Source organism: Xenorhabdus sp. SGI240 (assembly GCF_040081915.1).
In the GTDB taxonomy this organism is placed as follows: domain Bacteria; phylum Pseudomonadota; class Gammaproteobacteria; order Enterobacterales; family Enterobacteriaceae; genus Xenorhabdus; species Xenorhabdus bakwenae.
The window spans coordinates 1-49,184 of record NZ_JBEBMB010000082.1 but is presented as its reverse complement, the minus strand read 5'-3'; the positions used below and the strand labels follow the sequence as shown (position 1 = coordinate 49,184).

Annotated in this window: 42 protein-coding genes and 1 tRNA gene; 19 read left to right on the top strand and 24 right to left on the bottom strand. The window is 41.2% G+C overall.

Translation table 11 applies throughout. The features are described from left to right. Positions 1-58 precede the first annotated feature (58 nt). From ABLA76_RS15405 to ABLA76_RS15395, 3 genes are all read left to right on the top strand, one after another. The gene (locus tag ABLA76_RS15405; RefSeq protein WP_348988591.1) at positions 59-595 is read left to right on the top strand and encodes a phage N-6-adenine-methyltransferase; all 537 of its coding nucleotides are present in this window, start codon (positions 59-61) and stop codon (positions 593-595) included. Further along, positions 592-810, top strand: a complete 219-nt coding sequence (locus ABLA76_RS15400; RefSeq protein ID WP_285810400.1) for a hypothetical protein — start codon at positions 592-594, stop codon at positions 808-810. The genes ABLA76_RS15405 and ABLA76_RS15400 overlap by 4 nt, the downstream gene beginning before the upstream one ends. A 186-nt stretch (positions 811-996) precedes the next feature. Then, positions 997-1,185 (top strand): AlpA family phage regulatory protein, encoded by a 189-nt coding sequence (locus ABLA76_RS15395; protein ID WP_047769296.1) that lies wholly within the window; start codon positions 997-999, stop codon positions 1,183-1,185. On the opposite strand, the gene ABLA76_RS15390 is transcribed toward ABLA76_RS15395, so the two are convergent. Continuing rightward, positions 1,166-2,344 (bottom strand): site-specific integrase, encoded by a 1,179-nt coding sequence (locus ABLA76_RS15390; protein WP_348988590.1) that lies wholly within the window; start codon positions 2,342-2,344, stop codon positions 1,166-1,168. The genes ABLA76_RS15395 and ABLA76_RS15390 overlap by 20 nt on opposite strands. Positions 2,345-2,519: 175 nt before the next feature. Here ABLA76_RS15390 and sbcB point away from each other — a divergent pair, with 175 nt between their 5' ends. Further along, entirely contained in the window at positions 2,520-3,950 is a 1,431-nt protein-coding gene (gene sbcB, locus ABLA76_RS15385; protein WP_348988589.1) for an exodeoxyribonuclease I, read from the top strand. 195 nt (positions 3,951-4,145) lie between these two features. Here the strand turns inward: sbcB and dld are convergent, their stop codons facing one another. From dld to yieE, 9 genes are all read right to left on the bottom strand, one after another. Beyond that, complete coding sequence (gene dld / locus ABLA76_RS15380; RefSeq protein ID WP_348988588.1) at positions 4,146-5,891, bottom strand: D-lactate dehydrogenase; 1,746 nt, start codon at positions 5,889-5,891, stop codon at positions 4,146-4,148. Positions 5,892-6,078: 187 nt separating this feature from the next. Continuing rightward, a complete protein-coding gene (locus ABLA76_RS15375) occupies positions 6,079-7,464 on the bottom strand; it encodes an APC family permease (protein WP_047769303.1) in 1,386 nt (461 codons plus the stop codon). Further along, complete coding sequence (locus tag ABLA76_RS15370) at positions 7,454-7,666, bottom strand: hypothetical protein (RefSeq protein WP_072059770.1); 213 nt, start codon at positions 7,664-7,666, stop codon at positions 7,454-7,456. Before ABLA76_RS15370 ends, ABLA76_RS15375 begins: the two co-directional genes overlap by 11 nt. A 453-nt stretch (positions 7,667-8,119) precedes the next feature. After that, positions 8,120-10,087, bottom strand: coding sequence for a ligand-gated channel protein (locus tag ABLA76_RS15365; RefSeq protein WP_348988587.1), 1,968 nt, complete (start codon positions 10,085-10,087; stop codon positions 8,120-8,122). Between the two features lie 155 nt (positions 10,088-10,242). After that, entirely contained in the window at positions 10,243-11,031 is a 789-nt protein-coding gene (locus tag ABLA76_RS15360) for an ABC transporter ATP-binding protein (RefSeq protein WP_348988586.1), read from the bottom strand. Further along, positions 11,028-12,113 carry an iron ABC transporter permease gene (locus ABLA76_RS15355; RefSeq protein ID WP_348988585.1) on the bottom strand — a complete coding sequence of 362 codons (1,086 nt, stop codon included), beginning with the start codon at positions 12,111-12,113 and terminating at the stop codon, positions 11,028-11,030. The genes ABLA76_RS15360 and ABLA76_RS15355 overlap by 4 nt, the downstream gene beginning before the upstream one ends. A 19-nt stretch (positions 12,114-12,132) precedes the next feature. After that, the gene (locus ABLA76_RS15350) at positions 12,133-13,266 is read right to left on the bottom strand and encodes an ABC transporter substrate-binding protein (protein ID WP_348988584.1); all 1,134 of its coding nucleotides are present in this window, start codon (positions 13,264-13,266) and stop codon (positions 12,133-12,135) included. A 229-nt stretch (positions 13,267-13,495) separates the two neighbouring features. Next, the gene (locus ABLA76_RS15345; RefSeq protein ID WP_348988583.1) at positions 13,496-14,983 is read right to left on the bottom strand and encodes an amino acid permease; all 1,488 of its coding nucleotides are present in this window, start codon (positions 14,981-14,983) and stop codon (positions 13,496-13,498) included. Positions 14,984-15,121: 138 nt separating this feature from the next. Then, complete coding sequence (gene yieE / locus ABLA76_RS15340; RefSeq protein WP_047769315.1) at positions 15,122-15,985, bottom strand: DNA-binding transcriptional regulator YeiE; 864 nt, start codon at positions 15,983-15,985, stop codon at positions 15,122-15,124. Positions 15,986-16,173: 188 nt separating this feature from the next. Here yieE and ABLA76_RS15335 point away from each other — a divergent pair, with 188 nt between their 5' ends. Together ABLA76_RS15335 and nfo are read left to right on the top strand one after the other, a co-directional pair. Continuing rightward, positions 16,174-17,256 carry a YeiH family protein gene (locus ABLA76_RS15335; RefSeq protein WP_348988582.1) on the top strand — a complete coding sequence of 361 codons (1,083 nt, stop codon included), beginning with the start codon at positions 16,174-16,176 and terminating at the stop codon, positions 17,254-17,256. Between the two features lie 95 nt (positions 17,257-17,351). After that, a complete protein-coding gene (gene nfo, locus ABLA76_RS15330; RefSeq protein ID WP_348988581.1) occupies positions 17,352-18,194 on the top strand; it encodes a deoxyribonuclease IV in 843 nt (280 codons plus the stop codon). Between the two features lie 13 nt (positions 18,195-18,207). Here nfo and fruK read toward each other — a convergent pair whose 3' ends face one another. Continuing rightward, positions 18,208-19,146 carry a 1-phosphofructokinase gene (gene fruK, locus ABLA76_RS15325; protein WP_285810237.1) on the bottom strand — a complete coding sequence of 313 codons (939 nt, stop codon included), beginning with the start codon at positions 19,144-19,146 and terminating at the stop codon, positions 18,208-18,210. A 328-nt stretch (positions 19,147-19,474) separates the two neighbouring features. Between fruK and mtr the strand changes: the two genes are divergently transcribed. Beyond that, on the top strand, positions 19,475-20,719 hold the full coding sequence (mtr, locus tag ABLA76_RS15320) for a tryptophan permease (RefSeq protein ID WP_348988580.1): 1,245 nt from the start codon (positions 19,475-19,477) through the stop codon (positions 20,717-20,719). Between the two features lie 130 nt (positions 20,720-20,849). Beyond that, positions 20,850-21,422 (top strand): elongation factor P-like protein YeiP, encoded by a 573-nt coding sequence (yeiP, locus tag ABLA76_RS15315; protein WP_348988579.1) that lies wholly within the window; start codon positions 20,850-20,852, stop codon positions 21,420-21,422. A gap of 77 nt (positions 21,423-21,499) precedes the next feature. On the opposite strand, the gene ABLA76_RS15310 is transcribed toward yeiP, so the two are convergent. Next, entirely contained in the window at positions 21,500-21,811 is a 312-nt protein-coding gene (locus tag ABLA76_RS15310; protein ID WP_047769326.1) for a type 1 fimbrial protein, read from the bottom strand. A 282-nt stretch (positions 21,812-22,093) separates the two neighbouring features. Beyond that, positions 22,094-22,429, bottom strand: coding sequence for a type 1 fimbrial protein (locus ABLA76_RS15305; protein ID WP_348988578.1), 336 nt, complete (start codon positions 22,427-22,429; stop codon positions 22,094-22,096). Between the two features lie 464 nt (positions 22,430-22,893). On the opposite strand from ABLA76_RS15305, the gene ABLA76_RS15300 reads away from it, so the two are divergent. Both ABLA76_RS15300 and mepS read left to right on the top strand, forming a co-directional pair. Beyond that, a complete protein-coding gene (locus tag ABLA76_RS15300) occupies positions 22,894-23,598 on the top strand; it encodes a phosphatase PAP2 family protein (RefSeq protein ID WP_348988577.1) in 705 nt (234 codons plus the stop codon). 344 nt (positions 23,599-23,942) lie between these two features. Beyond that, complete coding sequence (gene mepS / locus ABLA76_RS15295) at positions 23,943-24,530, top strand: bifunctional murein DD-endopeptidase/murein LD-carboxypeptidase (RefSeq protein ID WP_348988576.1); 588 nt, start codon at positions 23,943-23,945, stop codon at positions 24,528-24,530. 92 nt (positions 24,531-24,622) lie between these two features. On the opposite strand, the gene ABLA76_RS15290 is transcribed toward mepS, so the two are convergent. The 3 genes from ABLA76_RS15290 to rsuA form a co-directional block, all read right to left on the bottom strand. Beyond that, complete coding sequence (locus ABLA76_RS15290) at positions 24,623-24,967, bottom strand: YejG family protein (RefSeq protein ID WP_285810235.1); 345 nt, start codon at positions 24,965-24,967, stop codon at positions 24,623-24,625. 604 nt (positions 24,968-25,571) lie between these two features. Continuing rightward, positions 25,572-26,762: a Bcr/CflA family multidrug efflux MFS transporter gene (locus ABLA76_RS15285; protein WP_047769333.1), complete on the bottom strand. Its 1,191-nt coding sequence runs from the start codon at positions 26,760-26,762 to the stop codon at positions 25,572-25,574. Positions 26,763-26,795: 33 nt separating this feature from the next. Beyond that, complete coding sequence (gene rsuA, locus ABLA76_RS15280) at positions 26,796-27,503, bottom strand: 16S rRNA pseudouridine(516) synthase RsuA (RefSeq protein WP_348988575.1); 708 nt, start codon at positions 27,501-27,503, stop codon at positions 26,796-26,798. Between the two features lie 270 nt (positions 27,504-27,773). Between rsuA and ABLA76_RS15275 the strand changes: the two genes are divergently transcribed. Together ABLA76_RS15275 and rplY are read left to right on the top strand one after the other, a co-directional pair. Further along, the gene (locus tag ABLA76_RS15275; RefSeq protein ID WP_348988574.1) at positions 27,774-29,531 is read left to right on the top strand and encodes a DEAD/DEAH box helicase; all 1,758 of its coding nucleotides are present in this window, start codon (positions 27,774-27,776) and stop codon (positions 29,529-29,531) included. A gap of 178 nt (positions 29,532-29,709) precedes the next feature. Continuing rightward, positions 29,710-29,991 (top strand): 50S ribosomal protein L25, encoded by a 282-nt coding sequence (gene rplY, locus ABLA76_RS15270; RefSeq protein ID WP_047769337.1) that lies wholly within the window; start codon positions 29,710-29,712, stop codon positions 29,989-29,991. An 82-nt stretch (positions 29,992-30,073) separates the two neighbouring features. Here the strand turns inward: rplY and yejK are convergent, their stop codons facing one another. Continuing rightward, complete coding sequence (gene yejK, locus ABLA76_RS15265; RefSeq protein WP_047769339.1) at positions 30,074-31,081, bottom strand: nucleoid-associated protein YejK; 1,008 nt, start codon at positions 31,079-31,081, stop codon at positions 30,074-30,076. Positions 31,082-31,357: 276 nt separating this feature from the next. On the opposite strand from yejK, the gene ABLA76_RS15260 reads away from it, so the two are divergent. The 3 genes from ABLA76_RS15260 to ABLA76_RS15250 all read left to right on the top strand — a co-directional run bounded on the left by ABLA76_RS15260 (position 31,358) and on the right by ABLA76_RS15250 (position 33,507). Beyond that, the gene (locus ABLA76_RS15260) at positions 31,358-31,585 is read left to right on the top strand and encodes a YejL family protein (RefSeq protein ID WP_047769341.1); all 228 of its coding nucleotides are present in this window, start codon (positions 31,358-31,360) and stop codon (positions 31,583-31,585) included. A gap of 30 nt (positions 31,586-31,615) precedes the next feature. Continuing rightward, complete coding sequence (gene yejM / locus ABLA76_RS15255) at positions 31,616-33,355, top strand: LPS biosynthesis-modulating metalloenzyme YejM (RefSeq protein ID WP_348988573.1); 1,740 nt, start codon at positions 31,616-31,618, stop codon at positions 33,353-33,355. A gap of 75 nt (positions 33,356-33,430) precedes the next feature. After that, positions 33,431-33,507, top strand: a tRNA-Pro gene (locus ABLA76_RS15250). Positions 33,508-33,640: 133 nt separating this feature from the next. Here ABLA76_RS15250 and aac(3) read toward each other — a convergent pair. Next, on the bottom strand, positions 33,641-34,453 hold the full coding sequence (gene aac(3) / locus ABLA76_RS15245; RefSeq protein ID WP_348988572.1) for an aminoglycoside 3-N-acetyltransferase: 813 nt from the start codon (positions 34,451-34,453) through the stop codon (positions 33,641-33,643). A gap of 403 nt (positions 34,454-34,856) precedes the next feature. Between aac(3) and ABLA76_RS15240 the strand changes: the two genes are divergently transcribed. Together ABLA76_RS15240 and ABLA76_RS15235 are read left to right on the top strand one after the other, a co-directional pair. Next, positions 34,857-35,450: a lytic polysaccharide monooxygenase gene (locus ABLA76_RS15240; protein ID WP_348988571.1), complete on the top strand. Its 594-nt coding sequence runs from the start codon at positions 34,857-34,859 to the stop codon at positions 35,448-35,450. Positions 35,451-35,698: 248 nt separating this feature from the next. Next, positions 35,699-36,094, top strand: a complete 396-nt coding sequence (locus tag ABLA76_RS15235) for a VOC family protein (RefSeq protein WP_047769350.1) — start codon at positions 35,699-35,701, stop codon at positions 36,092-36,094. A 151-nt stretch (positions 36,095-36,245) separates the two neighbouring features. On the opposite strand, the gene ABLA76_RS15230 is transcribed toward ABLA76_RS15235, so the two are convergent. From ABLA76_RS15230 to ubiG, 6 genes are all read right to left on the bottom strand, one after another. Then, entirely contained in the window at positions 36,246-36,680 is a 435-nt protein-coding gene (locus ABLA76_RS15230) for a lysozyme (protein WP_285810051.1), read from the bottom strand. An 808-nt stretch (positions 36,681-37,488) separates the two neighbouring features. Then, positions 37,489-38,262, bottom strand: coding sequence for an N-acetylmuramoyl-L-alanine amidase (locus ABLA76_RS15225; RefSeq protein ID WP_348988570.1), 774 nt, complete (start codon positions 38,260-38,262; stop codon positions 37,489-37,491). Positions 38,263-38,484: 222 nt separating this feature from the next. Beyond that, entirely contained in the window at positions 38,485-38,751 is a 267-nt protein-coding gene (gene yfaE, locus ABLA76_RS15220; protein WP_047769355.1) for a class I ribonucleotide reductase maintenance protein YfaE, read from the bottom strand. Position 38,752: 1 nt separating this feature from the next. Further along, complete coding sequence (gene nrdB / locus ABLA76_RS15215; protein WP_348988569.1) at positions 38,753-39,883, bottom strand: class Ia ribonucleoside-diphosphate reductase subunit beta; 1,131 nt, start codon at positions 39,881-39,883, stop codon at positions 38,753-38,755. A gap of 12 nt (positions 39,884-39,895) precedes the next feature. Next, entirely contained in the window at positions 39,896-42,187 is a 2,292-nt protein-coding gene (gene nrdA / locus ABLA76_RS15210) for a class 1a ribonucleoside-diphosphate reductase subunit alpha (RefSeq protein ID WP_047769359.1), read from the bottom strand. Between the two features lie 429 nt (positions 42,188-42,616). Further along, a complete protein-coding gene (gene ubiG, locus ABLA76_RS15205) occupies positions 42,617-43,351 on the bottom strand; it encodes a bifunctional 2-polyprenyl-6-hydroxyphenol methylase/3-demethylubiquinol 3-O-methyltransferase UbiG (protein ID WP_348988568.1) in 735 nt (244 codons plus the stop codon). Positions 43,352-43,560: 209 nt separating this feature from the next. On the opposite strand from ubiG, the gene gyrA reads away from it, so the two are divergent. Both gyrA and rcsC read left to right on the top strand, forming a co-directional pair. Then, positions 43,561-46,185: a DNA topoisomerase (ATP-hydrolyzing) subunit A gene (gyrA, locus tag ABLA76_RS15200; RefSeq protein ID WP_348988567.1), complete on the top strand. Its 2,625-nt coding sequence runs from the start codon at positions 43,561-43,563 to the stop codon at positions 46,183-46,185. Positions 46,186-46,348: 163 nt separating this feature from the next. Further along, the coding region (gene rcsC / locus ABLA76_RS15195) for a two-component system sensor histidine kinase RcsC (protein ID WP_348988566.1) at positions 46,349-49,184 on the top strand (2,836 nt) is incomplete at its 3' end.

Sequence of the window (49,184 nt, the reverse complement as noted above, 5' to 3'; positions counted from 1 at the left end):
GCATTCTGTAGCAAAGAGTGCGGGGAGGATTATGAGCGGGACAGGAGGAAAATGAGGGATGAGTGACTACGGAGGCAGTAATACCTCAAAAGAACTGCGCGACCTCTGGCAAACTCCACTCCCGTTATTTCTGGCACTCGATTTAGAATTCGGATTTTATTTAGATGCCGCCGCCAACGCTCAAAATACCCTGTGTGCCCATTATCTCACGGAACGAGATAATGCACTGGAATGTGATTGGGTGAGTTACGACGCAATATGGGTAAATCCCCCCTATAGCAATATTCCAAAATGGGTGGAGAAAGCCGCTATCGAATGTCAGAAACAGTTACAACCAGTCGTGATGTTAGCTCCCTCTGATACATCTGTAGGCTGGTTTAAATTAGCAATGGAAACTGTCGATGAGGTCAGATTAATAACGGGTGGCAGGATTTCATTTGTTAACGCAGAAACACAAAAACCAGTAAATGGAAATAACAAAGGTAGTTTATTGCTAATTTGGCGACCATTCACTAACTCACGCAGAATAATAACAACCGTCGAGCGAGATTATTTAATCAATATCGGTAACGAACAATTAAGGAAAATAGCATGAAAGCTAATAAAGCAAGTTTCACAATGAGTCAGCATGAAGCTGACGTAGCGATAAGAACTATCAAGTATATAAATAGATTTGATGATTATGTCGAGGAATTACGCAAGGAAAATAAGTCTGACTCTGATTTTCTTAAGGCGCATATCATCAACGTTCTTGATGCTGAGGGAATATATTTAAAAAAGGAGGATGTCACAGTCAATATCCATGACTAGCGAATTCGAGAACGCAAGGAGGACGGTGGCGAGGGATCGCCTGAAAGAGCTTAGAAAACTACCCAAATACGACGATACCGCAGTGACCGCAGTCCTCGATAAGTACACACCCCAATTTAAACCACTCAACCACATGAAATTCAGCGCTAAATCAGTGCTGGCGTATTATTCGGAAGGAGATGAAAGATGGATAAAAAATTAATATCAAAAGACGAAGTGATGAAAAAGCTAGGCATTACTTCCCGACAAACACTATGGGATTACGAGAAGCGCAGGAAGTTCCCAAGGCCAGTAAAACTCCGCCCTAAAGCCTACCTACGCAAGGATTTTTATAAGTGGATAGAAGATGGCGGTGTCAGTCAGTTATCTTCCTAAGATGCCACATCAATTTGTCAAAATAAATACCATACGCCTCGCGCTGATCATCAATCCAATCGTGCTTGTTATAAACAGCCATTACCCCTCCAATCTCATGCCCCAGCATTTTTTCTATTACATGTGGGGCAACACCTTCCTCAGATAGGCGAGTCGCAAGCGACCTCCTGAAGTCATGTGCTCGCCATTTATCCATATCCAGACCATCCCTAATTCGTATTACATACCTGTTTGCTGCCGCTATAGAAATTGGTTCACGAATATCCTGCCCTGGGAAAAGAATATCTTTGTAGGTGATAAGAGCCTTATCAAGAAGTGGGCGAATGCCATCAAATATTGGCCTTCGTATTATTTTTTTAGTCTTACTGTGCTCGGAAGGAACTGTCCATATTTCATTTTCTAAGTCGAATTCTTGAATAGTGGCTAATCTAAGTTCTGACAACCGACATCCCCATAACATCACCATTTGGTGTAATAATTTATTAGATGTCGATGCTCGGCTTCTCTCTATGGCTAGCCAAATTTTAGCAAGCTCCTGATATGATAAAACCCGGTCGCCTATACTGGATCTTTCGCCAATATCTCTTGGGTTGATTTTCATTATTTGGCATGAGTCTATTAGTTGCCGCCTAATGCACCAGTTAATAGCTGATTTTAATTGAATAAATAATTTATGCGCTTTTTTAGGATTCTCTTTCTCGAACCCTGCAAATAAGTCAATCCACTCTCTGGACGTTATTTTCTCAATGTCTGTGTTAGGAAATTTTCCAGATGTGTTTTTTATCACCATAGCATCATAGAGTGCCTGAGTTTTTGGTCTCAATTGTACATATACATATGTATCCGCCCAGTATTTAATGCAATCATCCAACGTTGTTATCTTTCTCTCTGTAGAATCATTTAGTGTTCGAGGATCTACCCCTTGTTCAACGAGAATTTTTATTTCTACAGCTTTTGCCCTAGCGTCCCGCAATGAGATAGCCGGATATCGGCCTATACCAATTCTGTGTTGTTTGCCGCTAAATCTGTAACGGCACTGAAACGTGATCATCCCTTTGGGAGACACTCGGACGCTAAGTCCGTCGATATCTGTTATTTCAGGATTCCCCTGATATGGTTTACCATGTATAAAGCGTAATTTTGTGTCACTAATAGCCATATCGTTTTGTACTCACAGAAATATTAATTTGTACTCATTCTGTACTTAATATTGCATGGACGAAACTAGACAGTAAAGGACACAATCAAACATTTAAAGCAAAATACAGTTAAATTTAGTTTATAAAATCATTAAAATCATAAAGATAAACACCAATAACTTACGGAAAAAAACTTTGTCTACCGATAACAAACAACCATCATTCTACTTTCATGATTATGAAACTTTTGGTAAACATCCGGCCTTAGATCGCCCCGCACAATTTGCAGGAGTTCGCACTGACAGTGATTTCAATATCATTGAAGAACCTTTGGTGGTGTATTGTGCTCCCGCTGATGATTATCTTCCCGATCCTGAAGCTGTCATGATCACAGGAATTACTCCCCAGCTGGCATTGAAAAAAGGCGTCAACGAGGCCGAATTCACCCGACAAATCCATGAAGCATTCAGCAAACCCAATACGTGTATTCTTGGATATAACAACATTCGTTTTGATGACGAAGTCAGCCGTAATATTTTCTATCGTAACTTTTACGACCCTTATGCCTATAGCTGGCAAAAAGGCAACTCGCGCTGGGATTTGCTCGATTTATTACGCGCCTGCTATGCCTTGCGTCCAGAGGGCATTGTCTGGCCAGACAATGAAGATGGATTACCTAGCTTCAAATTGGAACACCTGACAAAAGCCAATGGGATTGAGCATACTCACGCTCATGATGCCATGTCCGATGTTTATGCCACTATCGCCATGGCAAAGCTGGTGAAAAAAGCGCAACCTAAACTGTTTGATTATTTTTTCCAGTTAAGAAATAAACAGAAAATCAGCAATCAAATCGATATCCCGCAAATGAAACCTCTGGTTCATGTATCGGGCATGTTTGGGGTTTTACGCAGCAATATTAGCCTTATCGCTCCTCTGGCGTGGCATCCGACTAACCGTAATGCGGTTATCATGTACGATTTGGCAGGTGATATCGCTCCGCTTCTGGAACTCAGCGCAGATGAATTACGCGAACGCTTGTATACTCGACGGGATGCGTTACTGCCAGATCAACGCCCTGTCCCCATTAAACTTGTGCACATTAATAAATGCCCAATCATAGCACCAGAAAATACCTTACGGCCAAAAGACGCAGAGCGAGTAGGATTAAACCGCAATCAATGTGAGCAAAATCTGGCTATCTTGCGCAATAATCCGCAAATCAGGGAGAAAGTCGTTGAACTGTTCTCCCATCCCGAAGTATTTCCAGAATCTGATAATGTCGATACCAAACTATATAGTGGTTTTTTCAGTGATGCCGATAAAACTGCCATGGAAATTATCAGAGAAACTGCGCCCCAGAACTTGCCTGCACTGGATTTAACGTTTCAGGATGTGCGCATTAAGCCGCTGCTATTCCGCTATCGTGCGAGAAACTATCCAGCAACATTGGACGATGACGAGCAACAACGTTGGCTGCGTCATCGTCAGAATACATTAACCCAGGAATACATCAGCCGATATCTTGCAACTATTGAAGAGCTTTTTATTGAATATCAGTCTGATGAAGAAAAATGCCGCCAGTTAAAAGCATTGGTTGATTATACAATCCAAATAGCCGAATAAGGCTTTGATGTAAATTCTATACCAAGCCAACTTCAAGATGCGTGTTATATTTCCCCGCTGCGCGGGGAAATATAAGGCTTCGCGTCGTCTTGCGGATTGCAACTTGAAGTTTATCGAGTATACATCCAATAGGAAAGAAAAAGACAAACACCGATGTTTTGTCTTTTTCTATTTTCATTCCGTCATAACAGTAAACTAATCATGTTGGTGTCGGACAACTGAGCAACCACACTCTCCGCCCCAATTTTTCAGCTTGGAGGTTTTCCCAATTCCCGGATTTAGGGTATTCGTTGGATCAATCGCTTGATAAAAATGCTTAAGCTGTGGTTTAGCTTTATACAAGTGACCAACGTTATGTTCGGCCGGGTATTCAGCGCCGCGCTGATGCAAAATTTCCAGCATTTTTGTTTTCAATGCATGGATATCTGCGCCCTTTCTAACAATATAGTCCTGGTGGAATACATAGCACATAAAGTGCCCGTAATATAGCCGATGGACTAATGCCTTACTGATTTCGGCTGGCAAAATTTCAAACCATTCACGATCATTGCGCCGTAAGGCTATATCCAATGCTAAAATATCTTCCACTTCATCGCTGTGAACAGCCTGGTAACGAATAGCGGCTCCTGCGGCTGCAAAACGGTGTAAGAATGCCTTCGCCCCTTCTTCTGGAGTACAAGCAAAATACGCCCCATCAGCCTGCTTAAAGTAATTTTCCAGCCATTCATTCGCCTCTTTTATACCTTCACCTGACATTTTCAGCATTAAGTGATGTTCAAAACGATTTCGGTATTCTTTCAGGCGAGTGGGTAAATGGGCGGGTAATAAACGACTCAATCCCTGCATAACACGATCAGTTAAATGTGCGGGTAAAAATGGCACTTTACCTGAAAGTGCGTCCATTCGTCCTTTCAAATCAAAAAACATTGGCATTTTATCTGTGCCTAGTTTATCAATCATAACAAAGGTGTCTTTCCCATATATTTCTGCGATATCAAATACATCCCGATGCATGTACTCACCAGCAACGGGTAAATGCTGAAAATTAGATAGAATATGACGCCGCAATTCTGTCAGTACTTCGGGTTGATTAGTGCCGATATAAAAAACCTGTGAAGATGGCTCTGCCGGAAAAGTATCAAGTCGAACAGCAAAAACAACCAATTTACCCGCACAACCAGAGGCTTCAAACAACCGGCGCTCATCAGCATTAAACCGTGATGGTGTATCTGCATCAACATCCCGAACACGCTGTGAGTATTCATGATCAGAAGCGGCCCTGTCGCTATGCTGAATATCTTCGGTTCGATAACGTTGCTCTTCCAGGCAAGTCAAGATATCTTCAGGTTGATCACCCAACGATATTCCCAAATGGTTAATCAGTTCAGCTTCTCCCTTCTCATTAACGCGGCCATATAGAGCCATTTCAGTATAAGCCGGCCCACGCCGAACCAGAGATCCCCCTGAGTTATTGCAAATTCCCCCAATAACGGATGCACCAATACAGGACGAACCAATAACTGAGTGTGGCTCGCGTCCCAATGGTTTCAATACTTTTTCTAAATGCCACAATGTACTACCAGGGAATGCAAGAACTTGATTTGTTGATTGAAGAATCTGAATTTTATCCATTCGTAAGGTACTAATAATGACGATATCGCGGTCATAATCATTACCGCTTGGTGTCGAGCCTTCCGTTAATCCGGTATTGGCTGCCTGCATCAAAATAATTTTGTCAGCTTCAATACAGGCTTTGAATACTCTCCATTGCTCCAATAATGACCCCGGAAATACAACTGCAAGGGCATCCCCTTGTCCAGAACGAAAGCCTCTACGATAACGTTCCGTTTTTCGAGGTTCAGTGAGAATATGAGAAGATCCAACAATATTCGTGAGAGTGGCCATTAATTGCTGATTTGGAGGATTTTTGGCATCATTCATAATAGTTCTCTTACCTTACTTGAGCCAGACAGACAGGCTTTTAATGAAAACAGGCATGGAAATTTTCTTATTATATGATGCTTTTTGGTAAGATTTGTCTGTTTTACGCTCTATTTTGTCATTTCAATAAAAAAAACAGCACCTGACGATGCTGTTTTTTAGAATAAAATACTGCAATGTTTTCTGATTATGATTCAGTAAACTGCGGCATTGGCTGACGGAAGCGACGAGTCAGGAAAAACATATAAATAAGACCAATGCCTCCCCATATCAAGCCTAACTCCATCGAATTTGATTCTAAATTCATCCATAAAACACCCACAGTCGCAGCACCAAGAAGTGGCAATATCAAGAAATTCAAGGTTTCTTTCAAGGTATTATTACGACGTTCACGAATATAGAATTGAGAAATTACCGATAAATTAACAAACGTAAAGGCAACCAGCGCACCAAAATTGATCAGTGCCGTCGCCGTCACCAAATCCAACCAACATGCTGATAAGGCGATAATACCAACCAATATCACGTTAATAGCTGGAGTACGCCATTTAGGGTGAACATAAGCAAAGACTTTTTCAGGCAATACGCCGTCACGTCCCATAACATAGAGCAAACGAGATACACCCGCATGTGCAGCCATACCCGAAGCCATTACCGTGACAGTGGAGAATATAAGAATCACATACTGGAATAACGCACCAGCAACATAAAGCATAATTTCTGGTTGGGAGGCGTTCGGGTTTTTGAACCGAGAAATATCCGGGAAATAGAGCTGTAAGAAATACGAGACCGTGATAAAGATCATGCCACCAATTAACGCAGTCAGGAAAATCGCTTTGGGGACAACCTTACCTGCATTTGGTGTTTCTTCAGACAAAGAGCTAATACCATCAAACCCAAGAAATGAGAAGCAAAGTATCGTTGCACCAGTGATCATCGGAATTAATTGCGCTTCTTCTGATGTAAATGGCTGAATACTCAGTAACGTTCCTGCACCTTCTCCATTATAAACACCACGAACCATTAGCCCAACAAGTATTACCATAACAACAATCTGGACAATCACGACGATGCTATTAATATTAGCAACGACATTGATGCCACTCAGATTGATAATTGTCATAATTGCAGTCAATACGACCACAAAGATCCACGGTTCAATACCGGGGAACAGCGTTTGCAGATAAATCTTTGCCAATAACACGTTGATCATCGGCATCAACATATAATCCAGCAAAGAAGACCAACCGACCATAAATCCGAGGTGAGGGTTCATTGATTTTTGTACGTAAGTATAAGCAGAACCCGCCGATGGAAAACGCTTGATTAATTTTCCATAACTTAACGCTGTAAATAAAATCGCGATCAATGCAATAGCATAAGATGTTGCAACATGCCCGCTGGTCAGGCCAGAAACAATACCAAATGTATCAAAAATAGTCATTGGCTGCATATAAGCAAGCCCCATCATGACTACTTGAAACAGAGTCAATGTTCTTCTCAGTTGAACACGGTTATCAGCACTGGCTTGGTTAATACCAAGTGCAGTTGGAGTGGTGGTATTATGCGACATGAGCGAAATCCCCCATAACTTCGATCTGAGTACTGATACAACTACTTAATCGATAGTTACTGGGTTGACTTCGCATCTGTCTATAAACAGAAAAGAAAGAAGAATTGGAGGACGGTGAATTGACAGAGGAACATGCCCCGTAGTCATCGTTGCAGCAACGAGCGCCAATTGGCACAAGTGCAAAAGAGAATAGTTGCTCCATATTTGCATTCCTCAGTACAGCAACCTCTGTTTAATTTTGGTTGCTTATGGTCAATATCGATCCGGAACTGTATCCGGCCGCTTGGTGTTGTAAAAAATAACTCAAAGCAAAAAAAATAACTGGTGCATATTTACACACCAGTTATTTTTAGTGCACGCATTTTGCACTTCAAGTCCAGAAATAGCAAGGGCGATAACACTAAAAATTTATTATTTTTTACGACACTACGGAGCCTTATGGCGCTGGCTCCTACTGAGTTAGTGCTGAAACCTGATACCATCATATCCGTTGATTGGACTTTGGTTAGTTTTTAGCACAGAGAGAAACTGTTTACCATTTAATGGTGATTTTTTGCCAGTAAAAAAATCATCCCATCATGATGACGGGATGATTCTATAGGATGTCCAGAGGTTAAGTATAATGATTAATATTAATTATAAAGAGAAATATTAATTAAAAATCGTAATTAATGCCGATATTGTAACGGCGACCATCCAGGACTGCATCATGGGTTTCCTCAGCGACTCGTTTGTCAAAAACATTATAAACTCCACCTGACAAGCGTAGATTTTTAGCTAAATTATAAGTTACCCCTAAATCGACAAAAGTATAAGAAGGCGTTCCATCTCTCATACTAGAGCGGTACTGATAATTCTTTGTTTTACCGCGGAAATTAATACGCGTCCATGTCTCTAATTCAGATAACGGCTGCCAGTTCAAAGTTGCATTTGCCATGTGCGTTGGCATTTTGTTTAATGGCTGACCTTTAAAATCACCGCTTTTTTGCTCAGAATCGGTATAAGTATAGTTTGCTGCAAACGACAAACTTTCAATAATATTCCAATTTATGGTGGTTTCGATACCTCTAATATCAGCTTTATCAACATTTATACGTTTGTTAATAAAATCATAATGGTCACTACCGAGATTACAGTCCTTATCACAGTCTCTGATTTCAGTAATTTTATCTTTAAAAGCAGTATTAAAAACAGTTACACCAATATTAAAGTTATCCTGGTTATTCCAGATAATACTAATCTCTTCACTTACACTTTTCTCTGGCTTGAGATCTGAATTCCCTAAGATCATTCCATTGAGAAGCCGCCCACCTGTTACTTGGCCCCAATTAGGGGTAACTTGCCTTATATCAGGAGAACGATAACCGGTAGAAATGCCACCCTTAATAATCCATTGTTCATCAGCGTGCCATACTCCATATAGACGAGGTGTCCAATGTGTTCCAAAATTTTGATCTTTATCTAACCGCACTCCGCCAGTAAGAGCAAAATCATTAACCATTTGCCATTCGTCTTCTAAGACTAATGCCCAACTCCAACGGGTTAACTTATTAACATCTTTAGCCGAAGGTAACTTATTGCTGTTGTCTCGCAAATCTTCATAACGGTATTGTCCACCAACACTTACTGTGTGGTCGTCAAATACAAATGTCGTATGGTTATTAAATACCGTATCATTGTTTGTCATTGCACGTTCAGGGTTACGAGATTCATCTCTTTGAATATAAGACGTCATCGTACCAAAATCATAAACACCATGATGGGTAATAGCATAATTATTACGTTTATAACGACTTAAATCATCTTCACAAGATTTTGGCTGGCAATCACGTGTCCTACCAATAGTTGAATCGCGATCTTGCTCATAGCGGGCTGCTTCAAAAGTAAAAGCATTTTTCTCATCTGGAGTTAAAGAGAACGCTACTGCACCATTGCGCATTTCCTGCTCTCTAAATCCCCCTAAGAATTTATCTTCATTGCGATGAGAATATAAGCCATTCACTCTTAATCCCAATAACCCATCAATTATTGGCCCTGCGGCATAAATACTACTCTGATAGCTGTTACCAGAATTTTTACTCTCAGTCAGGGTAGAGTCTGCTTTCAGAGTTAAATGCCATTCTTTCTGAGCCTTACGAGTAATAACATTGATCACTCCGCCCATAGCATCAGAACCATATAGAGAAGACATTGGTCCCCGCACTACTTCAATACGCTCGATAGCGGCTAATGGTGGTAACCATCCTTGTTCGATTCCCGAACCATCACTATTTGGACGAGTACTACGTGTATCAACACGTCTACCATCAACTAAGATCATGGTATATTTAGAAGCCATACCACGAATGCTGATATCACTGCTACTACCACCGCCAGTAACAACCACTCCCGGCACATCTTTCAATGCATCTGTCACATCACGGTAGGCTTTTGTTTCCAATTGTTCTCGACTAACAACCGAAATAGACGCAGGTGCATCTTCAATTTTTTGTTGGAAACCTGACGCAGTAGTGACGACAATTTTATCTTCTCCATTATTAGTAGCATTAGCAGCAAAAACAGCGCTGGATGAGATAGCAGCAATAATACCTAATACAACTTTTTTCTTTGCAAAGACTGTCATTCCCAATTCTCCAAAAGGTAGAATAGAACTATTTGAATCGATACAGGTAACCGACACATGCCCGCAATACAGGAATAATTTAATTATTCCTGTCAGTGTTATATTTATTAAATTACGCTTTAGCTTTACTAAAGCGACTTATGGCTTTTATTATTCTAACTGGCTAACTCTGTCACTAAACCATCAATTAATACTTGCGGTATTCCCTGAGAACAACGTTCAATCCGGCCTTTAATACCGTAAACCTCTGCCAGACTACTTGGTGTAATAACCTGCTCAGGCATACCTTCGGAAACTAATTTACCTTTTTTTAGCATTAATACATGATGACCATGACGCAATGCAATATTAATATCGTGAACAACAACAATCGTAATAATATTACGACGGTGTGTTTCACGTGCGACTAAATCCATTACATGGTATTGGTAATTTAAATCCAGCGCACTTAATGGTTCATCTAATAATAATAATGTCGGACGGCGGATCAATGATTGCGCCAATCCAACTAACTGTTTTTGACCACCAGATAGTTGATCCAAATAGTTGAGCGCCAAATGCTCAATACCAAGTTGGCGCAACAGTTCCATGACGTCCTGCTCACATTGGTGACTGCTCACGCCACCTGATGCTCGTTGGGCAACAATTACCGATTCCAATACATGAAGATGCACACCTGCCGGTAATGACTGGGGCAAATAAACGACATTTTTGGCACGTTGGGCAAAATTCATCTTCATCAGATCCTGCCCATCCAACAGCAGTTCACCACTGGCTTTATTCAATCCCGCCAACGAACGCAAGAGGGTGGATTTACCACAACCATTCGGTCCCAACAATACCGTGATTTGACCACGCGGTAATGCATTGATATCCAGATTTTCAATCACGGAATGTTTCGGATATCCTGCCGTCAGATAATTGATTTTTAATCCCTGACTCATACATTCCCCTTGTGGCGTAAAACTATGCTCAGGAAGAAAGGCACACCAACCAACGATGTCACGATCCCAACCGGAATGATCACGCCCGGAATCAGGTTTTTAGAAGCAATGGACGCCATGGATAAAACTAATGCACCAATCAACGCACTCGCAGGCAAGAAGAAACGGTGATCTTCACCAAATACCATTCTGGCGATATGAGGAGCCACCAATCCAATAAAGGCGATAGGGCCGACAAAGGCAACCGCTAATGCGGTCAGGATACAGATACGCAACAATGTTCCCAAACGCAGGCGGCCAATATTGATGCCAAAACTGATCGCGCGGTCTTCTCCCAGACGCAATGCGGTCAATTTCCAGGAATTACTCAATGAGATAGGGGTAATGACAGAGAAAACTAACATCATAATGCCCAATTTTTCCCATGTCGCCCTGCCAAGGCTACCCATTGTCCAGAAAACCAGCCCCTGTAAGGTATCTTCCGTAGCGATAAATTGCATCATCGAAACTAACGCCTCGAAGGTAAATACCATCGCAATCCCGAACAATACAACACCTGTGGTTGCAACTCTCGTCCAACGGGTAATGCCATCAAGCATTAAAGCAGCCAATAATGCAAAGAGAAAAGCATTTGCAGAAATAAACCATTGCGCCGGTATTCCCGGAATACCAATGTCAAGCACAATGGCTAATGCCGCACCAAAAGAAGCCGCTTCGGAAACCCCTAACGTAGAGGGGCTGGCGAGTGGGTTATTCAAGACTGTCTGCATTTCAGCACCGGCCAACCCAAGTGATAGGCCGATCACTACCGCCATCAAGGCATAGGGCAATCGAATATCCCAAACAATCACCCGTGTTGCTACGTTAACACTGTCTGGTGAAAACAGGGTTTGCCAGAGGGTTTGCAGCGATAACCCTGATGGTCCTATTGTAAAATCCAGTACAACAGAAATGCCAATCGCCAAGATGATGAATAATATCCATGCAATACGTCGGCGCAGGATATGACGATAATGTGCTTTTATATCGCACTCACTCAATTGTTTTTTCACCATTGGCATAGGCTCGGTAGTAATGCTCATTTTTATTACCTGTTACTGCTTATTTCTCGCTGACCCAATATGTGCCTACCGGCTCAATAGCCAAGAATTTATTGTGAAGTTCTTTCAATGTTTGTTGCGGATCTAAATCAGCGAATTTCTCAGGATAGAACCATTTAGCAAAAACTTGGGCAACAACAACATTATAAGGAGAGTTATAGTAGTGATGCCAAATAGCATAGCTACGCCCTTCCTTAACGGCAGTTAAGTTATTGATACCTTTACGTTCGGTGATTTCTTTTAAGCCAGTACGGGCAGTATCGGCAGAAGTTTGAGCGCCCATTTTGATCCCGCTACCTTTGTCACCCGGATCTTGTGCGCCGCTTGCGATGTAAATAGAAGGATCTTCAGCAATGACTTTTTCCAGATTCACGGTGCCCAATGGAGCAGGCAGTATTTCTTTGGCGATGTTTTTGCCACCTGCCAAATCAATGAAGTTCCCCATATTGCCGTTACCTGCCGTACCACAGCAATCTTCGCTAGAACCTGCTCTTAGTTCAATAAATACGGAAGGCTTCTCAGCATCGGGTATACGATCTGTAATATCAGTAACCAATTTTAGATTTTTTTCATAAAAATCAGCGTAAGCATTAGCCTGATCTTCACGATGCAAGACTTTGCCCAGCATACGGATGCTAGGTAATGTATTTTTCAGGGGATCATTGCGGAAATCGACAAAAACAACAGGAACGCCTGCTTTCTCCAACTGCTTCACTAATTCACTGTTTTTTCCTGGCCCATGTCCAGACAGACCAAAAATGGCAACGTCGGGGTTAAGCGTCAGCACTTTCTCGGCGCTAACACTGTCAGCACTCGTGTTACCAATCAGGGGGATATTATCGATTTCAGGAAATTTAGCTTTATAAATAGCGTAAGTTTGTGGGTCCAGTTTACGGAAATCACCTTGCCAACCAGCGATACGAGCCAGAGGTTTATCCCCTTCCAAGATGGCAACAGAATGGAATAGACGGCCTTCACCCAACAAGATACGATTGACTTTCCCGGGCACCTCAACAGTACGTCCAGCAACATCAGTGACTGTTTCAGCCCAAGATGCAAAACTTGCCATCATGGCAGAACCCGCCATTAGACTGATACTCATACTTTTCACGACTGCTCGAAATACAAACTTCACTTTAGTTAGCCTCTTCATGCAACAATTGTGCTGCTAACAATAAAGCAAATAAGAATACTTATCAATGCGATCGGAGTGGTATATCCGAAATTTACCGTTGATATTTCTTCCCTAACCCTATGAAAAATAAAAACTGCCAATTTCATCACAGAACCGGCAGTTTTTTGTAAAAACAAATCAATAACAATTTAACCAATGAGCATCAGTTTATTGATAATCTGTTAACAAATCACTCTTTATCGGTATATTTGAAGGCGGGAAATGCCATCTCACTGTATTTCACAAAACGCGTTTTCTTTTTCAGCTTGTAACCCAACCAAATAAGCAGGAATAACGGGATGCCAATGTAAGTCGCCGTCACGCCATACCAGTCAACCTTATCTTGCAAAAACGCCTGATAATTTTGGCCCAAAGTGATAACCAAACATAAAATAAAGGCAAAAATCGGCCCAATAGGGAAGAAACCTGAGCGATATGGCAGAGCATTGAGATCCAAACCTTGGGCGACATAACCTTTACGAAAGCGGTAATGGCTGATTGCAATTCCAAGCCATGCGATAAATCCAGTCATACCTGATGTATTCAATAACCACAAATAGACGGTTTGGTTACCAAACATGGAGCTAAAAAAACACAGCCCTGCAACCACGGTTGTCGCATAAAGCGCATTACGCGGAACACCACCTTTAGACAGATGACTAAAAATTTTCGGTGCCTTACCCTCTTTTGCCAGAGTGAATAGCATACGGGTAGATGCGTACATCCCTGAGTTTCCCGCTGACAGAACAGCAGTTAATATCACCGTATTCATTATTGCAGCCGCTGATAATAAGCCAGCATTTTCAAATACCAGCGTAAATGGACTAACACTGATATCTTTCACGCCATTGCGTAACAAATTCGGATCAGTATAAGGAATGATTAGGCTGATGATTAAAATCGCAAACACATAGAATAATAAGATACGCCAGAATACTTTGCGCACCGCACGAGGGATATTTTTCGCTGGATCTTTCGACTCCCCCGCAGTAATGCCTATCAGCTCTGTCCCCTGAAAAGAAAAACCGACAATCATTGCCACCCCTATCATGGCTGCAAAACCACCTGCAAAAGGAGCGTCACCCACGGCCCAATTATGCCAACCTGCACTTTCAGCGCCTTGCATGATGCCAGCAATCATTAAAATACCAACGGCAATGAACACAATAACTGTGGAAACTTTGATCAAGGAAAACCAATATTCTGCCTCACCAAATCCTTTGACGGAAATGACGTTCAACAGGAAAATCAAGCCAAGGAACAACGCACTCCATACCCAACCAGGAACATCATTAAACCAATATCCCATTACCAGTTGCGCAGCGACAAGGTCAACGGCAATCGTCACCGCCCAGTTGTACCAGTAGTTCCATCCCAATGCGAAGCCAAAACCCTCATCAACATATTTGGAACCATAAGTTGAAAACGATCCTGAAACTGGCATATACGCTGCCAATTCGCCTAAGCTGGTCATCAAGAAATAGACCATCAGGCCAATTAATGCATAGGAAAGTAAAGCTCCACCAGGGCCAGCCTGAGAAATTGTTGTGCCAGAAGCAACAAATAATCCCGTGCCAATTGATCCACCTATGGCAATCATTGCCATATGTCGTGCTTTTAATTCACGGCGCAGGGTTGTTGGAGCCTGATCCCGTGGCATACTTTCTTCGCGAGACATTCTATTCCTATATCATTTAAAATAAATTTAATGCGGAATTGTAACAAATCCTCGTCGCCAGAATAGCAACGATTCGTGGTTATAAGATACCTTCATAATCCATCGCCAATTATTAGCTATACGATTATATTCTCAATATTAGTGACAATAACTCAGTAACTTCCGTAACGCATTGGAGATATGCTTTTGACGATGGTAAATCAGGTACAAGGTGCGATTGAGGCTAAGTCCAGGAATAACAAGTTCAGATAATGTGCCATTTTTTAATTGTTCGTGGACAACTCGTCGTGAAAGGCAACTGATTCCCATTCCATATTGAACAGCATGTTTGATGGCTTCCGAATTACCCAACTCCATCGCAATATTGAATCTCGGCATTTGTGAGAACAAAAGATGATCCAAGATTTCTCTTGTTCCTGAGCCTTTTTCTCTCAATATCCAGGGCGCTTTGATCAAATCTTCCACGTTCAGCTCACATTGCAACAGTGGGCTTTCCGGAGAGGAAAAAACGATCAACTCATCTTTCATCCAGGGTTGTGTGATCAACTCAGGATCGTGACACAATCCTTCAATCAATCCCAAATCAACACGAAATCCAGCAACTGCCTTGATGACATCTCCAGTATTACTGATATTCAATTCCAATGGTGTCTCAGGGTAATCCTGACGGTATCTGGCCAGCATTTCAGGCAACATATAATTGCCAATCGTGCTGCTGGCCGCTAACCGCAATGCGCCCAGTTCAAGTTTGAAAAGCTGTTCCACTTCACCAGCCTGTTCAAGTAATGCCAATGCCTTAGGATAGAGCAAACGCCCATGTTCATTGGTGACCAAACGTTTTCCGACTCTATCAAACAGTTGTACTCCCAACTGTCCTTCAAGATCTGTCAGTGAAGCACTCACCGCAGATTGTGATAACGCTAATTGCTGAGAAGCCTGTGTCGTTGAACCACTTTTCAGAACTTCTGCAAAAATTTCCAGTTGTCTCAGAGTGATACGCATATGGCCTCGCGGGGAGCAAATAAAAGGGAAAGATAGTCTTGATTCTAGACAGTATTACGCAACTTAACAAAAGCCACCCATAATTAACTTATTTTAATGATAATATTTACAAATATTATCAATTTTATTGATTTTAAAATCTTCTATATGCTTATTCCTGAAATACATAAGCTAATAGAGTCTCCATTATGTCTGAAAATCAACCAGGGAAACTGACCAAAGCCCACCCCAATACCACATTAAAATTAATTCCCGGTCTTATATTGGTCGCAGTCCTGACAGCACTCGCTATCTATATCGGGACTATTCCCTGGTTTATAAATATGGGATTAGGTGTTCTGACGCTTGCCATCTTATTGGGGATGGTTATCGGCAATACACTGTACCCTCCCTTAAAATCCACCTGTGATAGCGGTATCCATTTCTCTAAACACTATCTACTACGCGCTGGCATCATCCTTTATGGATTCCGTCTGACTTTCCAGCAAATCACAGATGTTGGTGCAACCGGGATATTAATTGATGTCATCATGCTGTCTTCAACATTTTTTATGGCGCTATGGATTGGGCGTGCTTTTTTTCGACTGGATAGCCAAACCGTGATCCTAATCGGCGCAGGAAGTAGTATTTGTGGAGCCGCTGCGGTTATGGCAACAGAACCTGTGGTTAAAGCTCCTGCCAGCAAAGTTGCTGTCGCCGTCTCTACAGTCGTCATTTTTGGCACACTGGCAATCTTTATTTATCCGTGGATTTATCAACTCAATGCCCACTACCAGTGGTTTAATTTTACTCAGGAAACATTTGGTATTTTTTCGGGTTCAACTGTTCATGAAGTAGCCCAGGTGGTTGCGATTGGGCATGCGTTAGGAAGCGAGGCCGAAAATGCAGCGGTTATCAGTAAAATGATCCGCGTTATGCTATTGGCCCCTTTTCTATTACTGCTTTCCAGCTACCTCAGCCGCGTGGAAATTAAAAATTGTAATGGCCATTCCCAAAAATCCCCGATCACTATTCCGTGGTTTGCTGTATTCTTTATTGCTACTGCGGGTTTCAACTCTTTTCACCTATTACCTAAATCCCTTGTTAATCATATCGTTGTCGCTGATACCATCATGCTGGCAATGGCGATGATTGCGTTAGGGTTAACCACCCATATCAGTGCTATTCGCCAGGCTGGGGTTAAACCCATTCTGCTGGCACTTATTTTGTTTGTCTGGCTAGTCGCGGGAGGATTAATCGTCAATCAAGGCATCCATCATTTATTGCGCTAATTCAGCATGAAGGAATATTAAATTGACTTTTGCTGCCAAAATTTTATCAATCAAGTGAACAATGCCATAATGACGAAAACACAGGAGAAAATAAGATGAAATTTATTGGAGCCCATGTGAGTGCTGCGGGCGGTGTTGATCAGGCCGTGATCCGTGCCCATGAATTAAATGCAACGGCATTTGCCTTGTTCACGAAAAACCAGCGCCAATGGTATGCCCCGCCGTTATCGACAGAAGTTATTGATCAGTTCAAAGCGAACTGTGAACGTTACGGTTATGATAGCCGACAAATTCTCCCTCATGACAGCTACCTAATTAATCTTGGACATCCTGAAACAGACGGTCTGGAAAAATCCCGGGCAGCGTTCCTTGATGAAATGCAGCGCTGTGAACAGTTAGGTATCGACCTGCTGAATTTCCATCCGGGCAGCCATCTCAATAAAATTGACACCGATAAGTGCCTCGCCCGTATTGCGGAATCCATTAATATGACTTTGGATAAAACACAAGGTGTCACTGCCGTTATCGAAAATACCGCCGGACAAGGCACCAACCTTGGTTTTAAATTCGAACAGCTGGCGGCAATTATCGATGATGTCGAAGACAAAACCCGAGTTGGAGTCTGTATTGACACCTGCCACGCTTTTGCAGCTGGTTACGATTTGCGCACTGAAAAAGATTGCGATGCGACTTTCAAAGCATTCGATGAAATCGTTGGATTCAAATATCTTAAGGCCATGCATCTAAACGATGCCAAAAGTGAATTTTCCAGCCGTGTTGACCGACATCACAGCCTTGGTGAAGGCAATATCGGTAAAACACCTTTTAGCTATATCATGAAAGATGACCGTTTCAATGGTATTCCTCTGGTTCTTGAAACGATCAATCCGGACATCTGGGTTGAAGAAATTGCCTGGCTAAAATCCCAGCAAAGTTAATTACCTGACTTAATTACCTGACTGAAATTAACTCGATCTTCGCCATCATTGATGCAAGTTCAGTACGGCTTTTAATCCCGACATTCGGCTGGCTAACCGTAAGCGCAGAAACTGCGGTCGCCAGGCGCAATGTGTGTTCGCTGGATTCTCTCATCAGCAAACCATAGACCAATCCTCCAACCATAGAATCCCCGGCCCCAACTGTGCTGACTACTTCACAATGTGGTGGTTTTGCCAACCATGAACCAGAGGCATTGACCCATAATGCTCCCTGCTCTCCCAGTGAAATAACAACGTGGGCGATCCCCCTATTGCGTAATTCATGAGCTGCATCAATAACACTATCCAATTCCGGCAATGGCCTACCCGCCCAAATCTCCAATTCATGGCGATTGGGTTTTATCAGCCAAGGTAATGCCTTAAGGCCAGCAACAAACGCTTCACGGCTACTGTCGAAAATAACGCAGGGACAAGACTGTCGTAATTGCATCATCCAATCCGCAAATGATTCTGCTGTAATTCCTTCGGGCAAACTACCGCTGACAACAACCATATCGAACTGCCCCAGCCATGTCAGAGAATCACTGACAAACCGACTCCATTCTTCTTCTGTCACATGAAAACCAGAAAAATTGAAATCTGTCACTTCACCCTGTTTTTCAGTCAGTTTGACATTAATCCGCGTTCGCCCAGAAACGAGATGAAAACGATTTACCATCCTGTTTTCGCTAAAAAACTGCTGAAACCCTCCCTGATTCTCTCGTCCCAGAAAACCACTGACAGTCACATCAATACCTAAATCACGCAGTACCTTTGCAACATTGTTTCCTTTACCAGCTGCGTGAAGCCCTGCCGTCTGTACACGGTTAACATGTCCCTTAACAATATCTGGGCATAAGCCAACTAAATCATAAGCTGGATTTAAGGTAATTGTGGCAACTCGACGGCTCATCTTGCCCGGTATCTCCTGAATAAACAGTCATAAGTAATATTAAGTTTTATCTGTTATTTATAACATCAAAATTGAATCGTTTCAGTTAAAATTACTACCCAATTGATCATTATGTTAATGCAATCTAAAAGTAAGAATATGCAACGGCATAATTTCTTGCGATTCGTGAAATCTATTGCGCAAACTAATACCGGACTCCCTTCTGGCAGGTTTTCTCAGATACCTGTCCTACCTTTGTATATATTTTCTTAATTATTTGTTTACACATATAATTTATTTATATATCGTTGCGCTAGTACAAGGTAACATCATTCATCAGGGAGTCTATATGTCCATTGAGGTAACGCAAAATTTGAAACGCCCCTCTATATTTGGTGGCGCTATGATCATTGCCGGTACTGCTGTCGGCGCAGGTATGTTTTCCATTCCGATTGTCACATCAGGTGTCTGGTTTACAGGATCAATCATTTTGCTGTTATATACCTGTGCATGTATGTATTTCTCTGGTCTGATGATTCTGGAAGCCAATATGAATTACCCTGCTGGCTCCAGTTTCCATACGGTCACTAAGGATTTGTTAGGCAGAGGCTGGAGTACCCTTAATGATTTATCCATCGCCTTCGTTCTGTATATCTTAACTTATGCTTATATTTCAGCAGGTGGCTCAATATTCTCTCACAATATCGAGAACATTATTCCGCTACCTCAATCAATATCTGGATTATGCTTTGCCTTTATCGTTGCCTTTATTGTTTGGGTATCGACTAAAGCAGTCGATCGCTTAAGCACTATCTTGATAGGCGGCATGGTCATTACCTTTATTATGTCTGTCGGTGGTATGTTTACCGAAGTTAAGCCAACCATCTTATTTGATCAAGCTAATACCCATTCAGACTATTTACCCTATGCTTTAATCTCGTTACCTTATTTATTAGCCTCATTTGGTTTTCACGGCAACGTTCCAGGGCTGGTTAAGTATTATAATAAAGACAGTAAAGCCGTCACACACAGCTTGCTATACGGGGCATTGATAACATTAGCGATTTACATTTTATGGCAGTATGTTATTCAGGGGAATATTCCGCGTGAAGCCTTCAAACAAATCATTGCTGATGGCGGTAATATCGGTAACTTATTGCAACAGATAGATAAAACCTCTGACAATACAACAATGGGCCAACTCTTAAATGCCTTTTCATATATGGCTTTGGCGAGTTCTTTCTTAGGTGTATCATTAGGGTTATTTGACTATCTGGCAGACTATTTTAAATTTGACGACACTGGCAAAGGTCGTTTTAAAACAGCACTGATTACATTCGTTCCCCCGACTGCATTGTCACTGATTTTTCCAAACGGTTTCCTCTATGCCATCGGTTTTGCTGGCCTGGCAGCAACCATCTGGGCAGTTATTGTTCCGGCTTTAATGGCCCGAGCAAGCCGTAAACGCTTTCCGACATCCAGCTATCAGGCTCCGGGCGGTAATTTTTTGATTGTCTTTGTTATCCTATTCGGTTTGATAAATGCGCTAGCACACATTCTCTCTTTGTTTGATTTGTTGCCAGTTTATCGTTAATGTTTTCCTGCCACCCCAGTATTTTTACTGGGGCATTCATTCACCTCTTGCCTAATAGACCAACTGCGAGTAATTTTGTCGCCACTTCAATATTCATTCCACTATTTCCTTGTTTTTACGGAAGGTATCTATGGCTAAAGCCAATGAAATTAAGCGCGGCGCTGCAATCAGCTACAATGGAAAGCTATTATTAGTTAAAGACATCGATATTCAATCACCCAGCGCACGTGGTGCCAGCACGCTATATAAGATGCGGTTTACTGATATTCGTACTGGTCAGAAAGTGGAAGAACGTTTCAAAGGTGATGACATTCTTGAAACCATCACATTGACCCGCCGTAGCGTAAATTTTTCCTATATTGATGGTGATGAATATATCTTTATGGATGACGAAGATTTCACCCCTTATCACTTCAAAAAAGATCAAATCGAAGAAGAACTGCTATTTATTCCCGAAGAAGGTTTACCAGGCATGCAGGTCCTGACAATGGATGAGCAATTGTTAGCGCTTGAATTGCCGCAGACTGTTGATATGGTCATTGAAGAAACATCACCAGGTATTAAGGGGGCATCAGCGAGTGCTCGCACTAAACCGGCGAAAATGAGTACAGGATTGACTATTCAAGTTCCCGAATACTTGAGTTCGGGTGAAAAAATCCGCATTCATATTGCAGAGCGTCGCTATATGGGACGTTGTGACTAATTCTTTATCCTTAAATATGAGTTGCTCTTTTGACGAGAATAACACTTGATGCAAAGAGCAACTCATCGTCTTTGAAGTTAGAAGTAATCCACATTAACAATTGCCACACGTTTCTGATTATCAGTCCACTTCACGCTGGAAACCCCTATGTTACCAGGAAGCATGACACCGCCTTTCGTTTTGTGAGTTGAAATGATTTGTTTAACAGTGAGATTTTTACCTAATCGATAGCAAGAGATATTGGCTTGAGTGTTTGATATCACAACTTGACATCCTGGATCAACAATCGCACCTGAAAACCGAATGACTCCTCCTTTAGATTCGGCATATCCATAAGAAAGCCATGAAACCAATAAACAACTCATTAACAGCTTAAGATAATTTTTCATGGTTACCTCACTTTCGTTTTTCCATTAACTAAAACTCAGCTACCTTTTATTCCTTCATTCCCATAATAACTATTTCACGTAAGAAAAATACGACATTGATAACTTTTATTGATAAATATCAAAAGTCATTTTTTAATTAAAAAATAGGTACACTATTTTTGTTGATTAATGAACAAAACTGTTATTAACAATCATTACTTGAACTAAATCACAGATAAGTTTATTGATTTTATTTTATATTATTTAGCTGAAATAAATAATTATTATACTTTTATGTAACATCTAATGATAAGTTATAGTAACAATACCCAATTCCTTATTTTTTCCGACCCATTTTATTTCTTCTGTTCCAATATGTTTTACAACAGATAATGGCGACTTACTATCCTTTTGATATTCTATGTTTTTTTCTTTAATTAACTGTTTACCATTATACCAGCAGACCATTTCAGTATGCTCTTTATCCCAACTAAATTGGCATGGAGACTCAACGATAGTTCCATGAAAGTAAATAGTTCCAGAACTGGAGGAGGATGAAGAATTCACCATTACAGGATAATAAGATAAAGACATGAACAAAAAAGTTGTCATTTTTCGTAACATTCGCAACATAAGCATTCAACCTCCACGACAAGTGTTATTATCTTTTTTCAACTTTAGCCCGCGCCAATTTGAAAACCAGATAATGGTGTAACGCTTTGCTATATAACGATATAACGTCAAATGAAACTTTTTCTTTATACCTTTTATTAATTTTAACCACAATTCGATATAATATTCTAATAAATTAGAATATGATAAAATCAATTGATAGTTATTTAATAATAGTCAGGTGCTGACATTGCATCAAATATATATTATCGGTACTGCCGTGGGGATTTAGCTATTTTTTCGATATCATAAAACTATTTACACATTTGACAACAATAAAGTTTAGCGATGAACTATACAAATATACTGATATAACCACACCTTAACCACAGTATCTGATGGTGATTACGCTTTCTCATAAATTTTGTTATAGTCCTTTCCTAGGTTAATTTGTCTACCAAACTCCACTTTACGTGTTAAATAGGTATCTCATGACTCGCAGTCACACGTTCGCTATATTTATTCTCAATATCCTTGGTATTGCCCTGTTCCTCTCATGGTACTTGCCTGAGAATCACGGCTTTTGGTTCCATATTGATTCCGCTATCTTTTATTTTTTTAATGAAAAATTATTACCCGATTCGAAATTTTCCCTATTTGTCGCTATCTTGAATATTAGGGCATTCGATGTCATATCACTTTTATGCATGGGCTTACTTTATTACAGTGCATTTCACAAACAGGATCACGCTGGCAAGCGCCGACTTTTCATGATTGGTTTAGTGATGCTTATCTCTGCCGTTATCATTAATCAAATAGGTCATCAAATCCCCGTCAGCCGCCCAAGTCCAACGCTGACATTTGAAAATGTTAATCGCATAAACGAAATAACCCATTGGCATACAAAAGATTCCTCCAAAGACAGTTTCCCTGGTGATCACGGTTTAATGCTCTTAATTTTCAGCAGCTTCATTCTGCGTTATATCTCCCGCAGTGCATTCTGCATTGCTCTACTGATTATGGTCGCTTTTGCTCTTCCCCGTATTATGGCAGGTGCTCACTGGTTTACAGATATTGCAGTAGGCTCTTTATCTTTAACATTGATAGGCATGAGCTGGATATTGCTAACCCCATTAAGTGATATTATGGCAACATGGCTAGACAAGAAATTACCGCATATTAGACGCGATAATTAAACTCATAATATTGAGGAGATAGCTGTTATCTCCTCAATATCATCTCATATTTATTAAAACAGTATAAAATAGCAACAAATCATTCTAACCTATTAGTTCCTAATCTGATTTTTTGTAAAGAACTCTTTTTGTCTCTCGCTTTTTACTCATGATTTCAGTAATCTTTCCTGCGTCCTGTTTATTAAAATAACATGTTTTGTAAAGATAATAATAAAATGTGTTGCTTCGCACACTTTATGGACAGAAAATTTGTTAATTCACCCTATTCTGACTAGGCTTTAGAACATTTAGTGTTTTCATGGTGGTGATAAGTCACGTTAAGGACTGCGAGGAAAAATCAATAAATGGTTAAATCTAAACCAACACTGAGATACATCTTGCGGCTGATACCCGCAATTATAGCGGCAGTAACACTGACCGCATGTAGTTCACCAGATTCTAACCTACGCAATAAACAAACTGAGACGCATGCAGTAAACACTGGAAAACATTATTTACTGCAAGCATCTCAGGATGAATTTGAAACGCTAGTCAACAAATTAGATATCAAGTCTAAGATACTCAATCAATACGCTGACTGGAAAGGTGTAGCCTATCGGCTTGGTGGAAATACCAAACGGGGTATCGATTGTTCTGCTTTTGTGCAACGTACTTTTCATGATCAATTTGGTATGGAGTTACCACGTTCCACATCAGAACAACAAAATATAGGACAAACCGTTAGTCGCTCTAAATTGCGGGCGGGTGACCTGGTATTGTTTAAGACAGGGGTTCGCAGACGTCATGTCGGTATCTACATCGGCAATAATCAATTTGTTCATGCTTCAACCAGTAATGGGGTTATCGTTTCCAAATTGACCGATACTTACTGGAGTAAACGCTACTATGGTGCAAGGCGAGTGTTATCAAATAACATAAAAACCTCGGTTTGACCGACACCTAACGTGTTTTATTACTGAAATTTTCCCTTGCAGGCATTAAAAAACGCTTCCGTTTAAGAAGCGTTTTTTGTCAATGGGTAAAATCATAGTGGATACAGCGCAGTTATATTTTCTGCAATTGCAGCGCCTAACGTCTTTAAACGACATATCACTGCACTCTCATCTTCCTTAGCAAAAAACAAACAGGGTTCTCCTTCCCATCTAATCACAGCACTCGGTATCTGCATATCAGCAATAGACTGATTTATAACATGCAAAATTTCCCGTGCTTCTTCGCCTTCGTGGCTTAATAATTTCAGCCCCATCAGGCTATTTCCTGAATCTGTTTCTTCTGCTGGTAAAATCTCAACTTTTGTACCAACGAAGCCAGTTGACCACCGATAACTTTGCGGCAGTCTGTGTACTACCGAAAGTTGGATATTATTCACGTATCATTCCTATCAGAAACAACATTAATACATCTAACCACCAGCTGTAGATTATCGATTCGTCAAAACCGAATAACCATTCAACAAAAAAGTAAATAAAAGGTTAAAATAAAAATTGGGTTATCGCACTTACTTCACTTCCTACTTCACGAAAAGTGCGATTCAGCTCGCATTTTATATATATTTATACTGTTTAGGTAAAAAATTCAACTTATTTTTATGCAAAACAGCAACCTTTAATTCAATATTTATTTACATATTTGTTTCTTTCAAACGTTACCGAGTGCCAATAAAACCACAATCGTTTTATTTACAATAGGTTAAATAATGACAACCCTATAATCTTCCATAGTCATAAAGCTATCATAGAAAATTAACAAAAAAGCAACATATCGGCACTAACTGGATATGATAATATTAAAAATTCCCTATATTTTTTGATGATTACTCGATAATTCCTGTTTATCAGGTTAATCAATAACCCTCTAAAGGTTCAGAGTTCTCTAGGCAAAACAAAAGGCCATCCCATATCGGCAGATGGCCCCTAAAAATATTTTATGTCTGAGCGTGATTGCTTTCAAAATATGACTATTTATGATGCTGATTATTTATACGACTTACTGCGTGCATAGATAATAAGCATCATTGCTAATGTCACGCATAATGCCATTGAGCCTACCAGCGGCCAGGCATTTTTCTCAGGCAATAAAGACAAAATAGCGCCCACCAATGCAGCAATACTAAAACGGATGGTTCCTGCCAGTGAAGAAACGGTTCCAGCCATGTGGGGGTAATCGTCCAACACAACCGCCATAGTATTAGACGTAATCATAGAAATTCCGCTGATATAAATGGCAACCCCCATAACCAGAGAAATAAACCCCAGATCAAACAAGGTACTAAACAGTAACCATAATCCCACGACAAATTGAACACACAGTCCAATATGCAACATTTTTAATGGGCCATATTTGCGTACACACTGGCTATTGATAGTTGCCGTGATGAACAGAAAAATAACATTCAGCCCAAAATAGTAACCAAAATGCTGTGCAGGTACACCGTTCAGTTTGATGTACACAAATGCACCAACACTGAGAAAAGAGAACATTCCAGCAAAGGAGAAACCACTCGCTATGATGTAGCATAGTACCTGACGTTGACGAAACAGCATGATGAACTGTCTTACAGTCGTTTTTAAGTTAAATTTCTGCCTTTTCTCTTTAGGTAATGTCTCTTCTATGAAGAGAGTCACCAGGCCGACAGCTATGACTGCAACCAGAGCAATCGACCAAAAAATAGCATGCCAGTTAAACCATACCATCAACATCCCACCCAACATGGGAGCCAATAAAGGGGCGATGATCATCACCAATGTCACAAAAGACATACTGCGGGAAAATTCCTCTTTTGTGAACCTATCACGCATCAGAGCATTGATAACCACACCAGCCGCCGCCGCAGAAAATCCATGTAAGAAGCGCATGGAAATAAAGGTATCAATATCTTGTGCTAAAGCACAGGCAACAGAAGAGATAGCAAAAACAATGACACCGCCCAAAATGACTGGCTTACGTCCTAAGCTATCTGACATTGGCCCATAAATCATTTGCCCAATAGCAAAGCCCAAAATATAGCTACTCAGCGTCATTTGTACCAGGCCATCACTGACACCAAAACTCTCAGCGATCGTTGGCATACTCGGCAAATACATGTCAATTGCCAATGGCATTAACATAGAAAGCAAACCAAGGATCAACACTAATCCCAAATAAGACGAACGCTGTTGTTGCACGCAGTTACTCCTGAATCAATTGAAGGATAAAAATTAGGGGGTTAGAATTTGTATACTGTTGATCTCATTATCAGTCAGCGCCCGATATTCTCCTGGCTCTAATGCAGGATCGAGATAAATTTCGCCGATTCGCGCCCGATGAAGCGCAACAACATGATTTCCTACTGCGGCAAACATCCGTTTTACTTGGTGATAACGCCCTTCGCTAATAGTCAAACGAACAAGTTCAGGCTCAATAATTTCCAGTTGTGCGGGTTTTGTCAGTGTTTTTTCCCCATTTAACTGCACCCCTGCCAGAAATTTTTGTTCGGTATCCTCAGTGACAGGGTGTTCCAATCTCACAAGATAAGTTTTTTCGCAGTGATGCTTGGGAGATGTAATACGGTGTGACCATTGACCATCATCCGTCAACAAAACCAACCCTGTCGTGTCAATATCTAAACGCCCTGCTGAATGTAATTGATGAGAAACAGGCTCATCGATGAAATACAAAATTGTCGGGTTTGACGGATCATCAGTCGAACATACATATCCCTGGGGTTTATTCAACATGAAATAACGTGGACCATTGAGTTGTTGCAATATCGTGCCATCATAGGCAACTTGTTGATCGGACTTTAATTTATAGGCTCTTGTTTTGATGATCTCATCATCGACAGTGACTCGCCCTGCCCGCAACTCGCGCCCCACATCGTTACGGCTAATACCTAATTGTTGTGATAAAAATTTATCCAATCGCATGAATAGATGTACCTGACAAAAATAAACACATATGAACATGTCCTTGATATTACAAACAACTTCAAGGCCACTATTGGGATACAAGATTAAACAGATAATTCATAAAAAAATTATCACAGCAGTAACTATAGCAACAATAAGCTACACGTTATAGCCCACCTGATCCTAGAAAAATAATAACGAATTATTTCTCGACGGCAGGCTTCAATAAAAAATGTTATTCTCTACAGCAATTATCTTCTACCTGATATTTGTGACAGTAACATAAAAATGGCTTTTACTTTACGTCCTTATCAACAAGAAGCGGTAGACGCCACTATTCGCTATTTTCGCCAGCACAGAGATCCCGCCGTTATTGTTTTGCCAACAGGGGCGGGCAAAAGCCTTGTCATCGCTGAATTGGCAAAGCTGGCTCATGGCCGTGTTTTGGTACTAGCACATGTCAAAGAACTTGTTGCGCAGAACCACAGCAAATATTGTGCTTATGGATTGGATGCAGACATTTTTTCCGCAGGGCTAAATCAAAAACAAAGTGCAGGAAAAGTCGTTTTTGGCAGCATTCAGTCCATTGCCCGCAACCTGGATTGCTTTGACCACCATTTTTCACTGCTAATCATCGATGAATGCCACCGCATCAGCGATGACGAAAACAGCCAATACCAACAGATCATCCAGCAACTTCGAAAAAACAATCCCCAAATCCGCATATTGGGTTTAACTGCAACACCTTATCGCCTCAACGCTGGCTGGATATATCAATATCATTATCATGGCATGATCCGGGGTGACGAACGCTGTTTTTTTCACGAGTGTATTTATGAACTGCCATTGCGTTATATGATTAAGCATCATTTTCTGGTTTTTCCAGAAAGATTGGACATGCCTGTCATGCAATATGATTTCAGCCAAGTACGAACCAGCCAACAAGGGATATTCAATGAAGCGGAATTAAATCGGGAGCTTAAACGCCAAAAGCGTATCACTCCTCATATCATTAGACAGATCGTTGAATATGCACAAAATCGAAAAGGTGTGATGATTTTTGCCGCAACAGTCGAACATGCGAAAGAGATCTTCCAATTGCTGCCTACAGGACAAGCCGCGCTAGTCAGCGCAGATACTCCACCATCTGAACGGGATCACTTAATTACGGCATTCAAGGAACAGCAACTCCGCTATATGGTCAATGTTGCTGTACTCACAACAGGATTCGATGCTCCTCATGTTGATTTAATCGCCATATTGCGTCCCACAGAATCTGTCAGCCTTTATCAGCAAATCGTCGGGCGCGGTTTACGTTTATTTCCTGACAAAAAAGATTGCCTGATTTTGGACTATGCTGGCAATCCTCACGATCTTTACACGCCTGAAATCGGTAACAGTAAACCCAACTCACAAAGCCAGCCCGTTCAGGTATTTTGCCCTATCTGCCAATTTGCCAATACTTTCTGGGGGATATGCACGACAGATGGAGAGATCGTTGAGCATTTTGGGCGACGCTGCCAAGGTTGGGCAGAAGACGAAAATGGGAAACGTCAACAATGTGATTTTCGTTTCCGTTTTAAATCATGCCCCCATTGTGGAGCAGAAAACGATATCGCGGCACGACGCTGCTATCGTTGTGAAGAAGTCCTCGTCGACCCCGATGATATGCTGAAAGCAGCCTTAAAACTAAAAGATGCACTGGTGCTACGTTGTGGTGGTATGCAACTAACACCAGGTCACGACAATAAAGGAGAATGGCTCAAAATCACCTATTACGACGAAGATGGGGCGGATGTCTCTGAGTTGTTCCGTTTATCGACCCCAGCCCAAAAGAGAGTATTTGAACTGCAATTTCTTCGCCAGCATCAGCGTGCACCAGGAACCGTTTTTCGCTGGAAAACAGCAACAGACGTTGCTAATCAATTGCCTTTATTGCGTCATCCTGATTTTGTTGTCGCGCGTAAAAAAGGGCACTTTTGGCAAATTAGAGAAAAGGTTTTCGACTACCAAGGGCGATTTAGACGGGCTGATGATTTATCCTAAATATGCCAAACAGGCTATCCACTAACCAACCGGAAAGCATATTTATATTTGCTGTCATATCGGTTTTTCGCTAGAATGCCGCCCGCTTAACGTAATAACTCATGTTAAGCCAAGTATCGAACCTGCTGCTGGGTCGCCTGTAGCAGGATTTATTTTCTTCTTTTACAGAGAAAAAATAATGTTAACTATTAATGCAGAAGTACGTAAAGAGCAGGGCAAAGGTGCGAGCCGCCGCCTGCGTAGAGCTAACAAGTTTCCAGCAATCATCTATGGTGGTAACCAAGAACCAGTTTCTATCGAACTGGATCACGATGCAGTTATCAACCAAGAAAGTAAGCCAGAATTTTACGACGTTCTGACCCTGGTTGTTGATGGTAAAGAAACTAAAGTTAAAGTGCAGGCAGTACAGCGTCATCCGTTTAAACCTAAACTGACGCACATCGATTTCCTGCGTGCTTAATTAGCCACAGTCGAGCTTTTATCGGGACGCCGAGTAAATAACGCCGCAATTGCGGCGTTATTTATTTTTACAACCTGGTGTATTAGCGATTACCACCACCATGACGTTGCAATTGATCGCGCAAATTCGGTGGCGTTCCCTTAATCGTCAACGTATCTGTTACGGGATCCCAAAAAATTCGTTCTCCCATCAACATGGCATCAAAGTTAATGGTTAATCCTCCACCACTACCTGCAAATTTTGTTAATTGGCGTAACGTTCCGCGATCGGCTGGGAAGCTCTCTTCCAGTTCATAGCCTTTTTCCTGCGAAAATTGCTGAAAATTTTGCTCACCCAACGAAGGTAACTCCCGGGATAGCGCTTGTAACTTAATTTCCTCGCCCGCCTGTAACTGTTCATTACAATAACCATAAACTTGCTGGCGATAAGCCTGGCGTTCATTTTTGTCCAACTGTGCCGACTCACAATAATCATCCAAAGCCTGCAAAAAACCTTTATTTTGGACTTTGGCATTCATGCCTTCACTGGCAGCCAGGAAATCCATAAAAAAGTCTGAAACCTTGCGCCCTACCCGCCCTTTTAAGAACGTCAGGTAACGACTGGATTCAGGATTGGTTTCCCACTCTGTCAGATCGATTCTTGCGATAATATCAGCATGGGGAATATCAAGATATTGCGTCGTATTGACATCGAGTTCATCGTTGACGGACGTGCTGTTACAACTATTAAGAACTGCAATCAGTAAATATTCCACAGCAAGATAACGATATTGACAAAACAGCACCGTTCCCCCTTCTGCGAACGGGTACTTTGACAACTCATCTTTCAAGCGAACAGTTGCAGCCCGGCTAAATCCGAGAAAATCGTCATCTCCTTTACGTAGATGACGAAGTGATCCCGCCAGCTCACTTTCTTCACTGAACAAACCATAAGCTTTACTTTTCGCGCTATATACACGATGCAGCTCTGCCATCATCTCTTCAACCACTTGGTTGGTATCCAGCAAAGCATCACGCAAAATTACTTCCAACGTCTGTTCATCACGTTTAATCAACCGGTGTAGCGCAATCTGGGTAATTTCCAGACTCATTATTTATACTCCTTTTGCAGCTTTGGCCCATATAGGGCCGTGCGGTTAGCGGCGTATTCAAACATCGTTATCTTTCTGCTGCAACCAAAAACCCAATTGACAAAAATACTCACCATTTAATGGTCAACAGCCTACATATCAAAGAGTAAAATGAGGCAGTATATTCAATATTGCAACAACTCCGGCAGCAGAGAGTTAATTTGTCATAAAAAAAGCAGAAAATCCCCCCTCTATACGGTAAGATATGGGGCTTTGTACATCCAGGATATTTGATTTATGCCACAGTCATCTCGCTATAGCGATGAAAAAGTTGAACATTTATTAACTGAATTAGTAAATGTTTTCGAGAAAGATCATACTCCAACTGACCTGACCTTGATGGTTTTGGGTAATATGGTAACAAATTTGATCAATACGAGTATTGCTCCTGCACAACGCAGACAGATCGCAGACTCGTTTGCACACGCGTTGCAATCTTCAATCAACGAAGATAAAGCGCATTAATCTTTATTAACACGTTGACGTAAAGAAAATATGGTGACTCGCTGTCAGCATTACCGCGAAAAAGTTTCTCAAATGATCAGTTGGGGACACTGGTTCGCACTGTTCAACATAATGTTCAGTCTTGTGCTGGGCAGTCGCTATCTATTTGCATCTGACTGGCCGGGTTCACTGTTTGGTCGCATCTACGCGCTGGTCAGTTGGCTTGGTCATTTCAGTTTCATTGTCTTTGCCATCTATTTACTCATTTTATTTCCGCTAACATTTATTGTTATGTCTCAGCGGCTAATGAGGTTTCTTTCAGCCACGTTGGCAACGGCAGGTTTAACACTACTGATATTCGATTCCTCCATCTATGTTCGCTTTCACCTGCATTTAACGCCATTGGTTTGGGATTTAGTCACCAACCCAGAACAAGGTGAATTAGCAAGAGAATGGCAACTGATGTTCATCTGTATTCCTTTGATTTTTCTAATACAGATGCTTTTTGGCACATGGAGTTGGCAAAAGTTACGTAGCCTGAGCCGTCAACGATTTGGTAAGCCACTGGCAGCAGTATTCATTACTGCTTTTGTCGCTTCACATCTCATGTATATCTGGGCAGATGCCAATTTCTACCGTCCGATTACCATGCAGCGCTCAAACTTACCCATTTCTTATCCAATGACCGCCCGCAAGTTCCTTGAAAAACACGGCCTATTAGATCAGCAAGAATTTCAACGCCGCATTAACCAACAAGGCAATCCCACAGCCTTGGGTGTCAATTATCCGCTGAATAATTTATCTTATCAGGATACTGGACGCGGTTATAACTTACTTCTGCTAGTCGTGGACGGGCTGGATCAACAAGACATCACCCATGATATGCCAACTCTGGAACATTTCGCTAAGAACAATATCCAGTTCACTCAACATTTCAGTACAGGTATTCAAGATGACACTGCATTGTTTGGTTTATTCTATGGCATATCATCAGGCTATCTGGACGGTATTCTTAACGCCAGAAAATCCTCAGCACTTATTGATGCCCTGACACATCAAGGGTATCAATTTGGCCTCTTTTCTTCAGATGGATTCCAGACACCACTTTATCGCCAGGCCATACTGACCGACTATTCATTGCCAGAAGCTAAAAGACAAAACGATAACTTAGCCGTGACGCAATGGAGCCAATGGTTAGATCTACGAAATGGCTCCACGCCATGGTTCTCATTTCTGGATATTAATGGTTTTGTACCTTCCTCCGGTAAATTTGATAAGAAAGCGCTGGATACTGAAATCAGCCATGTTTTAGAAGCCCTGAAGACTAAAGGTGCCTTAGATAAAACAATCATTGTGATTACAGCTAAACAGAGTAAAGAAACAGCAGATAACAGAGCAAAATGGTTTACGGGTGACAAATTCAATCGTGAACAGCTCCATGTTCCTCTGATAATCCAGTGGCCTGGCACCCCAGCACAAACTATCGATAAGTTGACCAGCCATCAAGATATCATGACAACCTTGATGCGCCGTTTATTGCACGTGACTAATTCTCCTGATGATTATTCCCAGGGTGAGGATCTCTTTCATGCCCAAAGGGAAAATCCATGGCTTATTACGGGTGATAATGGTTCATTAATTGTTACGATGGCCCAAAATACTGTCTATCTTTCCAAGGATGGACAGTATCATCAGTATGATTTAGAGGGTAATGAAATTCAGGATGCCAAACCAAACCTTGCCCAATTATTACAGATATTAACAGAAGTAAAACGATTTTTAGCAAATTAATCGTTTAAAAATCAAACGGTCACTAAATTAGGGGCTTGCTTTACAAATAAAAAACGGTAATATAAGAGAAGTCATCGGCATGTAGCGCAGCTTGGTAGCGCACCGTCATGGGGTGTCGGGGGTCGTAGGTTCAAATCCTATCATGCCGACCAAATTTCCCTAGAAAAACCAGCCTGTTACGGTTGGTTTTTTTATGGGTGGAATTTGTTCTTGGTAAAATGAGGGTAAAACGGGGCCGCCGGAAATTTAAAATTTATTAAAATAATTGTTTATTTATTCCCTCCTTTATTTCTCCATCCAATGTACTGCATAATCCAATATCTCTTTAGCAGGCACAAGCAATGTATTAGCAGATCCGATGGTGCCTTCAATAATAACCTCTGAATGCTCATGACAAAAATGTTCAACAATATCTTTAAAATAACCTTGATGAAACCTTTCACAAACAGGATCTACAGTATCAAATTCCTTTAACATCACCCATTCTACTTGGTTATTTTGCAATAGTGGGACCTCCATTTTTCTAATACGCTTATTGGGAATATTTGCCAAATGTTCAGCATGATGCAAAAGACTCATGGTTTGATATGGAGCGCCAATCATAAGAATTTTACCCTGACGCTCTACCAATTTTGCAAATGGTGAATCATTACCATAACCATAATCTAATGAATGATTCTCTACGAAATATTCAGCATTATTTCCAATAGCGACGACAGAAGCACCAGGGTTTTGGCTTCTAATAGCTCCTTTAGTTGTCCTGACACACTCAGCGAATACACCATGATCTTTGCTTGCTCGGGAAAATGATCGATCATATGGCATGATTTCTGATTTTAATTCTGATGGGACATAACCGTTTACATCCAAACTATCTTCATAATTTTGTTCCCAATTCGTATAACACAATAATACTCCTTCAACTCCCAAAACCGTTAAAATAGCGTGGATAAGAGCATCTGCACCATTCAAACAATTGCCTACAGATCGCATAGCAACATGAGCCATCACAACATCACCTTGTTTTATGCCTATCCTTTGTAGCTGCTGAACAAGCATCGATTGTGTCCAATAATTATCTTCACCCACTTTGACCATATATTTACCCTCACTCTTTGTTTAAGTTTGGTTTATTGCATATTCTTCCATTTGGGGCTACCTTATCTATGTGTACTCAAAATCCTACTTAATTTAGTACACCCTCATTTGCTTCTTATTTCGCTCTTCCCCTCCCTGGATTCAGGGAGGGATTTTTGTCGTTGAAAATTTTATAAAACGAATGTTTCTTACTGTCCGTAATCGCGTCAGAGCAAACGACAATTATATCTTTCTGGCATACATCTATCATAAATTAAGTATTTATAATTATATAATTTTGTTATAAATATTTCTGTGCATTTCCATATATAAGAAATTTAAATTTCATTAATGACTAATATAATAATAAGAAAATAAATTCACTTATTTTACAGTTAAGTAAGGAAAAAATAGGAACTTCATCATGAATATTAAAAAGTCTCTACTTTTAGTAGGATTAACGGCCTTTGGTGCTATCCCATTCTCTAGTATTGCTGAACCAGATTCAAATCATGGATATGTCGATACACCGCCAAGCAGGGCACTTTTATGCCAAAAAGGTATCAATAAAAACTGCGGACCTGTCATGTATGAACCACAATCGGTTGAAGGTCCCAAAGGCTTCCCACAAGGGGGACCACCAGATGGACAAATCGCCAGTGGTGGTGTTGCTCAATTCAAACAACTCAATGAACAAAGTACAGACCGCTGGCATCATGTCACTATCAATAAAGGAATCAACCAATTTAAATGGACAATAACAGCCCGGCATAGCACCACTTCATGGCAATTCTATATTACCAAACCTGGCTGGGATCCAAATAAACCTCTAACACGTGCACAATTTGATCTAAAACCCTTCTGTGAGCACCTTGATAATGGAAAAAAGCCAGGCCAAACTGTCTCATTGGACTGTGATATTCCCGATCGCTCAGGCTATCATGTTATTCTCGGCGTGTGGACAATTGCTGATACCCCCAATGCTTTCTATCAAGTTATTGATGTTGATATTAAATAATATTTTTAATTACACTGACATTTTATTTATAAATATACCAACCCAACTTCAAGATGCGTGTTATATTTCCCCGCTCAGCGGGGAAATATAAGGCCTCGCGGCGTCTTGCGGGTTGCAACTTGACGTTTATCGAGTATATTATATGAGCACAAAAAGTGCTGGTAAATGACCAGCACTTTTTCTAAAAAAATAAAAATGCTTTTCAGATATGATCTATTCACCCAAAACAACTCTACACATAGAAAAATATGAAAAAATCAACAATTCTTAGGATTGCCCGACCAACAGATAATCTTACTAAAATTGCAGAAATGTATTGTCACGGCTTAGATTTTATCATACTAGGAGAATTCAAAGATCACGATGGTTTTGATGGTATTATGCTAGGGCATCCCAACCATTCCTGGCATCTTGAATTTACTCATCACCACAATACACATGTTGGTAAAGCCCCAACTAAAGATAATTTATTAGTATTTTATATAGAAGATGAACTTGAATGGCAAGAGCATGTAAAATCAATGCAAAATGCCGGGTTTATTCTCATTCATTCTTATAATCCTTATTGGGATAAAAGCGGAAAAACTTTCGAAGATAGCGATGGTTATCGTGTTGTATTACAACATGGTACATCAGAGATTTAGTTATTTATTTTACGATTAATTGTTTATTCACAGGATTACGTCCTTACCATATTGGTCATTCATTTATTAGGCTATTAGCAATAATCTGATTAGACTTCTATTTTTTATTTCTGATAGCCTAAAAAACCACCATGATACTTATTTGATCATGTTATGATAAGAATGTTTTTTGCTCAGATTCCCTTCGCATACGCAAAGCTGCTAACGCTCTCCCATCGGCACGATCCCATTTCACAAACTCTTTTGCTGCACCTTGGTAATCACCGGTATTCAATTTTTTCAATAATGTTGAATGAGCAAAATTACCGATCCCTAAATTGAAAATAAATGAGCATAACGCATCAAATTGCCCTTGTGTTAGAGGTACTTTAACTAACTGCTCAATGGCGGCATAAACAGGGATAAGATCTTGATGTAAATATCCCTCAGCCTGTTGCGTAGTTATCACTTGTCCAGGCTCTACTCCTTTTGTATGACCATATCCAATTGTCCACGGTGCTGCTCCAGTGGCAGGATCTGGATATGCTCTCAATTTCAAGCCTTCATAGCTTTTAAGTTTATTAATACCATTTTCACTGATCTTCATTCATTTTCCCCGCTACCAGATTGAGCACCAAGATTATTTTGGTCTAAAAAACAACCCAGAAATCAAGTTTAGATGAAAAAACAACCAGCAATGCTACAATTATATTCGGTGATAAAATCCCCACAAAAAAATAAAAAAATCCGTTAAATATCAATAAATTATTATTTTATACAAAAATTTTTTAATTTTTAAAAATTACTTTAATAAATATCTTGACTCTTTTGCTTTTGAGCATAAAATCTTTCTCAGAATTTAGATTTTCGTGAAGTAAATCACAATTTATAACCATCAAAGGAAATCATCATGAAATCTGTAAAATCTTTCCTCTCAAATGTACACTGCGTTGTTATCCGGTTATCAGCAACTCGTTTTATGTAAGAGCTGCTACAATATAAAAATAAGCCAGTCAAAAACTGGCTTATTTATCGTCGTTACAGCCTTAAGGCAAGTGCTTTCTTGTCTATTTCATTATTGACACGCTATTCATTGAAGAACTTCTGTTCCGAAAGATTAGTCTTATAAGACTCATAAATTTCAAGGCGTAATACTGCGGCAAGGCAACATCCCTCAGTAACTTTGATAATAGCTAAGTCACTGAGAATGTTATCAGGTGAGAGAACAGCCAACAAAGCAGCAACCTGTAAAATCAAAATGAAGGTATAGAGTTCATGGAATTTCTATGCTGACTGGCTTGCAGTGTTCAACTTCAAGATGCGTGTTATATTTCCCCGCACAGCGGGGAAATATAAGGCCTCGCGCCGCCTTGCGGATTGCAACCTGAAGTTTATCGAGTATATTTCATCAGAAATCAGAATTTATTATCACAGTATTTTTCAACCAAGGCATATAAAATGGCGATAGTTTCTATATCTGGTACACCATCATAATGTGACGAACGGAAGTGCATTTGAAATGCTTTCAATAAAGATTGAAAATTTTCTTTTTTTTCTGCCCCTGTGATGTCATAACCATAACGCTTAAACTTTTCTAAAATCTTAGTGACATCAGGCAGGCAATGCCCGAATTGTTCAATATATTTTTGCTTAGTTTCTTCGTCATACCATGCTCCAACTCCCGCATCATAGAGTTCTTTCCACGGAAAAAAGGGGCCTGGATCGGTTTTTCTTTGCCATGCAATATCTGAATGCCCTACAACATGAGTCGGTTTAATATCCGGGTAACGTTGTAATATATTGATGGCTAACTCTTTGATTGCTGCAACTTGCTCAGGGTGATAAGGAGGGAAAGTGAAAACGCCATCATCATCACTGGCCTCATTCACAATCTCAATACCTATGGATGTATCATTCAACCCTTCTCGCCCATCCCAATAACTTATTCCTGCATGCCAGGCCCTTTCAAGTTCATCAACCAAATTGAATATGTGAATTTTATCAAATCCAGCCGCTTGGTAAGTTGGATCATCTGGGTTTGGAACCAGGTAGTGAGCACTGACAAGTTCCCCGGTCAGCGCCTGAATAGATTTCTCAAAGTTCAAAGCAGTGTAGTGCATAACTAAGAAGCGGGAACGTCTGTTAAAACTTTTGGTTGAACGATATGAATTATAATCAATTTTATACATTATTGTGCCCCTTTATTTGGTTTTGCTATGTAACACTGTAAGTATTAAATTACCTCCAATCCGTTGTTGCCAACAGCATAAAAGGAACAAACTTAGCAATAAAGGTATTTGTTTGTTTATTTATTTTTGGAACATCGTGAAGAGGCAGATGGAAAAATGGTGAGGATATGGACATACCGTCGTGATAATCGATATGCCCACGATCAGGAATATTAAAGGAAATTATGGCTCAATTTCAATATCTGTCAGTGGATAACAGCTACAGGGTAAAATTTCCCCTTCATTAACAAATGCCAGTGGCTTACAAGGATATCCAACCTTGCCCTTCACCAAGCGAACACGACAAGAACCGCAATACCCTTGCCGACATTGGTATTCAAGCTGAACTTTGCCATGTTCCAGTGCTTCCAACAAATTGTCGTGCAAACCTGAAGAGTAATGGATATATAACCCCTGCCGTGACGGCAGGGTGACTTTATAATCAGCCATATCAGAGTTCGAAACCGCTGAGATCCTCAGTATTGACTTCCGAATCAATCTGACCAACCAGGTAAGAGCTGACTTCGACTTCCTGTGGAGCCACTTGGACATTATCAGAAACCAGCCATGAATTGATCCAGGGGATCGGATTAGAACGGGTTTCAAACGGTAACTTCAAGCCCACTGCTTGCATACGAATATTGGTGATATATTCAACATACTGGCACAGAATATCTTTGTTCAGGCCGATCATAGATCCATCTTTAAACAAATAATCAGCCCACTCTTTTTCCTGCTCGGCGGCCAGTACAAACAGATCGTAGCACTGTTGTTCACACCCTTTGGCAATTTCCGCCATTTCAGGATCATCCTGACCGGAGCGTAACAGGTTCAACATGTGCTGTGTTCCCGTTAAATGCAATGCTTCATCACGAGCAATCAGTTTGATAATTTTGGCGTTACCTTCCATTAATTCACGTTCAGCAAAAGCAAATGAGCACGCAAAACTGACATAGAAGCGGATAGCCTCCAAGGCGTTAACGCTCATCAAGCATAAGTAAAGTTGCTTTTTCAATTCACGCAGATTAACGGTAATAGTTTTGCCTGCAACATCATGCGTTCCTTCACCGAACAGATGATAATAGTTGGTCATCTCGATCAGATCATCGTAATACGCGGAAATGTCTTTGGCGCGTTTTAAAATCTCTTCGTTCTCCACAATATCATCAAATACGATGGAAGGATCGTTCACGATATTACGGATAATATGTGTGTAAGAACGCGAGTGGATCGTTTCTGAAAACGACCACGTTTCAACCCATGTTTCCAATTCAGGAATGGAAATCAATGGCAGAAAAGCCACATTCGGGCTACGGCCCTGAATGGAATCCAATAACGTCTGGTATTTTAGGTTGCTAATGAAAATATGCTTTTCATGATCCGGCAATGCGTTATAGTCAATGCGATCACGGGCAACATCCACCTCTTCTGGACGCCAGAAGAAGGAGAGTTGTTTTTCAATCAACTTCTCAAAAATAGGATATTTTTGCTGATCAAAACGCGCCACATTAACAGACTGACCGAAAAACATCGGTTCTTGTAGCTGATCATTCTTTACTTGTGAAAAAGTGGTATAGGACATAGTTTCCTCAAATTAAATCTTACACGCGCCGCCTTCACAATCGGAATCTGCTGACTCAACGACTTCTTCCAGATCACCTTGAACGTCTTCTGCTCCATCACGGGTGTTGTGGTAATACAATGTTTTCACACCATATTTGTAAGCGAGCAGCAAATCTTTCAGCAATTGGTTCATCGGAACCTTGCCATTAGGGAAACGCGCCGGATCATAATTCGTATTGGCAGAAATCGACTGATCGATAAATTTCTGCATGATCCCTACTAACTGTAGGTAACCATCGTTGCTCGGCATTTGCCACAGCAGCTCGTAAGCACCTTTCAGAAGCTCGTAATCTGGTACAACCTGACGCAAGATACCGTCTTTGGATGCTTTTACACTGATATAACCACGCGGGGGTTCAATGCCATTGGTCGCATTAGAAATCTGCGAAGAAGTCTCTGATGGCATCAATGCAGACAAAGTTGAGTTACGCAAGCCATATTGTTGAATGTCACGGCGCAGAGCTTCCCAATCCATGTGCAAAGGTTCGCTGGTCAGGGTATCCAGTGTCTTTTTATAAGTATCAATCGGCAAAATACCTTGTGCATAAGTGGTTTCACCAAACCACGGACAAGTACCTTTCTCTTTCGCCAATTCGTTTGACGCTTTTAACAGATAATACTGCATCGCTTCAAATGTTTTGTGAGTCAGGTTGTTAGCGCTGCTATCAGAATAACGTACACCGTGTTTCGCCAGATAATAAGCGAAGTTAATTACGCCAATTCCCAGCGTTCGACGCCCCATTGAGCCTTGTTTTGCAGCGACAATCGGATAATCCTGATAATCCAGCAAGGAATCCAGCGCACGAACGGCCAACTCCGACAACGCTTCCAATTCACTCAGATTTTCGATGGCTCCCAAGTTGAAAGCAGACAACGTGCACAGCGCAATTTCACCATTTTCATCGTTAATATTGTCCAGCGGTTTAGTTGGCAATGCAATTTCTAAGCACAGGTTCGATTGACGCACAGGTGCAATAGCCGGATTAAATGGGCTGTGAGTATTGCAGTGGTCTACGTTTTGGATGTAAATACGGCCTGTTGAAGCACGCTCTTGCATCATCAAAGAGAACAATTCAACTGCTTTAATGCTCTCTTTACGGATACTGCTGTCATTTTCATACTGTGTGTACAGGCGCTCAAATTCTTCCTGATCTTCAAAGAATGCATCGTACAATCCCGGAACATCAGACGGGCTAAACAGAGAAATGTCTCCGCCTTTAATCAGGCGCTCATACATCAGTTTGTTAACTTGTACACCGTAGTCCATGTGACGAACACGGTTACCTTCAACACCACGGTTGTTCTTCAGTACCAGCAGGCTTTCAACTTCCAGATGCCAAAGCGGATAGAACAGCGTTGCGGCACCGCCACGCACACCACCCTGAGAACACGATTTCACCGCCGTCTGGAAATGTTTGTAGAATGGGATGCAACCTGTGTGGAACGCTTCACCATCACGGATTGGGCTACCCAATGCACGGATGCGCCCCGCATTTATGCCTATGCCGGCACGCTGGGAAACATATTTAACAATCGCGCTGGATGTCGCATTGATAGAATCCAGGCTGTCACCACACTCAATCAGGACACAAGAACTAAATTGGCGAGTGGGAGTGCGAACTCCCGCCATGATTGGCGTCGGCAGCGAAATTTTAAAGGTAGACACCGCATCATAGAAACGACGGATATAGTCCAACCGCGTTTCTTTTGGATAAGAGGAAAACAGGCATGCAGCAACCAGCATGTAGAGGAACTGGGCACTTTCGTAAATCTCACCAGTTACACGATTTTGTACTAAATACTTCCCTTCCAGCTGCTTGACCGCTGCATAAGAGAAATTCATATCACGCAAATGATCAATAAAACTATCCATTTGCTCAAATTCTTCTTTGGAATAGTCTTCCAGCAAATGTTTGTCGTATTTACCCAGGTTAACCATTTTTACGATATGGTCATACAGCGCAGGTGGCTCAAACTGACCATAAGCTTTTTTACGCAGGTGGAAAATAGCCAGGCGTGCCGCCAGATACTGATAATCAGGAGCATCACCGGAGATCAGGTCAGCCGCAGCTTTAATCATGGTTTCATGGATATCCGATGTCTTGATGCCATCGTAAAATTGAATCTGGGAACGCAGTTCTACTTGTGACACTGAGACATTTTTCAGACCTTCAGCAGCCCAGGCAACAACCCGGTGAATTTTATCAAGATCAATTTGTTCTTTATGTCCATCACGTTTGGTAACTAGCAGACTCTGGTTCATGGGGAAATACACCTTCTCTCTTTTCGTATCCCGCCTATATTGTTCCTTGACCTCTTGACAGCACGATGCCCCCAAGATGGCTGATCGCCAGTTGGGGCTTAACTGCAATTCACTATTGTTTTGCGACTGCTTATTGCGACTTGCTACTACATACTGACTACATCACAAGTTGCTACTACAAGATGACAAGAAACACAATATATAGGGGGCAATTAAAACGGTAATAACAAGATAATGTTATTTCCGAGTTTTATCAAGTGTACAAGATCGAGAAGTTTTGTGGATAACTTGAGGATTAATTTTGGCAAAAAGCCGATAACCTGCGTAGTTACTTGATGTTACTTTCATAAGGCTATCGGCGAAACAGGGAAAATAAAATCTTAAAAATAATATTTAGTTGCTGTTTTATTAATCCCTTAACAGTCTTTGTCAGACAGATCGAGTGTGCAGCATATAATTCACGTCTACATTATATCCAAGTCGAAATTTGTCTGTTAACGGGTTATAATGTAATCCAATAATATGTTGCTCTTTCAGAGCAGTCTTATCTATCCAACTGATCAGTTCAGAAGGGCGAATAAACTTTTTCGCATCATGTGTTCCTTTTGGCACCATGTTCAATATATATTCAGCGCCAACAACTGCCATCAACCAGGCTTTTCGATTGCGGTTAATCGTTGAAAAGAAAACATGACCACCAGGTTTGACTAATTTAGCACAGGCATGCACTACAGACTCTGGATCGGGTACATGTTCAAGCATTTCCAGGCAAGTCACAACATCATAAGCATGTTGGTGTTGTTCTGCGTGACTTTCTACCGTTTCCTGAACATAAGAAACGGAAACGCCGGATTCCAATGCATGCAAACGGGCAACTTGTAGGGGTTCAAAACCCATATCCAACCCTGTCACTTCCGCACCTTCACGCGCCATGCTTTCCGACAAGATACCGCCGCCACATCCAACATCCAGCACTTTTTTGCCAAACAGGCCATCAGCATGCTGCAAAATGTAGTTCAGACGCAGTGGATTGATACGGTGCAATGGCTTGAATTCACCTTCAAGATCCCACCAACGAGAGGCAACGGCTTCAAATTTTTCGATTTCCTGCTGATCCACATTGGCATGGGATTGAATGTGTGAATCGGGAGTTTTGACGTTCATCAGCAATATCGCTCCTAGAAACTGCTTCACAGCAAACTGGTTCACAGCAAACTGGTTCACAGAAAATGTAACAGTATTATGGGGATGTGTGATAGGAAACTATTATACATGCCTTAATCTTGAAATACCCGTGTCAGATTTTTATAAAACTGCCATTTTGTGGTATAATTCTAAGCCTTTGAATTCGGAGTATGAGGGACAGTGGCTCCATGAGCGACATTGCCAGAGAAATCACACCGGTCAATATCGAAGAAGAGCTGAAAAGCTCGTATCTGGATTATGCGATGTCCGTTATTGTTGGACGCGCACTGCCAGATGTTCGTGACGGACTGAAGCCAGTACACCGCCGCGTACTTTTCGCGATGAATGTATTGGGAAATGATTGGAATAAACCTTATAAAAAATCTGCCCGCGTAGTTGGGGATGTTATCGGTAAATACCACCCACATGGTGACAGCGCTGTTTATGACACGATTGTTCGTCTGGCACAACCATTCTCCATGCGCTATATGCTGGTTGACGGTCAGGGGAACTTTGGATCAGTAGATGGCGATTCTGCGGCAGCGATGCGTTATACCGAAGTGCGCATGGCAAAAATTGCCCATGAATTGCTGGCAGACCTGGAAAAAGAAACTGTCGACTTTGTGCCCAACTATGATGGCACAGAACAAATTCCCGAGGTAATGCCAACTCGTATCCCCAATTTACTGGTGAACGGTTCATCAGGGATTGCTGTCGGTATGGCAACCAACATTCCACCTCATAACTTATCTGAGGTGATCGATGGCTGCCTGGCTTACATTGATGATGAAAACATCAGCATCGAAGGCTTGATGGAGTATATCCCGGGTCCTGACTTTCCGACGGCTGCTATTATCAACGGACGCCGTGGCATTCAAGAAGCCTACCGTACAGGCCGTGGTAAAATTTATATCCGCGCCCGTGCAGAAATTGAAACTAATGAGAAAAATGGCCGCGAAACCATTATCGTCAATGAAATCCCTTATCAGGTCAACAAAGCCCGCCTGATCGAAAAGATAGCCGAACTGGTCAAAGATAAGCGCATTGAGGGGATCAGTGCACTGCGTGATGAATCCGATAAAGATGGAATGCGCATCGTTATCGAAGTAAAACGGGATGCTGTTGGTGAAGTTGTCCTAAATAACCTGTATTCACTGACTCAATTACAGGTTTCATTTGGTATCAATATGGTTGCCCTGCATCAGGGACAGCCTAAGTTACTTAACCTGAAAGATATTCTTTCTGCTTTTGTTTGCCACCGCCGTGAAGTCGTGACACGCCGGACGATTTTCGAACTGCGCAAAGCTCGCGAACGCGCCCATATCCTTGAGGCATTGGCTGTTGCCCTGGTGAATATCGATCCTGTTATCGAATTGATCCGCAGAGCCTCCACGCCTGCTGAAGCGAAAGCCAGCCTGATTTCCCAGGCGTGGGAATTGGGTAATGTTGCCTCTATGCTGGAACAAGCAGGTGACGATGTTGCCCGCCCTGAATGGCTGGAACCCGAATACGGTATCCGTGGCGGTAAATATTACCTGACCGAACAGCAAGCACAGGCCATTTTGGATCTGCGTCTGCAAAAACTGACTGGTCTTGAGCATGAAAAACTGCTTGATGAGTATCGTGATCTACTGAAAGCTATCGCGGAACTGCTGTTTATTTTGGAAAACCCAGAACGCTTGATGGAAGTCATTCGTGAAGAATTGCTGGTTATCAAAGGGCAATATAACGATGCCCGCCGGACTGAGCTAACTGAGAATTCAGCCGATATTAACATCGAAGACCTGATTACTCAGGAAGATGTTGTCGTGACACTGTCTCATCAAGGATATGTCAAATATCAGCCACTGTCCGATTACGAAGCCCAGCGTCGCGGTGGCAAAGGCAAATCAGCCGCACGTACCAAAGAAGAAGATTTCATTGAGCGTTTGCTGGTAGCCAATACCCACGATACCATCCTTTGCTTCTCAAATAAGGGCAAGCTGTATTGGATGAAGGTCTATCAATTGCCGGAAGCAAGCCGTGGAGCACGCGGTCGTCCAATTGTCAACCTGCTGCCATTGGATCAGAATGAGCGTATTACCGCTATTTTACCCGTGCGTGAATATGAAGATGGGCTGAATATCTTCATGGCAACAGCCAGTGGTATTGTTAAAAAAACCAGACTCAGCGAATTCAGCCGTCCACGCAGTGCCGGCATCATTGCCGTAAATCTGAATGAAGGGGATGAGCTAATCGGCGTTGACCTGACAGACGGCAGCAATGAGGTTATGCTGTTCTCTGCACAGGGCAAAGTTGTCCGTTTCCTTGAAGAAGAGGAAGAAACGCTGGAAGACGGTACGGTTCGCGTAAAAGGTGTACGTGCAATGGGGCGCACCGCAACTGGGGTTCGTGGTATCAAACTCAGTAAAGGTGATAAAGTTGTTTCCCTGATCATTCCTCGTGGGCAAGGAGAAATCCTGACCGTCACTGAAAATGGTTATGGCAAGCGTACTGCCGAAAGCGAATACCCGACGAAATCGAGGGCGACCCAAGGGGTCATTTCCATCAAAGTCAGCGAACGTAATGGCAATGTGATCGGCGCAATTCAGGTAGAACCGACTGATCAGATCATGATGATTACTAATGGAGGAACATTAGTACGAACCCGTGTTTCTGAGGTCAGTGTTGTTGGCCGCAATACGCAAGGGGTCACTCTGATCCGCACAGCCGAAAACGAACAAGTCGTTGGCTTGCAACGCGTAGCTGAACCAGATGACGATGATGAAAATGACAATGTCGCGGAGCCTTCTGATGAAGGGAATCGCGAATAAAAAGACCGTGAGTTAAAAGAGAAGCAGGCATTTAAGTGCCTGCTTTTTTGTTCAATTTTTTGACGAAGAATCAGCAGGATGCAAATGCTGCTTTGTATTCCCTGCTACACTAGTATATGCTGTGAACAGTTATTATTAATCATATATTTCATCAGGCGATCTCTTGAGATATCTATCTTCTTTTCGGACGTCATTAAAGATATCACGTTATCTTTTTCGGGTGCTTGGATTTATGCTATGGGCGCTTGGAGCCTTATTAACCAGCTTTTATTTGACAAATCTTTTTAATGCACTCAAATCAGATATTCGTCAAGAATATAATGCCAACTATGATATAGCCTTTTCCCACATACGACATATCGCCAATATTTTGCGAGATATTCAATTTATGGCGGAAAATCGCTTATCACAGAATAATGATAAAAATCAAACAATCGTATCGCATAATAACGATATTCTCTCGTACATTCCTTTGAATGAGAATTCCGATTGTGAACTATTACGTAAAACCACACATAATAATTTATATTCATTAGATCAGTTGATTGCATTTTGGCGAGATAATGTTGCCGCTATACGCAGTGTAAATCAGACTTTTTTCATTGGAGTAAAAAGCAAATGCATGGTGAACTTTTTTCCTCATAACAATATCACAGAGCCTGATGCACTAAAAAAAATGATCGCCGAGAATACCCGCAGGTTGATCAACATGAGAGAACAAAACAACGAAAGAACTCTCTTTTGGATCCAACCTAATCCCAAAGGGGATGGCGGTAATCTTTATGTTTTTACGCCTATTTATATTAATGGCCACATGACAGGGATCATAGGTATCGAAAAATCTATCAGATTAGAAACTTTTTTGCAAAAAAGGGAGCGGCCTGTTACAGTCATGATGCTAAATGAATCAAATCAGCCCGAATTGCAATTTTCGATAAAGACAAATAATAAACCCCTCGTTATAAATTCAAACTCACAGCCGATGTATTTTGGTTACGATGAAAATTTTACCAGCTTAGTATTAATGCGGAATCTATCGCCCTCTTCATTACGCATTATTTACTCATTGCCGCTAAAACATATTTACGATGAACTGAAAGACAGTGCAATTAATGGTATCATCCTGAATATTATTTCCGCAATTGCGATTATCTTTTTTATTTGGCTGTTTGAACGTAAAATGTTTTCTCCAGCTGAGGAAAATGCTATTCGCCTTGAAGAACATGAGCAGTTTAACCATAAAATTGTCGCCTCTGCCCCTGTGGGGATAAGTATTTTAAGGATCCGTGATGGCGTTAATATCTTGAGTAATGAGTTAGCTCATAATTACACTCGAATGTTGACGTATGAAGATCAAAAACGCATTGTTGATATCATTTGCGATAGAACCAGTAGCTATATTGATGTCGTCACCAGTAACAATAATCACTTGCAAATTAGTTTTGTACACTCACGTTATCGTAATGAAGAAGTCGCAATCTGTGTACTGATAGATGTCAGCACCCGTGTAAAAATGGAAAAATCTTTGCAGGAAATGGCCTCAGCAGCAGAACAAGCTAACCAGGCAAAATCGATGTTCCTTGCCACAGTCAGCCATGAATTAAGAACACCACTATATGGCATTATTGGTAACCTGGAGTTGATGCAATCTCATACATTACCACCAGAATCTACCCGATTACTGGCAACAATGAATAATTCATCATCATTATTGTTGAAAATCATCAGTGATATTCTCGACTTCTCGAAGATAGAATCCAAGCAATTGAAAATTGCCCCCAAGGATTTCAGTTGCAAAGAGATCCTGTCACATGTGATTTCAAACTACCTTCCCTTGGTTGTCAAAAAAGGCTTAGGCTTGTACTGCTATATTGAACCAGATATCCCTGATATCATCCATAATGACCCGGTAAGATTACAACAAATTATCTCCAATTTGCTGAACAATGCGATCAAATTCACGGCATCTGGCTACGTTGTTATTGAAATCAGCTCAAGGCATGGCTACCTATATATCAGCATTAAAGATACCGGGCTTGGGATCGAGGATAAATTACAATTCCAGTTATTTGAGCCATTCTTCCAAATCAGTGCCAATAAAGAAAGTTATTCACAAGGTACAGGATTGGGGCTGGCTATTTGCGAAAAACTCATTAATTTGATGGATGGGGATATTGAATTCGTCTCACAAAAATATGTTGGCAGTATCTTTTCTATCCGCCTCCCTTTATATGGTGTGAAATACCATGCCAAACAATTATCCAACCAGCGGACTCAAAAACGGATTTTGTTAAATATTCGCAATGATTTTCTAGAAAAATATTTGCAAAATTTTCTTACACAAAATCATTTCCAGGTTTCCCTCTATGACGAAAGCCAAGTAGATGGCACCGAAATACTAATTAGCGATCGAGCTAATAAACCAAAAATTTCTGTATGCTACTTTATAGAAATATCAGAGAAACATATTGGTTCGCCAGAACAAATTAGAGAAAATCATTGGTTATATAACACTTATGAACTGAATGAACTGCCTAATATGTTGGATAATCTCCTGGCAGACCAGGCTTTCTTGCCAGGTATTTCTGTATCAACAATCCCTGTTACAGATAAAACCGTCCAAACTGATATTTGTTTAAATACAGTTAAGGTATTGGTCGTTGATGACCATCCTATTAATCAGAACTTACTGGCCGACCAATTAAACTCAATAGGATTTAGTGCATCAATGGTTAACGATGGCATTGAAGCCATTGAATATCTTAAAAACAACTCACCAGATATTATTCTAACGGATGTTAACATGCCAAATATGGATGGATATGAACTTGCCCAATACTTAAGGGACAAAGGTTATACCAAACCCATTATCGGCATCACTGCCAATGCACTGGCAGAAGAAAAACAGCGTTGTGCTAATGTGGGCATGAATGACTGCCTGTCAAAACCTGTAACACTGGCTATATTAAAAGAAACATTAATTAACCCGAATTCTGGAT

Excerpts from the sequence above, each read along its gene's own strand:
- yfaE (WP_047769355.1), bottom strand. The coding sequence starts at position 38,751 with ATGGCTGATTATAAAGTCACCCTGCCGTCACGGCAGGGGTTATATATC.
- yejM (WP_348988573.1), top strand. The coding sequence starts at position 31,616 with ATGGTGACTCGCTGTCAGCATTACCGCGAAAAAGTTTCTCAAATGATC.
- ABLA76_RS15395 (WP_047769296.1), top strand. The coding sequence starts at position 997 with ATGGATAAAAAATTAATATCAAAAGACGAAGTGATGAAAAAGCTAGGC.
- ABLA76_RS15300 (WP_348988577.1), top strand. The coding sequence starts at position 22,894 with ATGACTCGCAGTCACACGTTCGCTATATTTATTCTCAATATCCTTGGT.
- ABLA76_RS15375 (WP_047769303.1), bottom strand. The coding sequence starts at position 7,464 with ATGTCGCATAATACCACCACTCCAACTGCACTTGGTATTAACCAAGCC.
- ABLA76_RS15370 (WP_072059770.1), bottom strand. The coding sequence starts at position 7,666 with ATGGAGCAACTATTCTCTTTTGCACTTGTGCCAATTGGCGCTCGTTGC.
- ABLA76_RS15235 (WP_047769350.1), top strand. The coding sequence starts at position 35,699 with ATGAAAAAATCAACAATTCTTAGGATTGCCCGACCAACAGATAATCTT.
- fruK (WP_285810237.1), bottom strand. The coding sequence starts at position 19,146 with ATGAGCCGTCGAGTTGCCACAATTACCTTAAATCCAGCTTATGATTTA.
- mepS (WP_348988576.1), top strand. The coding sequence starts at position 23,943 with ATGGTTAAATCTAAACCAACACTGAGATACATCTTGCGGCTGATACCC.
- ABLA76_RS15225 (WP_348988570.1), bottom strand. The coding sequence starts at position 38,262 with ATGTATAAAATTGATTATAATTCATATCGTTCAACCAAAAGTTTTAAC.
- ABLA76_RS15360 (WP_348988586.1), bottom strand. The coding sequence starts at position 11,031 with ATGAGTCAGGGATTAAAAATCAATTATCTGACGGCAGGATATCCGAAA.
- ABLA76_RS15345 (WP_348988583.1), bottom strand. The coding sequence starts at position 14,983 with ATGTCTCGCGAAGAAAGTATGCCACGGGATCAGGCTCCAACAACCCTG.
- ABLA76_RS15230 (WP_285810051.1), bottom strand. The coding sequence starts at position 36,680 with ATGAAGATCAGTGAAAATGGTATTAATAAACTTAAAAGCTATGAAGGC.
- yejK (WP_047769339.1), bottom strand. The coding sequence starts at position 31,081 with ATGAGTCTGGAAATTACCCAGATTGCGCTACACCGGTTGATTAAACGT.
- ABLA76_RS15310 (WP_047769326.1), bottom strand. The coding sequence starts at position 21,811 with ATGAAAAATTATCTTAAGCTGTTAATGAGTTGTTTATTGGTTTCATGG.
- dld (WP_348988588.1), bottom strand. The coding sequence starts at position 5,891 with ATGAATGATGCCAAAAATCCTCCAAATCAGCAATTAATGGCCACTCTC.
- nrdA (WP_047769359.1), bottom strand. The coding sequence starts at position 42,187 with ATGAACCAGAGTCTGCTAGTTACCAAACGTGATGGACATAAAGAACAA.
- ABLA76_RS15240 (WP_348988571.1), top strand. The coding sequence starts at position 34,857 with ATGAATATTAAAAAGTCTCTACTTTTAGTAGGATTAACGGCCTTTGGT.
- rplY (WP_047769337.1), top strand. The coding sequence starts at position 29,710 with ATGTTAACTATTAATGCAGAAGTACGTAAAGAGCAGGGCAAAGGTGCG.
- gyrA (WP_348988567.1), top strand. The coding sequence starts at position 43,561 with ATGAGCGACATTGCCAGAGAAATCACACCGGTCAATATCGAAGAAGAG.
- ABLA76_RS15405 (WP_348988591.1), top strand. The coding sequence starts at position 59 with ATGAGTGACTACGGAGGCAGTAATACCTCAAAAGAACTGCGCGACCTC.
- nfo (WP_348988581.1), top strand. The coding sequence starts at position 17,352 with ATGAAATTTATTGGAGCCCATGTGAGTGCTGCGGGCGGTGTTGATCAG.
- rsuA (WP_348988575.1), bottom strand. The coding sequence starts at position 27,503 with ATGCGATTGGATAAATTTTTATCACAACAATTAGGTATTAGCCGTAAC.
- ABLA76_RS15390 (WP_348988590.1), bottom strand. The coding sequence starts at position 2,344 with ATGGCTATTAGTGACACAAAATTACGCTTTATACATGGTAAACCATAT.
- ABLA76_RS15365 (WP_348988587.1), bottom strand. The coding sequence starts at position 10,087 with ATGACAGTCTTTGCAAAGAAAAAAGTTGTATTAGGTATTATTGCTGCT.
- ABLA76_RS15355 (WP_348988585.1), bottom strand. The coding sequence starts at position 12,113 with ATGAGCATTACTACCGAGCCTATGCCAATGGTGAAAAAACAATTGAGT.
- ABLA76_RS15260 (WP_047769341.1), top strand. The coding sequence starts at position 31,358 with ATGCCACAGTCATCTCGCTATAGCGATGAAAAAGTTGAACATTTATTA.
- ABLA76_RS15275 (WP_348988574.1), top strand. The coding sequence starts at position 27,774 with ATGGCTTTTACTTTACGTCCTTATCAACAAGAAGCGGTAGACGCCACT.
- ABLA76_RS15400 (WP_285810400.1), top strand. The coding sequence starts at position 592 with ATGAAAGCTAATAAAGCAAGTTTCACAATGAGTCAGCATGAAGCTGAC.
- mtr (WP_348988580.1), top strand. The coding sequence starts at position 19,475 with ATGTCCATTGAGGTAACGCAAAATTTGAAACGCCCCTCTATATTTGGT.
- ABLA76_RS15305 (WP_348988578.1), bottom strand. The coding sequence starts at position 22,429 with ATGCTTATGTTGCGAATGTTACGAAAAATGACAACTTTTTTGTTCATG.
- yeiP (WP_348988579.1), top strand. The coding sequence starts at position 20,850 with ATGGCTAAAGCCAATGAAATTAAGCGCGGCGCTGCAATCAGCTACAAT.
- nrdB (WP_348988569.1), bottom strand. The coding sequence starts at position 39,883 with ATGTCCTATACCACTTTTTCACAAGTAAAGAATGATCAGCTACAAGAA.
- ABLA76_RS15335 (WP_348988582.1), top strand. The coding sequence starts at position 16,174 with ATGTCTGAAAATCAACCAGGGAAACTGACCAAAGCCCACCCCAATACC.
- ubiG (WP_348988568.1), bottom strand. The coding sequence starts at position 43,351 with ATGAACGTCAAAACTCCCGATTCACACATTCAATCCCATGCCAATGTG.
- yieE (WP_047769315.1), bottom strand. The coding sequence starts at position 15,985 with ATGCGTATCACTCTGAGACAACTGGAAATTTTTGCAGAAGTTCTGAAA.